Annotated in this window: 48 protein-coding genes; 26 read left to right on the plus strand and 22 right to left on the minus strand. The window is 39.2% G+C overall.

The annotated features are described in order from the left end of the window. Positions 1-50: 50 nt before the first annotated feature. The gene (gene glnE / locus H5089_RS18480; RefSeq protein ID WP_182712846.1) at positions 51-2,846 is read right to left on the minus strand and encodes a bifunctional [glutamate--ammonia ligase]-adenylyl-L-tyrosine phosphorylase/[glutamate--ammonia-ligase] adenylyltransferase; all 2,796 of its coding nucleotides are present in this window, start codon (positions 2,844-2,846) and stop codon (positions 51-53) included. Between the two features lie 77 nt (positions 2,847-2,923). Here glnE and H5089_RS18485 point away from each other — a divergent pair, with 77 nt between their 5' ends. From H5089_RS18485 to ruvX, 6 genes are all read left to right on the plus strand, one after another. Further along, complete coding sequence (locus tag H5089_RS18485) at positions 2,924-3,817, plus strand: hypothetical protein (RefSeq protein ID WP_002961952.1); 894 nt, start codon at positions 2,924-2,926, stop codon at positions 3,815-3,817. A 65-nt stretch (positions 3,818-3,882) separates the two neighbouring features. Continuing rightward, positions 3,883-4,383 carry a hypothetical protein gene (locus H5089_RS18490; RefSeq protein ID WP_082007357.1) on the plus strand — a complete coding sequence of 167 codons (501 nt, stop codon included), beginning with the start codon at positions 3,883-3,885 and terminating at the stop codon, positions 4,381-4,383. A 69-nt stretch (positions 4,384-4,452) separates the two neighbouring features. Next, positions 4,453-5,187 (plus strand): 16S rRNA (uracil(1498)-N(3))-methyltransferase, encoded by a 735-nt coding sequence (gene rsmE / locus H5089_RS18495; protein ID WP_002961950.1) that lies wholly within the window; start codon positions 4,453-4,455, stop codon positions 5,185-5,187. Between the two features lie 54 nt (positions 5,188-5,241). Continuing rightward, the gene (gshB, locus tag H5089_RS18500) at positions 5,242-6,192 is read left to right on the plus strand and encodes a glutathione synthase (RefSeq protein WP_154903711.1); all 951 of its coding nucleotides are present in this window, start codon (positions 5,242-5,244) and stop codon (positions 6,190-6,192) included. 115 nt (positions 6,193-6,307) lie between these two features. Next, positions 6,308-6,865: a YqgE/AlgH family protein gene (locus H5089_RS18505; protein ID WP_002961948.1), complete on the plus strand. Its 558-nt coding sequence runs from the start codon at positions 6,308-6,310 to the stop codon at positions 6,863-6,865. A 37-nt stretch (positions 6,866-6,902) separates the two neighbouring features. Beyond that, on the plus strand, positions 6,903-7,352 hold the full coding sequence (gene ruvX / locus H5089_RS18510; protein ID WP_002961947.1) for a Holliday junction resolvase RuvX: 450 nt from the start codon (positions 6,903-6,905) through the stop codon (positions 7,350-7,352). A gap of 74 nt (positions 7,353-7,426) precedes the next feature. Here the strand turns inward: ruvX and H5089_RS18515 are convergent, their stop codons facing one another. Next, positions 7,427-8,563, minus strand: coding sequence for a PilT/PilU family type 4a pilus ATPase (locus H5089_RS18515; protein ID WP_024596219.1), 1,137 nt, complete (start codon positions 8,561-8,563; stop codon positions 7,427-7,429). A 9-nt stretch (positions 8,564-8,572) separates the two neighbouring features. Continuing rightward, a complete protein-coding gene (locus tag H5089_RS18520) occupies positions 8,573-9,613 on the minus strand; it encodes a type IV pilus twitching motility protein PilT (protein ID WP_039488318.1) in 1,041 nt (346 codons plus the stop codon). A gap of 2 nt (positions 9,614-9,615) precedes the next feature. On the opposite strand from H5089_RS18520, the gene H5089_RS18525 reads away from it, so the two are divergent. The 8 genes from H5089_RS18525 (at position 9,616) to H5089_RS18560 (ending at position 16,652) form a co-directional block, all read left to right on the plus strand. Further along, positions 9,616-10,329 carry a YggS family pyridoxal phosphate-dependent enzyme gene (locus tag H5089_RS18525; protein ID WP_182196817.1) on the plus strand — a complete coding sequence of 238 codons (714 nt, stop codon included), beginning with the start codon at positions 9,616-9,618 and terminating at the stop codon, positions 10,327-10,329. Positions 10,330-10,346: 17 nt separating this feature from the next. Then, positions 10,347-11,168, plus strand: a complete 822-nt coding sequence (gene proC, locus H5089_RS18530) for a pyrroline-5-carboxylate reductase (RefSeq protein WP_002962567.1) — start codon at positions 10,347-10,349, stop codon at positions 11,166-11,168. Between the two features lie 26 nt (positions 11,169-11,194). Then, a complete protein-coding gene (locus H5089_RS18535) occupies positions 11,195-11,728 on the plus strand; it encodes a YggT family protein (RefSeq protein WP_002962568.1) in 534 nt (177 codons plus the stop codon). A 60-nt stretch (positions 11,729-11,788) separates the two neighbouring features. Continuing rightward, on the plus strand, positions 11,789-12,241 hold the full coding sequence (locus H5089_RS18540; RefSeq protein WP_182712847.1) for a DUF4426 domain-containing protein: 453 nt from the start codon (positions 11,789-11,791) through the stop codon (positions 12,239-12,241). A 4-nt stretch (positions 12,242-12,245) separates the two neighbouring features. After that, complete coding sequence (locus H5089_RS18545; RefSeq protein ID WP_039488314.1) at positions 12,246-12,845, plus strand: XTP/dITP diphosphatase; 600 nt, start codon at positions 12,246-12,248, stop codon at positions 12,843-12,845. Then, entirely contained in the window at positions 12,842-13,978 is a 1,137-nt protein-coding gene (gene hemW, locus H5089_RS18550) for a radical SAM family heme chaperone HemW (RefSeq protein WP_002962575.1), read from the plus strand. The genes H5089_RS18545 and hemW overlap by 4 nt, the downstream gene beginning before the upstream one ends. Positions 13,979-14,057: 79 nt before the next feature. Beyond that, a complete protein-coding gene (locus tag H5089_RS18555; protein ID WP_182712848.1) occupies positions 14,058-15,893 on the plus strand; it encodes a DUF885 family protein in 1,836 nt (611 codons plus the stop codon). 90 nt (positions 15,894-15,983) lie between these two features. Beyond that, complete coding sequence (locus tag H5089_RS18560) at positions 15,984-16,652, plus strand: hypothetical protein (RefSeq protein ID WP_002962577.1); 669 nt, start codon at positions 15,984-15,986, stop codon at positions 16,650-16,652. Here H5089_RS18560 and H5089_RS18565 read toward each other — a convergent pair. Both H5089_RS18565 and H5089_RS18570 read right to left on the minus strand, forming a co-directional pair. After that, positions 16,635-17,078, minus strand: coding sequence for a hypothetical protein (locus H5089_RS18565; RefSeq protein WP_182712849.1), 444 nt, complete (start codon positions 17,076-17,078; stop codon positions 16,635-16,637). The genes H5089_RS18560 and H5089_RS18565 overlap by 18 nt on opposite strands. Before the next feature lie 320 nt (positions 17,079-17,398). Next, positions 17,399-18,115, minus strand: a complete 717-nt coding sequence (locus H5089_RS18570; RefSeq protein WP_182671393.1) for an SIMPL domain-containing protein — start codon at positions 18,113-18,115, stop codon at positions 17,399-17,401. A 114-nt stretch (positions 18,116-18,229) separates the two neighbouring features. Between H5089_RS18570 and H5089_RS18575 the strand changes: the two genes are divergently transcribed. After that, positions 18,230-20,899 carry a bifunctional acetate--CoA ligase family protein/GNAT family N-acetyltransferase gene (locus tag H5089_RS18575; RefSeq protein ID WP_182712850.1) on the plus strand — a complete coding sequence of 890 codons (2,670 nt, stop codon included), beginning with the start codon at positions 18,230-18,232 and terminating at the stop codon, positions 20,897-20,899. Next, entirely contained in the window at positions 20,899-21,852 is a 954-nt protein-coding gene (locus H5089_RS18580; RefSeq protein WP_182712851.1) for an ion transporter, read from the plus strand. The genes H5089_RS18575 and H5089_RS18580 overlap by 1 nt, the downstream gene beginning before the upstream one ends. Before the next feature lie 16 nt (positions 21,853-21,868). On the opposite strand, the gene H5089_RS18585 is transcribed toward H5089_RS18580, so the two are convergent. The 3 genes from H5089_RS18585 to H5089_RS18595 are packed head-to-tail and all read right to left on the minus strand — an operon-like array spanning position 21,869 to position 27,016. Then, positions 21,869-26,371 carry an EAL domain-containing protein gene (locus tag H5089_RS18585; RefSeq protein WP_182712852.1) on the minus strand — a complete coding sequence of 1,501 codons (4,503 nt, stop codon included), beginning with the start codon at positions 26,369-26,371 and terminating at the stop codon, positions 21,869-21,871. A 25-nt stretch (positions 26,372-26,396) separates the two neighbouring features. Next, positions 26,397-26,798, minus strand: a complete 402-nt coding sequence (locus H5089_RS18590) for a GNAT family N-acetyltransferase (protein WP_182712853.1) — start codon at positions 26,796-26,798, stop codon at positions 26,397-26,399. Between the two features lie 14 nt (positions 26,799-26,812). Beyond that, positions 26,813-27,016 (minus strand): DUF3283 family protein, encoded by a 204-nt coding sequence (locus tag H5089_RS18595; protein ID WP_024596204.1) that lies wholly within the window; start codon positions 27,014-27,016, stop codon positions 26,813-26,815. A 119-nt stretch (positions 27,017-27,135) separates the two neighbouring features. Here H5089_RS18595 and H5089_RS18600 point away from each other — a divergent pair, with 119 nt between their 5' ends. Beyond that, entirely contained in the window at positions 27,136-27,834 is a 699-nt protein-coding gene (locus H5089_RS18600) for an ABC transporter substrate-binding protein (protein WP_182712854.1), read from the plus strand. Here the strand turns inward: H5089_RS18600 and H5089_RS18605 are convergent. Both H5089_RS18605 and H5089_RS18610 read right to left on the minus strand, forming a co-directional pair. Beyond that, a complete protein-coding gene (locus H5089_RS18605) occupies positions 27,831-28,076 on the minus strand; it encodes a DUF1289 domain-containing protein (protein ID WP_008170756.1) in 246 nt (81 codons plus the stop codon). The two genes, H5089_RS18600 and H5089_RS18605, sit on opposite strands and share 4 nt — an antisense overlap. 105 nt (positions 28,077-28,181) lie before the next feature. Next, positions 28,182-29,315: a 1-acyl-sn-glycerol-3-phosphate acyltransferase gene (locus H5089_RS18610; protein WP_154903727.1), complete on the minus strand. Its 1,134-nt coding sequence runs from the start codon at positions 29,313-29,315 to the stop codon at positions 28,182-28,184. A gap of 389 nt (positions 29,316-29,704) precedes the next feature. Between H5089_RS18610 and H5089_RS18615 the strand changes: the two genes are divergently transcribed. Then, a complete protein-coding gene (locus tag H5089_RS18615) occupies positions 29,705-30,649 on the plus strand; it encodes a D-2-hydroxyacid dehydrogenase (protein ID WP_182712855.1) in 945 nt (314 codons plus the stop codon). 185 nt (positions 30,650-30,834) lie between these two features. After that, positions 30,835-31,215: a DUF3192 domain-containing protein gene (locus H5089_RS18620; protein ID WP_024596200.1), complete on the plus strand. Its 381-nt coding sequence runs from the start codon at positions 30,835-30,837 to the stop codon at positions 31,213-31,215. A gap of 67 nt (positions 31,216-31,282) precedes the next feature. On the opposite strand, the gene H5089_RS18625 is transcribed toward H5089_RS18620, so the two are convergent. The 3 genes from H5089_RS18625 to H5089_RS18635 are packed head-to-tail and all read right to left on the minus strand — an operon-like array spanning position 31,283 to position 37,424. Next, positions 31,283-32,182, minus strand: coding sequence for a diguanylate cyclase (locus tag H5089_RS18625; RefSeq protein ID WP_182712856.1), 900 nt, complete (start codon positions 32,180-32,182; stop codon positions 31,283-31,285). Continuing rightward, a complete protein-coding gene (locus tag H5089_RS18630) occupies positions 32,166-35,975 on the minus strand; it encodes a PAS domain-containing hybrid sensor histidine kinase/response regulator (RefSeq protein ID WP_182712857.1) in 3,810 nt (1,269 codons plus the stop codon). The genes H5089_RS18625 and H5089_RS18630 overlap by 17 nt, the downstream gene beginning before the upstream one ends. A 51-nt stretch (positions 35,976-36,026) precedes the next feature. Beyond that, entirely contained in the window at positions 36,027-37,424 is a 1,398-nt protein-coding gene (locus H5089_RS18635; protein WP_024605078.1) for a PhoH family protein, read from the minus strand. Positions 37,425-37,729: 305 nt separating this feature from the next. Here H5089_RS18635 and rapA point away from each other — a divergent pair, with 305 nt between their 5' ends. Both rapA and H5089_RS18645 read left to right on the plus strand, forming a co-directional pair. Continuing rightward, positions 37,730-40,624 (plus strand): RNA polymerase-associated protein RapA, encoded by a 2,895-nt coding sequence (gene rapA, locus H5089_RS18640; protein ID WP_182712858.1) that lies wholly within the window; start codon positions 37,730-37,732, stop codon positions 40,622-40,624. 326 nt (positions 40,625-40,950) lie between these two features. Beyond that, on the plus strand, positions 40,951-41,724 hold the full coding sequence (locus H5089_RS18645) for a YggN family protein (protein ID WP_182712859.1): 774 nt from the start codon (positions 40,951-40,953) through the stop codon (positions 41,722-41,724). Positions 41,725-41,822: 98 nt separating this feature from the next. Here H5089_RS18645 and H5089_RS18650 read toward each other — a convergent pair whose 3' ends face one another. Continuing rightward, positions 41,823-44,252, minus strand: a complete 2,430-nt coding sequence (locus tag H5089_RS18650) for a zinc-dependent metalloprotease (RefSeq protein WP_182712860.1) — start codon at positions 44,250-44,252, stop codon at positions 41,823-41,825. 154 nt (positions 44,253-44,406) lie between these two features. On the opposite strand from H5089_RS18650, the gene H5089_RS18655 reads away from it, so the two are divergent. Further along, positions 44,407-45,375, plus strand: a complete 969-nt coding sequence (locus H5089_RS18655) for a class 1 fructose-bisphosphatase (RefSeq protein ID WP_182712861.1) — start codon at positions 44,407-44,409, stop codon at positions 45,373-45,375. A gap of 94 nt (positions 45,376-45,469) precedes the next feature. On the opposite strand, the gene H5089_RS18660 is transcribed toward H5089_RS18655, so the two are convergent. Continuing rightward, the gene (locus H5089_RS18660) at positions 45,470-45,796 is read right to left on the minus strand and encodes a hypothetical protein (protein ID WP_024596017.1); all 327 of its coding nucleotides are present in this window, start codon (positions 45,794-45,796) and stop codon (positions 45,470-45,472) included. 43 nt (positions 45,797-45,839) lie between these two features. On the opposite strand from H5089_RS18660, the gene H5089_RS18665 reads away from it, so the two are divergent. Beyond that, on the plus strand, positions 45,840-46,199 hold the full coding sequence (locus H5089_RS18665) for a DUF5522 domain-containing protein (RefSeq protein ID WP_024596018.1): 360 nt from the start codon (positions 45,840-45,842) through the stop codon (positions 46,197-46,199). 160 nt (positions 46,200-46,359) lie between these two features. Here the strand turns inward: H5089_RS18665 and H5089_RS18670 are convergent, their stop codons facing one another. From H5089_RS18670 to H5089_RS18700, 7 genes are all read right to left on the minus strand, one after another. Further along, complete coding sequence (locus tag H5089_RS18670) at positions 46,360-47,193, minus strand: sulfurtransferase (protein WP_182712862.1); 834 nt, start codon at positions 47,191-47,193, stop codon at positions 46,360-46,362. Beyond that, a complete protein-coding gene (locus tag H5089_RS18675; protein WP_182712863.1) occupies positions 47,193-48,359 on the minus strand; it encodes a capsular biosynthesis protein in 1,167 nt (388 codons plus the stop codon). The genes H5089_RS18670 and H5089_RS18675 overlap by 1 nt, the downstream gene beginning before the upstream one ends. Before the next feature lie 105 nt (positions 48,360-48,464). Continuing rightward, positions 48,465-48,884, minus strand: coding sequence for a group 1 truncated hemoglobin (locus H5089_RS18680; protein ID WP_024597015.1), 420 nt, complete (start codon positions 48,882-48,884; stop codon positions 48,465-48,467). After that, positions 48,884-49,717, minus strand: coding sequence for a DUF3034 family protein (locus H5089_RS18685; protein WP_024597016.1), 834 nt, complete (start codon positions 49,715-49,717; stop codon positions 48,884-48,886). The genes H5089_RS18680 and H5089_RS18685 overlap by 1 nt, the downstream gene beginning before the upstream one ends. Then, positions 49,704-52,019 (minus strand): EAL domain-containing protein, encoded by a 2,316-nt coding sequence (locus H5089_RS18690; protein WP_182712864.1) that lies wholly within the window; start codon positions 52,017-52,019, stop codon positions 49,704-49,706. Before H5089_RS18690 ends, H5089_RS18685 begins: the two co-directional genes overlap by 14 nt. Beyond that, entirely contained in the window at positions 52,012-52,674 is a 663-nt protein-coding gene (locus H5089_RS18695; protein ID WP_182194018.1) for a methylamine utilization protein, read from the minus strand. The genes H5089_RS18690 and H5089_RS18695 overlap by 8 nt, the downstream gene beginning before the upstream one ends. 122 nt (positions 52,675-52,796) lie before the next feature. Then, positions 52,797-53,900 (minus strand): phosphoribosylaminoimidazolesuccinocarboxamide synthase, encoded by a 1,104-nt coding sequence (locus H5089_RS18700; protein WP_182712865.1) that lies wholly within the window; start codon positions 53,898-53,900, stop codon positions 52,797-52,799. Positions 53,901-54,078: 178 nt separating this feature from the next. Between H5089_RS18700 and H5089_RS18705 the strand changes: the two genes are divergently transcribed. The 3 genes from H5089_RS18705 to H5089_RS18715 form a co-directional block, all read left to right on the plus strand. Further along, positions 54,079-55,149: a CDP-glycerol glycerophosphotransferase family protein gene (locus tag H5089_RS18705; RefSeq protein ID WP_182712866.1), complete on the plus strand. Its 1,071-nt coding sequence runs from the start codon at positions 54,079-54,081 to the stop codon at positions 55,147-55,149. A gap of 7 nt (positions 55,150-55,156) precedes the next feature. Then, the gene (locus tag H5089_RS18710) at positions 55,157-55,855 is read left to right on the plus strand and encodes an ABC transporter ATP-binding protein (protein ID WP_024597019.1); all 699 of its coding nucleotides are present in this window, start codon (positions 55,157-55,159) and stop codon (positions 55,853-55,855) included. Beyond that, positions 55,852-56,534 (plus strand): ABC transporter permease (locus H5089_RS18715; protein WP_182712867.1); only part of this gene is annotated, 683 nt, incomplete at its 3' end. The genes H5089_RS18710 and H5089_RS18715, both read left to right, overlap by 4 nt.

Genomic DNA, 56,534 nt, shown 5'->3' on the forward strand with positions numbered 1-56,534 from the left:
GGGCAATAATTATAATAAATAGCGTTAGTGAGAAAATCCCAAATATCAATTCAATTCAATTCAAAAATACTATTCCAAATATTAGTTACGTTAGTAATATCTTGTAAAAACGTTTCTCGCGGGATCAATTTGCCTTTTTGATCCAAGCTCAACACGTGATAACACGAGCGATAATCAATATACGCTTTTATCAACTGCTGCTTTTGCTCTTTAGTAATACAACCTATATTTGCCGCATCCGTTAATATCCTTACGTTATCTGAGTAAACTGTAAGCTGTTCAAACTCGTTTGCGTGTTTAAGTACTAAATATTGCGTAATAAACTCAATATCAGCCATGCCACCAACATCTTGTTTTAAATCAAATTTCTCAGCATTTCCCTTCGCTAGATGGTCGCGCATTTTTTCGCGCATTTTTATTACATCAGCTTTTAGCACGGTATCATCGCGTTGCTGGCAAAGTATATTTTTACGAATTTGTGAAAAACGATCTATCAGATCGTTTTGACCTAAAATTAATCGAGCCCGAACAAGTGCTTGATGCTCCCACGTCCATGCTTGAGTTTGCTGATAGTGATTAAAGCTCTCTAAATTGATAGCCAATAAACCAGAGGCTCCTTCAGGACGTAATCGTGTATCAAGCTCGTATAAAATGCCCGATGCAGTACGGGTATTAAATAAATGCATTAGGCGCTGAGCGAGCTTTAAATAAAACTGGCGAGAATCTATCGGTTTTTCACCATTAGTTAGGCTTGAGCCATCATGATTATGCACAAACACCAAATCTAGATCTGAGTCGTACCCGACTTCTAAGCCACCTGTTTTACCATATGCAATAACAGCAAAACCTTTATTTTCATCATCTGTGCCAGGGGGCATCCCAAAGCGCTTAACAGTGTTATGCCATGCAATATTAACAGCTTGGTCAACAATCGCCTCTGCCAGTACGGTTAAATGATCGCTTACTTTCATTACGTCAAGAACACCGGTTGCATCGGCGGCAGCAATTCGTAATTGATGCGTTTGCTTAAATTGCCTAAGCGACTCCATTTGCAGTTCTAAATCGTCATGCTCTATTCGTAAAAAATACTGTCTTATTTCATCTTTATACGCTGTGAGCGGGGTTGGCTTATAAAGAACTGCGGGGTCTATTAGTTCATCAAGTAATATGGGGTAGCGAGAAATATGCTCCCCTATCCATTTGCTATGACAACACAGTAAAACAAGTTGCTTTAATGCACCTTGGTTTTCGTAAAGCAATTCTAAATAGGCAGTACGCGAAATTATCTTATTAAAAATTTGGCAAACCATTGTGAAAGCTGCTGCACTGGCATTAAAGTCATTTAATTGATTCAGTAAAACAGGCATTAACTTATCAAGAGTGTCACGCCCTCGGTTACCTATATTTACCTTAGACAGCCTTAATTTAAAATCGTTAAGGGGTGCTTGCCATTCATCTCTGGCCTCTTTTAAAAAGCTCACATCACCATGATCCCAAGCACTAATAAATGCGCCTTCACAGGTATCAAGTGGCACGGTTTCCTCGCCAATCACAAGTGCAAACTCACCGTTAACTTGTTTCATCACCTTTTCTATAGTGTTTAAAGTGGCAGAAAAATCAGCTTGTTCTAATAATAAATTTAAGCGCTGCTGATTCAATTCATCATCGGGGAGTGTTTGCGTTTGCTGGTCGTCAAATATTTGAAGGTACTGCTCAACTTTACGTAAATAAAGGTAATTGCGCCTCAGCTCGCTTGCTTCTTGCTCATCTATAACTTGGTTAAGTGCCAACTCATTTAATGCTTTAAGTAAAGATTGGGTTTGTAAATTAGCCTCTCGCCCACCTCTTACCATTTGCAGGGCTTGCACTATAAATTCAACTTCACGAATACCACCAGCGCCTAGTTTTATATTATTAGTTAAGCGTTTACGGCGAACCTCTTGTGCAATCATTAACTTCATTTTACGCAAGGATTCAATCACCGAAAAATCAATATACCGGCGGTAAACAAACGGCTTTAAAAGCTTAATAAATTCATCCCAATATTTATTAGGGGTGCCAATTAAGCGCCCTTTTAACATGGCGTAGCGTTCCCAGTCGCGCCCTTGTTCTTGGTAGTAATCTTCAATGGCATTAAAGCTCATAACCAAAGGGCCGCTTTCGCCAAACGGGCGTAGGCGCATATCAACTCTAAATACTTGCCCATCACCGGTGGCTTGGTTAAGTGCTGCAATCAGTTTTTGTGCAACTTTGGTATAAAATACTTGGGCATCAAGGCTTCTGCGGCCACCTTGGGTTTTTGTGCTGCGTGGATACGCAAAAATAAGATCAATATCAGAGGAATAATTTAGCTCCTGTCCGCCAAGCTTCCCCATCCCCAATACCATTAGCGGCATTACTTGGTTTTGCTCATCAAGCGGCTCACCATTTACTTTTGCCACCTGTGCATGCGCCCATTGGTTGGCGCTATTAATTAACATGTCAGACAGTTGGCTTATGTAATTAATACTATCGGCAATGGGATTATTACAGCATAAATCTAAAAAGGCGACTTTAAGCCAGTACTTTTCACGATATTGACGAAGTACTTTATGGCACTGTGCTTCATCAAGGTCAGCTAAATTCAGGTTTTTAAAAGGAGAATCTATTACTCTATTTTGTATTTCGTCTTTGCATAATAGCCAGGTATTTAAATCAGGTTGTGACTCTAAACTGCGCCAAGCAAAGTCGCTTAATGCTAATAACCTTACAACTTCACTTTGTTTACTTTGCTGCGGGTATAACTGTTCAAAGCGCATCAAGCCAAGTTTTTGTAATTGAATAGGAAGTTGCTTTACGTTACTCATCAATCCTCTCTTTTATATCATCAATAACCGTACTAGAATGATTAAAACCTAGAAAGGTTAACTTAATTAGGATCACCATGTCATATTTGTCTTTATCTAACACTAGTTTTATTGCGATTGCCATTAGTTTTGCGGTTATATGCATAACTATTTTTTGTTTACGAGTTGTCACTCAAATCAAAGCAAAACAAGCGCTTAAAGATGAGTTAGCGCAACACGACAACTTTGCCATGGGTATTAGTTTTGCATCTGAAATATCGGTTGTTATAGCCACTATAGCCTTTTTATTTGACGAAATAAGCGTAAGCACTGCACAGTCAAACCCGTTAAAAGTATTAATTATTATTGTTCTCTTATTCACTTTTATAAAAGTGGGCCATTTAATTCACAGAAAATGGATACTCCACAGATTTAATGAAGAAGCTGCCATACTAAAACAAAATGTATGTGCTGCATTGGTAGACTCAGGAATGTTAATCGCTAACTGTATTATTGCACTGGGCTTGTACACGTGGACGCACACGCAAGGGTTTAGCAACTTACTTATTGCTTGCGTTAGCTTTTTTACACTTCAGGGGATGTTTGCACTTGATAGCAAAATACGAGAACACCGTTTTGCAAAAGCAAACCAAGGTGCGTCACTACAAAGTAACTTTAACCTAGAAAATACATCTATTGGTATAAGATATGCTGGAAAATCAATTGGCTTAGCGTTGGCTGTATATGCTGGTTTATCTAGCGCAGCATTTCAAAACGGTAAAATGGTTGAAAACATATTTACACTTGTAATGCATTGCGGTGTAATGTGGATACTACTTTACGGCTTAACGTATGTGATAAAAGTTATCTCTTTACCAAATATTGATACGGCTCTTGAAATAGACCATCAAGATAATATTGGGGTAGCATGCATAGAATTTGCTGTTTTTTGTGCTATAGGTTATTTACTTATTAGTATGTTTTCTCTTTAGACCTTTTTTACTGAAAATACAGCAATTAAAACGTCTGCATTTAAGTAATAATGGTAATTACTTAGATGCAACAAGGTCCTAGCTCTATGCCGCCTGAAATAACGAACTATTTGTTAATTGACATAGACAACGAATTTAGCCGCGCATTTGCCGAATACTATGTAAATAGTAATGGCATAACAAAAGCGAGTACACTTATTGCTGCAGGCAGTAATACCCGCCAATTAGTAAAAATGATGTTTGACGAGCTTATTAAAGACTACAGTTATTGCGATCTTGAAAACGAAATAAGCGTTTCTGAGTTAATTAATTATTTAAAAGATCATCACGATTTACACGGAGTCCTTTTCAATAGCACCGATTATTTACTCGCAAGTGATAAGCAGCGCTTTATTTATAACTCCTTACATGAAGAACGCTTTTTAATAAATCTTGATGATACAGGCTATACACTAAGCCGGGTTACCGATGAGACGTTAACGGAACCTTCGCAAAATCATCACGATATAGCGCACACCCCACAAGATTTAATAGATCTCGCCGAACAACTTAATAAAAATAAATAATTGCGCACAGCCCCCAGCTTACTTACCATAGCAATATATATTTTTACGCTATGTAGTAAGTGACGCCCTATGCGAGTTCCTCATATTTATCAAACATCGAGTATTGCCCTAAACACCCCTGTAACTTTAGATGACGATGCTGCAGGGCATATTGGCAGAGTGCTGCGCATGAAAGTAGGCGAGCATGTATCTATTTTTAATGGCGAAGGTGGCGAATACCTTAGTGAAATAATTGAGGTAACAAAAAAAACAGTCGTCGTAATGCCATTAGAACTTAACCCTCACGATGTAGAATCTCCACTTAAAATTCATTTAGGTCAATGTGTATCTCGTGGTGATAAGATGGATTTTACAATTCAAAAGTCAGTTGAACTAGGTATTACCGAAATCACCCCTATTTTTAGTCAGCGCTGTGGTGTGAAACTAATGGGCGATCGTCTTGAGAAAAAACACCAACAATGGCAAAAAATTGCAATTGCTGCGGCTGAGCAGTCAGGGCGTAATTTTGTGCCAATTATTCACCCACCTATAGATTTAAAACAATGGCTTGCACAACAAACCGATGCAATTAAGCTCACTCTTCACCCTCGTGCTGAGCACAGCATTAAAACCATTACGGTACCTAAAGATGGCGTACGCTTTTTAGTAGGCCCCGAAGGTGGCTTTACCGACGATGAAATGGCACTAACCAAACAACTAGAGTTTGTAGATATTCGCTTAGGCCCGCGCGTTTTACGAACGGAAACAGCCGCTTTAACGGTCTTAAGTGCATTACAACTTCAATTTGGCGATTTAGCTAATTGAAATAACTAAAAGCACCCTCATATAAACAGTAACATTTATAGTAAGGCACAGCGCATGGCAATTAAGTTAGGTATTATTTCAGATCCTATTAGTGGATTTAACATCAAAAAAGACACCGGTTTTGCAATGATGATGCAAGCGCAAGAACGTGGCTACGAAATTTATTATATGGAGATGGACGATTTATCTCTTCGTAAAGGCAAGTCGTACGCTACAGCGTCTAAAGCGCAAGTGTTTAATAATGCAGAAAAATGGTATGAGCTTGAAGAAAAAGCCACTATAGCCCTTGCCGATCTTGACGTAATTTTAATGCGTAAAGACCCTCCTTTTGATACTGAATACATTTACGCGACGTATATTTTAGAACGTGCTGAACAAGAAGGTACGTTAATAATTAACAAGCCACAAAGCCTTCGCGATGCTAACGAAAAGCTGTTTACAGCATGGTTTAGCGAGCATACGCCAGACACACTTGTTACACGTAGCCAAAAACAAATTCGTGAATTTTTAGCACAGCATAAAGACATTATTTTAAAGCCGCTTGATGGCATGGGTGGCGCATCGATTTTTCGCATCAGAGAAGACGATGCCAACATTGGTGTAATTTGTGAAACGTTAACCGAGCACGGCAGCCGCTTCGCAATGGTGCAAAATTACATTCCAGAGATCAAACAAGGCGATAAGCGCGTACTAGTAGTTGATGGCGAAGTTATTCCATATTGTTTAGCGCGTATACCACAAAATGGTGAAACACGCGGTAATTTGGCTGCAGGCGGTCGAGGTGAAGCCCGTCCACTTAGCGAATCAGATTTAAAAATAGCGCAAGCTGTTGCACCAACGCTCAAAGAAAAAGGCTTAATATTTGTAGGTTTAGATATTATTGGCGATAAATTAACTGAAATTAACGTAACTGCACCAACGTGCGTACGCGAAATTGAAGCTGCTTATGATATTTCTATCACAGGTATTTTATTTGATGCAATTGAGCGTAAATTAGGTAAGTAATTACCACAATAAAAAGCCCATTAGTTTAAGCCTTTCATGCAATTAATGGGCTTTTTATGTCAATTTAAATAACTATGCCATACTCAAAGTTCATTAACTAAAAAGGGTGAAATCTATGCAGTCATTAGAAAATCATTTTTTAATCGCGATGCCGTCAATGCAAGACCCTTTTTTTAAACGTGCTGTTACCTATATTTGTGAGCACAATGAAGATGGGGCTATGGGCTTGGTAATAAACCAACCTATTGATGTTACTGTTGGCGAACTTTTAGATAAAATAGAAATTGATAACGACAAAACGCAAAACGCAGCAAAAGTAAGTGTGTTTGCAGGTGGACCCGTTAAAACTGACCGTGGTTTTGTACTGCACTCTCCCCAATCGGGTTATTCAGCAAGTCAAAAACTCAGTAGCGATATTATGATCACTACCTCAAAAGACGTTCTAGCAAACTTAACCACTGCACAAGCACCAGAGCAGTTTATTATTACACTTGGTTATTCAGGCTGGGAGCAAGGACAACTCGAACAAGAGTTACTTGATAACAGCTGGTTGATCATAGAAGCCGATCCGAAGATCATTTTTGATACCCCCGTTGAAAAACGATGGGAAAAAGCAGTTTCAATGTTGGGCTTTGATATTAGCCAACTCAGCCCTGAAGCTGGTCACGCATAATAGTAACTAACCCTTAGCAAACTTAAACAAGATACACATGACAAAAAAATCGCTTAAGCCGCAAGGCGAACGCACTGTAATGGGCTTTGACTTTGGCACCAAAAGTATTGGTATTGCTATTGGGCAAGAGTTGACCGGCAGTGCGTCTAGCCTTAAGGCTGTAAAAGCACAAGATGGCATTCCTAACTGGGACCATATCGCCGTACAAGTAGCCGAGTGGCAGCCTGACTTAATGGTTGTTGGTTTACCACTAAATATGGATGGAACATCACAAGAGGTTACCTTTAAAGCAAAAAAGTTTGCCAACAGATTGCATAATCATTATGGCATTCCTGTGCAAACACAGGATGAGCGCTTAACGACAGCGGATGCTAAAGCGCGACTTTTTGAAAGTGGCGGCTATAAAAACTTAGGTAAAGGTAACGTAGATAATATGTCTGCGGTTATTATTTTAGAAAGCTTTTTTGAATCTAGTTACGGTGAATAAACTGGCTATATAAACAACCCTTAATACAAATAAAAAAAGCGCCAATTGGCGCTTTTTTATTAATTACTTTTAAATTATTGATCGCTATTTTTATCATCAAGGCCATCAATAGTAACGCCCTGTAAAAAGCCCGCACCTTGTTGTTCGTTATTGCGCAGTTTTATCATTAAGCGTAAATCATTTGGCGAGTCAGCATGGTGCAGTGCATCAGCGTAGTTAATTCGCTGCTGTCTGTACAACTCAAATAACGCTTGGTCAAAGGTTTGCATGCCCATTTCTTTCGACTTAGCCATTGCCTCTTTAATTCCGCCAATATCGCCATTTTTAATCAGTTCAGCGACCATTGGTGAGTTAAGCAATATTTCAATAGCTGCAACACGGCTTTCACCATCAGCAGTCGGCACTAATTGCTGAGCAACAATGGCACGTAAGTTAAGTGCTAAGTCGTACTTAAGCTTATCGTGTTTTTCTTTTGGTACTAAATGCATAATACGGTCAATCGCTTGGTTCGCATTATTAGCATGTAGTGTTGCAACACACAGGTGCCCGGTTTCAGCAAAGCTTAGGGCGTATTCCATCGTTTCTTGCGATCGAATTTCACCAATCAAAATAACATCTGGAGCTTGGCGTAATGAGCTTTTAAGTGCCGACTCAAAGCTTTCTGTATCAAGTCCTACTTCGCGCTGAGTAATAATACTTTTACGATGCTCATGAACAAACTCAATCGGATCTTCAATGGTCAGTATATGACCTCGTTGATTACGGTTTCGATAACCAATAAGTGCAGCTAGTGAGGTCGATTTACCCGTGCCTGTACCACCTACAAACAAGACAAGACCGCGTTTAGACATAATTACATCTGTCAGCGTAGACGGCAGACCTAAATCACTCACATCAGGAATTTGCGTCACAATACGGCGAATAACCATACCTGCTCTATCGCGCTGCCAAAAAGCAGAAATACGAAAACGCCCTTCGTCGGTAGCAATCGCAAAGTTACATTCTTTCGTTGTATGAAATTCTGCTTTTTGCTTTTCGCTCATTGCAGATTCTACTAACTCAAGCGATTGCTCATCAGTCAGTCTATCGTCACTGAGAGCTGTTAGTTCACCGTTTATTTTTGCACTTACAGGTAACTGACTCGATACAAATAGGTCAGAACCCTTTTTCTCAATCATTATGAGTAAAAAGTCGTTTAAAGATAAAGCCATAATAATTTCTTACCCACCAAATTGTGTTTTGTCTTGCGCTTTTTCTTTCGCTGCCGCATTTGTAACAATACCGTGATTAACTAAATTAGTTAAACACTGATCCATTGTTTGCATGCCCACAGACGCACCGGTTTGAATAGACGAATACATTTGTGCAATTTTATCTTCACGAATTAAGTTACGAATAGCAGGGACTGCAATCATAATTTCGTGTGCTGCAACTCGCCCACCACCAATTTTTTTAAGCAGTGTTTGTGAAATTACCGCACGTAAAGATTCAGATAACATTGAGCGCACCATAGCTTTTTCTTCACCTGGGAATACATCAATAATACGGTCAATAGTTTTTGGTGCAGATGTTGTATGTAGCGTGCCAAACACTAAGTGACCCGTTTCGGCAGCAGTCATTGCAAGACGAATTGTTTCTAAATCACGTAACTCACCCACAAGTATTACATCAGGGTCTTCACGCAATGCACTACGTAGCGCGTTTGAAAAGCTATGTGTATCGCGGTGAACTTCACGTTGGTTAATTAAACTTAATTTATTATCGTGAACAAACTCGATTGGATCTTCTATTGTTAGAATATGGTGATGTTTATTTTGATTTATATAATCGACCATAGCGGCAAGTGTTGTTGATTTACCTGAACCCGTTGGCCCTGTTACTAACACGAGTCCACGTGGGGTATCAGAGATTGTTTTAAAAATATCTGGCGCACCTAAATCATCAAGCGTTAACACTTCACTTGGTATGGTACGAAATACCGCAGCAGGCCCGCGATTAGAGTTAAACGCATTCACACGAAAACGTGCTAAATTAGGCACTTCAAACGAAAAATCCACTTCGAGGTTTTGTTCGTAGTCCTTGCGTTGATTATCGTTCATAATATCGTAAACCAGACTGTTTACGTCTTTGTCTGCAAGGGCTGGTATATTAATGCGGCGAACATCACCGTCTACGCGTATCATAGGTGAAACACCCGACGATAAATGTAAATCGGATGCTTTGTGTTGCACACTAAACGCTAATAATTCGGTAATATCCATTTATGACTCCACAACTAACTGATAAATATATGGTTACAATAGCAGAACGACTCACATCCGCCTACGCTAGAATTGCAGACGCGGCAAAAAACACACAGCGAAACACTAACGAAGTTACTCTACTAGCAGTGTCTAAAACTAAACCAAGCGAAGATATTATTGCAGCTTATGAGCATGGTCAGCGCGAATTTGGTGAATCTTATGTTCAAGAGGCTATAGATAAAATAGCTCAACTACAGTCATATAGCGACATCATTTGGCATTTCATTGGCCCTATTCAATCAAATAAAAGTGCATTAGTAGCTGCTAACTTTGATTGGGTGCAAAGTGTTGATCGCATAAAAATAGCAAAGCGATTAGATTCCCAGCGCCCAGACGATAAACCACCTCTTAATATACTTATTCAAGTAAATATAAGTAATGAGGAAGCAAAGTCAGGTTGCCGCCGTGATGAAATAGATGAACTTGCCAATTTTATTAACCAATGTGAGCACTTAACACTTCGAGGTTTAATGGCAATTCCCGCTAAAAGCGACAAACTGGATACGCAAATTCAATCTTTTGAGCAATTACAAACTTGCTTTGATAAACTAAAGACCCAATATCCTCAAGTAGATACTTTGTCGATGGGTATGAGTAACGATGTTGAAGCTGCCATTAGCGCAGGCTCAACCATGGTAAGGATCGGCACAGACATTTTTGGAACACGAACTTAAAAGGTGATAACAGATTTATGTCAGATAAAAAAATCGCATTTATAGGCACAGGTAATATGAGCTACGCCATTATTGGTGGCATGGTAAAAAACGGCTTTAACGCAAGTAACATAATTGCGACTAACCGCAACCAAGAAAAGCTTGAAAAGGTAGCATTTGATTTCAAGGTGCAAACCACCAGTGACAATAACGAAGCCCTGCGCGATGCTGATGTAATTGTTTTGTCTGTTAAACCACAAATGATGGGCGATTTATGTAAATCGTTTCAAGAGTCGGGCGTAGATTTTAGCGATAAACTGTTTATTTCTGTTGCGGCGGGCTTAACTGTAAAACGTTTACGTGAAATGCTAGGCCAAGACGTTAAAATGGTACGTTGCATGCCAAACACGCCATCTTTATTAGGTCGCGGAGTATCAGGTTTATATGGTGCGGGCGAAACACAAAGCGAACACGAATTTGTACAACAAGTTTTTGAATGCACGGGCATTGTTGTATGGGTGGAAAAAGAGTCACAAATTAACGATATTATTGCTGTAACCGGCTCATCACCTGCTTACTTTTTCTTATTTATGGAAGCCATAGAAGAAAAAGCAAAAGCGCTGGGCTTTAACGATGAAGACGCTCGTCGCCTGGTACAACAAACAGCCCTTGGCGCTGCCGAAATGGCACTTAGCCAGCCTGACATTAGTATTTCGCAACTACGTTCAAACGTAACATCTAAAGGCGGCACTACTCACGCAGCTGTTGAGCACTTAAAAGATGAAGGCTTAACTAAAACCGTTGGCGATGCAATGGATGCGTGTATTGCGCGTGCAGAGCAAATGGAAAAAGAACTTTAAAACCACTTTTTATTGAAGGTTACACTATGAATGCCATGCAATTTTTAATCAGTACCCTGTTTGATTTGTTTTTAATGGTGGTATTACTGCGCTTTTGGCTGCAGTGGGCAAAAGCCGACTTTTACAATCCAATGAGCCAGTTTGTGGTTAAAGCCACTTCGTTTGCGGTAAAACCACTGCGTAAAATCATTCCGGGGTTTGGCGGACTTGATCTAGCATCTCTGTTGCTGGCATTTATAGTGGCTGTAGCCAAAATTAGTACTTTAATGCTTGTTATATATAATGCGTGGGCAATACAGCCTGTGCTTATTCAAGCACTTATAACGGTACTAAAAGAAGGCCTTAATTTAGTATTTTGGGTACTTATTATTCGCGCTATTTTAAGTTGGGTTAGCCAAGGCTATAACCCTATAGAAGCGGTTTTCCACCAGCTTACTGAACCAATGCTAAAACCAATTCGTAAAATATTGCCATCAATGGGTGGCTTAGATTTATCAGTTTTAGTGCTTATTATTGGTATTCAGTTTTTGCAAATGCTGCTTATGGATTTTTTAGTCTAATATGGATTTTTTAATTAGAGGCCCAAAGGCCTCTTTTTTATATGTTTTGAGGAATACATAATGAACCGTTTAATTAAGTTTTGTTTTATTGCTTGTTTAGCATTTGCATTTAACGCGCAAAGCGAAGAAATGCAGGGCGCACAATACAAAGAGCTTGGCCCTTGGCAAGTGCATTACATCGCCTTTCCTTCTACTTTTATTCAGCCAAAAATAGCAAAAGCGTACAACCTTGAGCGCAGTGGCTACAAAGGGGTTGTAAACATTTCTATATTAAAAAATGATGCCGATAAAACAGCACAAACGGCACAAACGGCAAAGCTTACAGGCACAGCTAAAAACCTACTTGGCAACAAACAAACGCTTACTTTTAAAGAAGTAAAAGAAGGTGAGTCAATTTATTACCTTGCCCAAGTTGATTACACCAACGAAGAGATTTTACGCTTTGAGATTGAAATACAACAAAGTAATCAATTTCAAAAATTACAGTTTCAGCAAAAATTTTACGTAGATTAATAACATGACCAAAACTTTAGTACTTGCTACAGGTAACCCTGGCAAAGTAAAAGAGCTAGCTAACATGCTAAGCCCTTTGAATATTAATGTAGTTCCACAGAGCGATTTTAACGTAGGTGAAGTTGCCGAAACCGGCACTACCTTTGTTGAAAATGCCATTATTAAAGCGCGCCATGCTGCTAAAATTACTGGCATGCCTGCTATTGCCGATGACTCAGGTTTGGAAGTTGATGGCCTAAATGGCGCACCCGGTGTTTACTCAGCCCGTTTTGCAGGCCCAGGTGCCAGCGATCAAGATAACATTGATAAGTTACTCGTAGATTTAGGTGATAACCCTATTCGCAGTGCACGTTTTTGGTGTGTACTGGTGTTAATGCGCCACGCAGACGACCCTACTCCGCTTATTTGTAGTGCTAGTTGGGAGGGCGAAATTACGCTCACTCAAAATGGCAACGGTGGATTTGGTTACGATCCTGTGTTTTTTGTAGCAGAGAAAAATTGTACGAGTGCTGAGCTTACAAAAGAGCAAAAAAATGCAGTGAGTCATCGCGGACAAGCGCTGCAAAAATTATTACTAGAACTACAGCAAAAAGGCGGCCTGTGAACCTTCCACCACTGAGCTTATATGTGCATGTGCCTTGGTGCGTGCAAAAATGCCCGTACTGCGATTTTAATAGCCACGGACAAAAAGGTGAAATACCTGAAGCTGAATATGTTCAACACTTAATTGATGACTTAAAAGCAGATTTGCACTTAGTGCAAGGACGTAAAATTCACAGCATTTTTATTGGTGGCGGCACACCAAGCTTATTAACTGGTGCAGCTTATACCCGTTTATTAAATGAAGTCGACAACCTAATTGGGCTTGAAGAACACTGCGAAATCACCCTTGAAGCCAACCCTGGTACAGTAGAAACAGGTCGCTTTAAAGATTACGTAAAAGCAGGCATTAACCGTATTTCTATCGGTGTGCAAAGCATGCAAAACGACAAGTTAAAAGCACTTGGTCGGATTCATGGCAGCGACGAGGCAAACTATGCAGCGCAACAAGCTAAAGAAGCCGGTTTAAATAGCTTTAACCTTGATTTAATGCATGGCTTACCTGGGCAAACACTTGATGATGCTCTGAGTGATTTAAAACAAATAATAGCGCTCGATCCACCGCATATATCTTGGTATCAACTAACTATTGAACCCAATACTCAGTTTGCTTCAAAGCCCCCTACCTTGCCACAAGATGAAACACTGTGGGACATTCAAGAACAAGGGGTTGAGTTACTCGCGCAAGCAGGTTACGTGCAATACGAAATATCGGGCTATGCAAAACCGGGCTATCAATGCCAACATAACTTAAATTATTGGCGTTTTGGCGATTATCTCGGTATTGGCTGCGGCGCACATGGTAAGGTTACTGATGCAAATACAGGGCTTATAACGCGTACCGAAAAGGTTAAACATCCACGCGGCTATATGGATTTAATTAAACCATATATGTATAAAAGCTGGCATGTAGAGCAGGACGATTTAGCGTTTGAATTTTTTATGAATCGCTTTCGCCTTGTTGAGCCTTGCCCAATTAATGATTTTAATAAACTAACAACACTGCCGCTGCAAAGTCAGCAAAGTGCATTAAACCAAGCAATAAATAAAGGTTTATTGACTCAAACAGACAGCCATTGGCAGGTAACCTTAAAAGGTCATCGCTTTTTAAATGACCTGCTAGAATTGTTTGTGTAGCGCTAAGGCACTGCACAACAATATAAAACTAATAAATATAAATCACCCTAATGGGTTTCTAACAACAAAAGGGAAAACAATGCGTAAACTCACTTTTATTGCGGCCGCAGTAAGCGTTGCACTACTTGCTGGCTGCCAGCAAACAACACAACAATCTACTTCAGCCCCTATTGCACAAGCAGTTCAATCACAACAAAGTGAAATAGACAAAGCCAATGCATTTTTTGAAGATACATTTAACCGCGATGTAATGAGCAGCCCTGTATATCAAACATACATGGGGATTAAGCAAGATTACGATAAATGGGACGATGGCAGCGAAGAAAGAAAGCTTAAAGATTTAGCACAAACAAAAGCTGACCTAGTTACATTAAAAGCAATTAATCGTGATTTGTTAGATGATGCAACAAAAGTTAGCTACGACTTAAAAAAACAGGATCTTGAAAGCTCAATTGCTGACTTTAAATGGCGCTACCATAATTACCCTGTGAACCAAATGTTTGGTACGCATTCTATGATCCCTGCGTTTTTAATTAATCAGCACTCAATTAGTAATGTAAAAGAAGCTAAAGACTACATTTCACGCCTAAATGGTGTAACTGACGTTATTGATCAGCTAATTACTGACTTAGAAACTCGTGCTGATAAGGGGATTATTGCTCCTAAATTTGTGTTCCCGCATGTTATAGATTCAAGCAAAAACATTATTCACGGTGCACCGTTTGAAAAAGGCGATGATTCTACATTGCTTGCCGACTTTAAACGCAAAGTAACAGCGCTTGAAATTAACCAAAACGAAAAAGACTCGTTAATCAGCGATGCATCAGATGCATTAAAATCGGCTGTTAAACCATCTTACTCTAAGCTAATTAATTACCTAGCGCAGCTTGAGAAACGTGCTGATGATCGCGATGGCGCATGGAAATTACCAGATGGCGAAGCGTTTTATAACAACGCACTTAAGCGCACTACAACAACAGATTTAACGGCTAAAGAAATTCATGCAATTGGTTTATCTGAAGTGACACGTATTCATGATGAAATGCGTGAAATTAAAGATAAAGTAGGCTTTAAAGGCGACTTAAAAGCGTTTATGCAGTTTATGAAAACTGACAAACAATTTTACTACCGTAATGATGCACAAGGTAAGCAACGCTACCTTGATGAAGCCACTGGACTTATTGATACAATGAAAACACGCTTAGATGAGTTATTCATTGTTAAACCAAAAGCTGATTTAAAAGTAAAAGCAGTTGAAGCATTCCGTGAAAAAGCTGCGGGCAAGGCATTTTACCAACAGCCAGCTCCAGATGGTTCACGCCCAGGCATTTACTACGCTAACCTTTATGACATGGAAGCTATGCCAACATATCAAATGGAAGCACTTGCTTACCACGAAGGTATTCCGGGTCACCACATGCAAATCGCTATTTCGCAAGAACTAGAAGGCGTTCCTAAGTTCCGTAAATTTGGTGGTTACACAGCGTATATTGAAGGTTGGGGTTTATACTCAGAGTTCATTCCTAAAGAAATGGGCATGTACTCAGACCCTTACTCAGATTTTGGTCGTCTTTCAATGGAGCTATGGCGCGCATGTCGTCTAGTGGTTGATACGGGTATTCACGCGATGAAGTGGACTCGTCAAGAAGGTATTGATTACTACGTAAATAACACGCCTAATGCAACATCTGACGGTGTTAAAATGGTTGAGCGTCACATTGTAATGCCTTCACAAGCAACGGCTTATAAAGTGGGTATGCTTAAGATTTTAGAACTTCGTGAAGACGCTAAAAAGCAACTTGGTGATAAGTTTGATATTCGCCAGTTCCACGACGTAGTGCTTAAAAATGGTCCTGTACCACTAAATGTACTAGAGAACTTTGTTAATGAATGGGTAGCAAGCAAAAAAGCTTAAAACCAATTTAAACAATTGCTTTAAATATGAAAGGTCGCATTTGCGGCCTTTTTTGTTTTATAGTAGTAAAAAAGATTTTTGGAAATAATAATGGATTTAAGCATACAACTACTTAATGCGCGTATTTCAAAGCAACAGTTAAATGAGCTCGATAACGACTTTAAGCAGTTAAGCCCTGCTCAGCAAACTTTGCAGCTTAACCATTTATATGACAGCGCCCAACGGTTAAGTGTTAAGTATGACTTTATGCAAAACATAGCAACGCGGATATTAAGCTCTAACACAGCGCCTTCTCCATTTATTAATCAACTCACTAATATTGACGCATTGAGCTTTTTTACCCCTGCGCTGAAAGTAAATAAAGGCTTTTTAGTACAAGATACACAAGGAAATAACGTACTGCACAATGTGTTTAAGCACGCCGATGCTACAAAGCTGCCATTTAACTATGTGCGCTCTTTGATGTTGTTTGAATCAAATGATGAGTTAGCTAAAGCGCTGGCGCAGCCCAACTCTCATGGCTTAACACCGGTTGCCTGCTACATAGCCTATGCAAATAAACCTAGCACACCGGTAAAGCATGAATTTTCAGCTTTGTTAGCATTAATGGAAATAGAGCAAAAACAAAATCCTAACGCTAAACAACAGCTTGCCAACGTAATAAAAGGGCAAAAAGTTAACGAGACCACAATTTTACTGAGCGCCGCTTACTTGCAACGCTCAACGGCGCAAGTTGCTCACTTAATCAAGGCGCTTTAATTCACTCACAACTTCTGTACGCACTCTGTCTATGGCATGTGTAATAGATTGCGCAGCACTTTGGTGATCAACCATATTTGGCCAATTTGTTTGCCAGACCTTTTGTAAGTCTTTTGTTTTTAAATGTACTTCATCAACGGCTAAGTAGTTTAAGTCATGAATTAAGTTAACTTTAACCCAGCCTTTTCTGGGGCTGCCATCTATTTTGTTATTATCGTAATGTGCCGCAAATACAATAAGCTCAAGCTCGGCTAGTTCTTGTAAGATTTGAAAGCTAGCAATGCGTGTATTGTTGTTATCTTCACTTGCCTCCATCCGCCATGCATTATAACTAAAGCCTATAAACGCAAATACTACGCTCGCTATAGCAGTGAAAAAATACGAACGGGGCGCCAGTACAAACTGACCATATTTAGACTCTGACATATTATTTCCTAGAGCCTGTTTATCTTTCGAGGTTAAATTTGCAGCAGTATGTTTGGTATTTAGGCAAGGCAGAGCCTATGCAGTGTGGTTATTTCCCATAAATAGGCGGTAACGTGGAATAAATGCCAAACATGCGCTGCCGAAGGGTTCTGCCTAGGGACAATTTACTCTTTGTTGCCTACATGGATGTAGGTAAGGGGCGTGAGCAGGACGCGGAAGCTTAGCTCGGTTTTTACTTAGCCCGCTAGGTTACAAACCTCACGCCGCGATTAAATCGCACCTAGATTGAACAAATTTTAATTCTGAAAGGTCAACAGGCCCTAGTCATTTAAGTAATATTCAACACTGGTTACCACTCTTATATTTTTTATTTGCGGTGTGTTTGAATCTCGATTACTGATACTAAATTGCCCTTGGCGAGCTGTTTTTATTTTGCCTAATTTTGAATTAGAGTCTTTAGCAAATTTATTAGCGACTTCACGCGCTTTTTCAGTTGCTTCTTGCACCATCGCAGGCTTTACATCATTGAGGCCAGTAAAGATGTATTCAACTTTTGTTTCGTAGCTATCTTGCACTATTGCGATATCTTGTTTAGCAAGCTGGCTCACTTTGCTCAGCGCGTTTTGCACTTTATCTGGCGCAGCAGAATAAACAATAATATTTGAGCGCACTATGTATCTAAATTGCTGATTTTCATTGCTGTATTCACGTGCTTGCTTATCAATAACTGACTGGCTACCTATTGTTATTTCATCATCGTCAAAACCATGGAGTTTTAAAAAAGCAGTTACAGCATCATTTTTTTTCTCAACCCGGCTTACTAATTTTTCAAGGTTATTGTCGGCATCACTAAATTGCAGAGGCCAAATTACCGTATCGGCTATTACTTCTCGCTCGGCCAATCCCTTAACCTGCACAGTACGTTCCATCCCTTTCACACTCAAAGCGGTACTTTTTAAAATAAACCCTAAGCTAATTAAGCCTATACTTAAACAAATAGCCGCTATAACAATGTAAAAACCGGGGTTTTTATTCACAATAATCTCCTTGATTGATATCAATAATAAGCATCGAGACGCTCGAAATAACACAGTAAACAGGGTACATTGAGACTATAAATAACGCAAAATTTAATCAGCCTAGGAAAAACCATGAGCCTTAAGCGTATAACCCAATTTTTTAACCCAAGCTCAGTGGCCGTTATTGGCGCCTCTAACATATCAACTCGGGCTGGTTTTGTGGTTATGCGCAACTTACTTCAAGGTGGCTTTAAAGGGCCGATAATGCCTGTTACTCCAAGCCATAGCGCAGTACATGGCGTACTTGCTTACCCCTCTATTGCTGACTTACCAAAAGTACCTGACCTTGCTGTTATTTGTACTAACAAAAACACCTTAATTGATATTATTGAGCAGCTTGGAGAGCTTGGCTGTAAAACCGCTATTGTTATTGCCGATGGGCTGTCTGGGGAGCAAAAAAGCGCGCTTAAAGCATGCGCTCAAGCCAAGCAAGTTACTTTGCTTGGACCCAACTGTTTAGGCTTGCTGATCCCTCATATTGGGTTAAATGCGAGCTTTTCACATACCGTGGCAAGCCCAGGTAAAATAGCATTTGTATCGCAATCAGCAGCAGTATGCTCAACCATTTTAGATTGGGCTAAAAACAAAGAAATTGGCTTTTCATATTTTGTATCAGTAGGTGATTGCCTTGATATAAACTTTAATGAACTACTCGACTTTTTAGGTCGTGATGCTAAAACCAAAGCTATTTTACTCTACATAGATAACATTGAAGATATTCGTGGTTTTATATCAGCAGCAAGAGCCGCGGCCTTTAGTAAGCCTGTAATTGCGATTAAAACAGGTAAAACAACTGCAGGCGCACTTGCAGCCGAAATTCACACCGGCGGAAAGCAAAGCTCTGACGCTGTTTACGATGCGTTATTTCAACGAGCGGGTATGCTGCGTGTAAATGATTTACGAGAGCTATTTGCAGCGACACAAACACTCGCCATGCATCCAAAATTATTAAAAGTAGAACAACTGACAATTTTAACTAATGGTGGCGGCCCAGGTGTTATGGCCGTTGATGAGCTAATTCAAAGCTCCGGTAAATTAGCAGAACTAAGCATTGAAACCCGAAATGCGCTAAATAAAGTCATTCCGCAATCAGAAACCACCTCAAACCCTGTGGATATTTTTGGCGACTCAGCACCTGCGCGTTATAAGCAAGCATTAGAAATTTTACTGCACGCAAAAGAAGTTAAAAACTTACTGATTATCCACACTCCCTCAGCGCTTGCGCCCAGCGAAGACTACGCCAACATTATTGTAGAAACCTTACAAACATTACCTAAAATGGCGCGCCCTTACGTTATAACTAACTTTATGGGTGAAGACGCATCTTACGCTGCCAGAAAAGTGTGCTCAAACAACGCAATACCCACTTATCGTACGCCCGAAGGGGCTGTTGGCGCATTTATGCACTTGGTAACGTATCGTCGTAACCAAAAGCATTTAACGCAAACACCTGAGTCGAACACTGATGACGCTAAAATAAATAAGGTGGCAGCTAGAACCCTTATTAATGAGTTTTTAGATGATGGACAAAGCTACTTACCTACTCATCAGGCAAGCCAAGTATTAAACCACTATGGTATTAAATGCATTCAAACTGAAGTGGCTTACACCCCAACAGAAGCCAAAGAGCAAGCCATTGAGCTTGGTTTTCCAGTCGCATTAAAACTGATTAGTCCAAGTATTGCCTCAAAGTCTGAAGTAGGTGGGGTGGTGCTTAATTTAAACGACGCCAACGAGGTTGAACAAACTGCTTTTGCGATGCTTATCCGTATTAAAAACACTTATCCGGATGCTGTTATTGAAGGGTTTTCATTACAAAAAATGGCGCCGCGAGCAGGCGCAAATGAGCTGCGAATTGCAATTAAAACCGAGTCTAATTTTGGCCCAGTTATATTATTAGGTGAAGCAGGCACCGGCCTTGAATATGCACAAGCCGCCGTTGCTCTGCCTCCACTGAATATGAACTTGGCAAAGTATTTAATTGCCGCAGCGCACGACAAAGGCGTATTAAAGGAGCGCATACTCCCCGAGAAAGTTGATAAGTATCGTTTATGTGCACTGCTAACGCGTATTTCTCAGTTAGTTATTGATCAACCCGATATAAGCTCAATGGAACTAAATCCTATACTTGCCAGCAATGGGCAGTTTTTAGTGCTCGATGCCACTATGACACTTAACCGCTATCAAGCTCAGAGCAATCGTAAGCGCTTATCTATTCGTCCCTACCCTATTGAACTTGTTGAAGTGGTAACACTTAAAAACGGCACCCAAGCTACGCTTAGGCCTATAAAACCAGAAGATGAACAAGCTCATAAAGTATTTGACGAGTCACTTAACAAAGAAGACAGATATAAACGCTTTTTTGGCGAGCTTCCACAGTTTAACCACGATCAACTCGCTAAAATGACGCAAATTGATTACGACCGTGAAATGGCGTTTATTGTGTGCCAACGCTTTGAAGGTAAAACCCGTACACTGGGTGTGTCTCGCGTCATTATGGACCCCGATAACTTACATGCTGAGTTTGCTATTGTAGTACGCTCAGACTGCCAAGGCTTAGGGCTTGGTCGTATACTAATGAGCGCTGCAATTAATCACTGTAAACGTCAAGGTGTGGAGTCGATTGAAGGCATAACCTTACCAGAGAATACAGGGATGATCGAACTTGCCCGTAAGCTAGGTTTTAAAATTAGTCGCGACTTTGAAGAAGGCAGTATTAACATGGTACTTAAACTTAAATAATGAATGAACCGCAAACGTTACGCCAAAAAATGGCTTGCCTGTTTGAAGGTACAGGTCAATATCAACGCTCAGGGCATATTCTTGATATTGCGCTCATTAGCATAATAATGATTAACGTTGTAGCCATTGTTATTGAGTCAATCCCAAGTGTGGCAGAGCAGTATTACAACGAATTCTTAGTTTTAGAAATTGTATCGGTCGCTATTTTTGCTATTGAATACTTAGCCAGGCTTTGGGCCTGTGTAGATAAAACACAATATGTAGCAATGGAAGGCTCGAACAGTAAACGCAGATTAAAGTATTTTTTATCACCACTTGCGTTAATCGACTTAATAGCGATTTTGCCAAGCTTAATGATGTTTTTATTTCCTCTCGATTTACGTTTTTTACGCATACTCAGATTATTAAGAGTATTTAAACTCACTCGCTACTCACGCGCCATGCAGCTACTTTTAAAAGCCTTTAACGATGAAGGTAGTTCATTAATGGCTGCTTTTTTTATAATGGCCGTTGTGCTTATTTTAGCTTCATGCGGAATTTATTTAATTGAGCACGATATACAACCCGATAAATTTGGCTCTATTCCTGCGGCTATGTGGTGGGCAATGGCAACACTAACGACCGTTGGTTATGGCGATGTAGTACCTATAACGCCATTGGGTAAGTTTTTCGGTGGCGTTATCACACTACTGAGCATGGGTATGGTCGCTATTCCTACCGGATTACTGGCGTCTAGTTTTTCAGAACAGATACGTAAACGGCGTCAGTTTTTTGAAGACGCAGTGCACGAGTCAATTCAAGATGGCACACTTAATGATACCCAACAAGTACACCTAGAAGAGCTACGCCATAAGTTAGGCTTGAGTAAACTAGAAGCTAATAAGGCCATTAAAACGCAGTTAAATGAGCATAACAGCCATTTGTTTTGCAGACACTGCGGTAAAAGGCCTTAAACAAGTACTGCTATGATTAATTAAATATATCACTCCAATCGCGATTAATAAGCGCGAGTACTTCGGTATTAGGTACCGGTTTACTAAATAAATACCCTTGGAAATGCTTGCACCCTCTCGCCTTTAAAAAAGCAAGTTGGTGCGAGCTTTCTACGCCCTCAGCGACACACTCTTTGCCTAAACTATCTGCAAGCGCGAGTGTTGATTGGATAATGGCCTCATCATCAGAGTCTATGCCTATGTCTTGTACAAAGCTTCTATCTATTTTAAGTACATCAATAGGGAAACGCTTTAAATAAGTAAGTGATGCGTAACCTGTACCAAAATCATCCATGTACAATCTACAACCCAACTTTTTAAGTTGTTCCATGCTGTGCAGCGCTTCTTTTGAATCACGCATTAATATTGATTCGGTTATTTCAAAAACAATTGCCTCAGATGATACACCTGAATTATTTAACGCTTTTTTAATTTCAGGTACGAGTTCTTTAAACTCAAAATCTAGTGCTGATAAATTAATAGATAAATACAGGTTAGGTGAGGCTTTTCGCCACTCTTTTAACTCCAATAAAGCGCGCGCAAAGGTCTGCAGCATAATTTTTGTAATTAAGCCTATCCCCTCTGCAGCCAGCGAAAACTCTTGAGTTTGTACTAGTTTATTTTCGGGCCAACGAAGCAGCACTTCAAAGCCTTCTGTTTTTTGGCTCTTAGCATTAATAATAGGCTGATAGTAATTACAAAACTCTTCTTCTCGATACGCTCTAGTAAGCTGAGATTCAAGATGCAGCGCTCTTTGAACATGCTGGTTCATCTCTTGCTTATAAAACTGGTAGCGCCCTTCTAAAGAGTCTTTTGCATGATATAACGCTATGCTCGCAGCTTTTAAAAGTGCGGGGCCTTGCTCTGCGTCATCTGGCGATATCGACACACCAATACTTAAATTAACGTTTACAACTTGACCATTAATCGCAATATTTTGATTCACGCAATCCATCAACTTAGTACATATTATAAGTACTTGCTCTATCTGATGAATATCTTCTACTAACACGACAAACTCATCACCACCAAATCGCGCAACACTATCCGATGGTCGCAAAGAGCACTTTAAGCGCTCAGCAACTTCTTTAATTAGCTCATCAGCCGCTTCGTGCCCTAATGAGTCATTAAAGTATTTAAAACGTTTAATATTGATATGTAACAAAGCCACTTTGCATCCATGCAGTTTTGCTTGTTCAAGGGCGTGTTCAACGCGGTCATTAAATAATGTACGATTTGGCAGCCCAGTTAAGGCATCGTAGTTGGCCAATAGGTGCAGCTCGTTTTCAGCTGATTTTTGTGCGTTTATATCGGTTAAAATAATGACATAACTATTAAGGCGCTGCTCGTTATCGGCCACTGCACTTATTTTCACAAGTACATGACGCGATTCACCATTAGCTAAAACCACACTGTCTTCGCACGAAAAATGCTCCCCAACAGATAGCTTTTGCATAATGCGTAAATAATCAAAACGATTGCTGCGCGATATACCTAAATTTAAAGTCCGGCTAGATAACGACTCAGCGGTGAAGTTAAAGGCGGTTTGCAGTGATTTATTAGAAGCCCGAATATTTAAGTTTTTATCGAGTATAAACACCCAATCACGTGTTTGCTCAAATGCTGCCGTAAATAGTAAAGCGTGTTCTTCAAACACCATCTCACGGGTCATATTTGTATAAGTACCCGCTACTTTTTGTGGAGTTTTATCATCCCACTCAACTACTTTTCCAAAGTCCTTATACCAGCGCCAATAGCCTTTTGCATGGCGCAGGCGGTAGGTACAATTAAAGTAACCTTTATCGGTAGATAAAAATTCAAGCCACTCTAAGCGAAATAGCTGTTTATCTTGCGGATGAATTTTAGATAAATATTCATCAAGGCTTACGGTTTCATTTTCGTAGCCTAACTCACTCGCTAAGCGAGGTTGGTAAATGCTTGGGTTGCTCGACTCCCAATCCCAAACACCCGATTCGCTGCCTTCAAGCGCTAATTTTAAACGCGCTTCGCTTTCTTTACTTTCTTTATTTGCTGCCAATAAAATACGCTGAATTTTATTACGGCGCATAACCCACATAACAACAAAACCAATAAACAGCATGGCGTAAAGCACCATAAAATAAGGTGCACGCCAAAGCGGATACTTTACTTTTATTTTTAAAATAGCAGGCGAGGTATATTCGCCAGTCAGGGGGTCTTTAGCCCAAACTTTTAATTGGTAATTACCTGGATTCAATTTTGGAAACAATACGCGGTTGTTATTTCGAGTATAACTTTTTTGTCCGTTATCGAGTTGATACTCATAAATAATGCGTTCTTGATTACTAAATGCCATAGCCGAAAATGCCACTTCAAGCCCAATATCATCATGGTTTAACACAACCTCGTTAAGAGGCTGTTTTAAATCAAGCGATAGATCTCGTGACATTAAATCAACTCGCGTAATATTTACGTGATCAATAAGTGACTGGTAATTTTGGTTTTCCATTGGGTGAAAATAAGTAAAACCTTTTAAGCTACCATACGCAATATGGCCATCTTTAAGCTGTGCCATGGCGTTACTATTAAACTCAGCAGAGAGTAACCCTTCTGACGTAGAAAATTGTTGAAAATGAAGTGTTTCTGGGTTTAATCGCCAAATGCCTTTATGGCTACTCATCCAGATCATGCCATCATCATCTAGCACCATATCGTAAAGCAATGTGCCTAATTTATTCTTCTCTAAATCGATTGTATGTACTAATTGATAAGTAGATGCGTCAAGGCCTATCAAGCCAAAATTAGAAAGTGATATCCACAATATATTGTTGTTATCAATTAAATAAGAAAGCACGCTAATGGCTACGTTTTCGTGCTGCTTTGGCACTTTGTAAATCATTTTAAGTGCTAAATCACTTGGGTTTACTTGATATAAAATTCCAGCATTAAAAAATAGTGGCGAGTCTGGCTTATTGCTCAACGCGGGTAAAAAGCCATGAGCTAAAAAGGGTTCAAACTGGTCAAACTGGCCACCCAGACGCGTTATTACTTGAGAATCTATATTGTATATAAATACCCCATGATCTGAGTGCACAAAGTATAGATCGCCATTTGGCATGAGTGTAACGCCATGCACTCTACCAGTAATCAGCTCTTGATCAGCAGGGTTATGCACTTTTGGTTCGCTAACTTGATGCGTTACAGGGTCAAAAATAAATAAACCACGGTTTGTATAAAGCCATAAATTATCTTTATAGGGCGTTATTTCATATACGGTAAACTCAGTGGTGAGTAAGTCGACTTTGTAGTCTTTTAAATAAGCTTTACCAATATTTGTTTTTAAATCAACCTCGGTAATACCGTTATGCGTTGCAAGCCAAAGCTTGTCTTTATATTCGGTAATCCCCCAGATAGAGTGATGTGATAAACCATCCCCCCCGAGCAAAGTGCCATCGACATTATTAAAATGATAGCTGTCGTGAGATAAGTAAAACGCTCCATCAGTCTTAGTCGCAACCCATGTACCACCCGATTTATCTTTAGCCATATCAATAATACTGGTATCGGCAAGTGTGTACTTACTTTTGGCTATTCGAGTATTTTTAATCAGCTCTTTTGTGTTTAAATCAAATTTAAACAAGCCTTTGTCGGTAGCTAAATCTATTGTTCCGTGTTCGTTTACTATGCTCCAAACATTTAAGTCACTTAGTAATACCTTACTTTTAAAAGGTAAATCTGGGCGTTCAAACATTTTTGATAAGTTACTAATATCAACTTCGTATAAGCCTTGTACCGCCCCTACTAACAACTGTTTATTTTCACCTAATGCGAAAGACTTCACATTATTTTGGTAAATATGCTCAGCTTCACCTTTTAAATGCTGTAGAGGTCTAACTTGCTCGGTGGCAATATCAAATACGTATGCACCATGGCTTGTACCTATAAATATATAACCATTGTAGGCAAACAGCTTTCTCACAAGGGTATTTTTATATTTAGCCGGAAGCTCAAAAATAGTTGTTATTTTTCCGGTTGCGATATCAAGCTTTGCAAAATCGCGGCCTCGCCCAATCCAAAGTGTTTTTTTATCAACGGCCACCATACTAAAAACAGACTGATTGATAATTTCTTCTTCACTGGTCGGTTTTTCTAGAAATTGCTGATATGAATCTGTTACGGGGTCGTATCTAAACAGGCCTGCAAGTAAAGAGGCTATCCAAATGTGCCCTTGAGGGTCTTGGTAAATACGATCGATGATCGCCTCTTCTAACTCACCATTAGGGCCGTTTATTGGAATAACTTGATAGCCATCATAACGATTAAGCCCGGCCTCTGTCGAAAGCCAAAGGTAACCGTTAGTGTCTATAAGCACTGTATTAACGTAGCTTTGTGATAAGCCTTCGCTAGGAGATAAACGTTTTACTTGTGCCTCTACTTGGCAACTTAGAATAGTTATTAAAACTACAAAGCAACTAATGATCCCATTAACGTATTTACTCATGCTTATTCCATATTATTATTTATTATTATGGGTACTCTAGAGCGACTATATTTCGATGTTTGTAAGTATCAAAAAGTACTTGTAAAGCAAGAGTATATGTTAACACCTGGTTAAAACCAATAGCACAATATAAATCAGCTACGTTTTCATATGCGAAGGTCTTTATCTCTCTATTTTGCGACTTTAAGAGTGTTGAAAGCAATTGTTTTGCAATCCCTTTACCGCGATGTCCCAGCGCAACAAACATGGTAGATAAAAATAAAAACTCTGTTTTATCTTGTAACCTACATGCTGCCACTATTTCATTATTATAGTAAGTAACCCATACCTTATCTTGTTTATTAGCACGCCCTCTTACGCTGTGCTTTTTGTAGAATTTATTCACAAGTGGGGTTTTTAGTTCATTTAACACTTCAACTTTATACATTTTTATATCGATATTTAGCTAAGCATTAGCGCTAAATACTGTTCAAATTTTTGTTTCAAAACCATTTGCTCTGCCACTGGGCGGCTGTGGATTGTGTTGTAAACTTGCTCTCTCGTTTTTTTATTACGCTTAATTTGATACGCCCAAAAAGACGCTTCATAATCTAACTGAATTTGATATTTTTCTTCACGTGGTAATAGGCATAAATTAAAACTCACAATACTTCCTCATTCGCTTTTAAGATTATTTGATTCCCCCTCTAAACTGGGCAAGAGGTAATCTCCTTGTTATTATACGCGTCTTATTTTATTTATTTCTGTAGTAATTGGAACTGATAATGAATAGACATTTTAGTATCTTGTTATTATTGGTAAATTTATTTTTTAGTGCCTCTTGTTTTAGTCATCAATACAACCTCACTTTTAATCGTCCGCAAAGTACACCTCAAGCTGATTATGCCCTCGAGCTATTAAAGTTAGCATACGCAGATATCGGTTTTAAAATACATATAATCGATTTTAGTCACAAAAATGCTTTGCTCGCTGCAAATAATGGCGTACTTGATGGGCAGTTAGGAAGAGATGCAAGCGTTGAAGAAAATTACGAAAACTTAATTAGAGTCGATTATGAGCTATTTAAGTTTGACTTAGTATTATATAAAAACTGTTTACCTAACAGTTTAGAACAGCTCGATAGCGTCGCAATTGTTGATGGCTACCCTGTGCAAGAACATTATTTAGCAAGCACACAGTTTGCAGGGAATATTATTAAAGTTAAAAGCATGAATACCCAACTTAATTTGCTTGCTCAGAAAAAAGTACAGGGAGCTTTGATGATTAACTTTATAATGCAAAATAATGAGCTCCCGTCACCTCAAGGCTGTTTTGTAAAAGAAGTATTGAGTACTTATCCGCTTTATCATTATTTAAATAAACGTAATGAAAACTTAGTAGAAAAGCTTAAAATGTCATTAATTAACCTAACTAACAATGGCACTGCGTACGCACTAAGAGCCAAATATGGATTAAGCTTTTAAAAGTCGAACCCTTGCTGCTGCGCCTGCGTGCTTGGCACTGCATTTTGCTGCTTTTTTTGAAGGTAGCGCTTGTAGCGCTGCTGGCACAAACTAAGCACCTTCTTTTTTTGGTCGTTCGATAAGGTATTCCACGAAAAGCGCTCATCCCGACTACGATAACACCCTTTGCAATACCCTCTGTTGTTAACTAAGCAAATACTTTTGCAAGGACTTGGAATATCAAATATTTCAATTTGTTGCATGCATAAGTACCGCCCAGTTGAAGAGGAGGTATTAGTATAGCGTTATTTTTGAGCAAAAAAAAAGCAGCAATTTAATTGCTGCTTAGTTTTGTTGAGCTGGGATTATTAATACTCACAGCTATTGGTATTTATCTCTGTTTTACGGTGAAATGGCTTAGCGTACATGGCCAGCACTAACGGTTTTAACTCTTCTGGTACACAGGCTAAACGCTGTTCAAACGTCGCTGTATCTGGAGAGTCTATTACCGCCTCTTTACAGCCACCAGCAATGTAATTACCTGGGTGCAAATAAAACGAATCTACAATTTGCCTATCAATTGTTTTAGCAAGCTCTTCAGCACTATCACATTTAGATTCGATTGGCTGTCCAAATGCTAAATGCACATGCCCTTTAGCTGAACTAAAACCTTCAACAATACTGGCAATATCTTCACCCGCTGACTTAATATATTCACCATGATGCTGTTTATGATAAAGCTCTTTAGCCTTAGCAATTGCACACGGTTCATATTGATAAGAAATAGAAACAGGCACTATTTTTAACTCTTTAATATAATCGCCAAATTCTTTCTTTTGTTTACGTCCATTTAATTGCAACATTTTTAAAAGGGCAGGATCTGTTTGATCAAAACCGTCTTTTGCACGTCCTTCTTTTTGTGCAATCCAAATAGAATTTCCACCGATTAAAGAGTCATAGATATATGACGATAACTGGGTTAATGCTTTTAACATTTCTTTTGGTGCTTTAGCAGAGCGCTTAACAATGAAACTTTTATTTAAACGCATAAGCTCAGTAATGTAAGGTATTTGCAATAAATTATCGCCAATAGCAATACGCACTGTTTTCATTTTATGCTGATATAAACCCCAATTAACTAATGCAGGATCAAGCACTATGTCTCTGTGGTTTGAAATAAATAAATAGGCCTGATTAGCGTCTAACTGATCTAGCCCAGAAAAGGTAACTTTTGATGTGGTGCGCTTCACTAGTTTATCTAAGTATTGCGCCACTTCATTTTGCACATCTTCAACGGTGCTTACTTTGCCCCATTTTTTGCGTAACTGACTTCTTACCATTGGACGTGCAATAAAAGGCACTGCCGATAAAAAGCGCGGTAAATTATACTTTGCTATTACATCAATAAACGCATCATCGTTAATCAAACGTGTAAGCGACGCCGCAACTTCGTCGTCGTTGTATGGGCGTATATCTGCGTATTTATCTTCTAATTCACTCATTACTACATCTACAATGTTAAAAAACGGCACGCTAAAGCGCACCGTTTATGTCTATATCCGATTATAACTCAGCCAATCTAAAATGCGAAATAACCAAAAAAACGATTTTTTATTTTAGCAACTTGCTTTAAAGCCGAGTTTAATTACCTTCTATGATCACAGGCTTGCTTATAAGTGCAAAAAAACTGATCAGTCTAGCAAAATACCATGTTCTCAATCTGCTAGTGGGCAGACCACTACTACATAGCCCTCTAATCATTTGGTAGTAATAGCATTAACAAAGCCTTTCTTTCGTAGTACCTTAAGCCCATATTTTAGATTTTTGATGGATCGTAAGCCTCTTTTTTACGATTTTAACTCTTTCAGATCCACTTATTTTAGGGCTCATAATGAACATTACTATTCTTGATAACGCAACGTTAGCTAAAACATCTCTTTCGTGTATAGAACAACTTGGTAAATTAACGACTTATGAACTTACCAGCCCAGAGCAAGTTATTGAGCATTGCCAAGGCGCTGATGTATTAATCACTAATAAAGCAGTTTTGAATCGCGATACAATTAGTCAGCTAACACAACTGAAATTAATTTGCGTAAGTGCAACCGGTACTAATAATGTTGATTTAGAAGCCGCTAAAGAATTTGGTATTGCCGTAACTAATGTAGCTGGCTACTCAACCCCTTCAGTTGTTCAACATACATTTTCTTTAATTACTAACTTACTGGGTAACACCCACCGCTATCAGGCGGATTGCCAGCAAGGCGCATGGCAAAAAAGTGAAATGTTTTGCATACTCGATTACAGCTTTAACGACTTGCAAGGTAAAACATTTGCCATTATAGGCGGCGGTACGCTAGGCAAAGGCGTTGCTAAAGTGGCTGAGGCATTTGGCGCTAATGTTATTGTTGCAGAGCGTAAAGGGGTTAAATGTCGCGATGGTCGTACGCCTTTTGAAGACGTCATTAAAACAGCCGATATAATCAGCGTACACTGCCCGCTTACAGATGAAACACGTGATTTAATCGCACTTAATGAGCTTAAAATGATGAAGCCAAGCGCTATAATTATTAATACAGCACGTGGTGGTATTATTAACGAAGCCGACTTAGCAACAGCGCTTAAGCAAAACCTAATTGCTGGAGCGGGTGTTGATGTACTAACTAAAGAACCTGCTGAAACTTCAAATCCACTTGCTAATTACACAGGCAATAACTTATTACTTACTCCACATATTGCATGGGCAAGTACTGAATCTATTGTGCGTTTAATTAATGAAGTAAGTTTGAATATTGCGGCATTTACTAAAGGTGAATCACGCAACCGCTTGGTTTAATCATTTTATTGTAGTAATCAAATAAGCTAAAAAGTGGCTGTTTTTACTAATATATTTAATATTTTATTAGATAAAAACAGCTTGACTCACTTAACAAACTGATTCATAACAACTTATCAATATGGTCTACTCTTTGCTTTAATACAGTTAATAACCAATTAAAAATCTTATTAAGGTAAATAAAAATGAAAAAATCACTTTTAGCAGCCGCTTTAATCGCTCCATTTTTAACAGGCTGTGTTATTGCCGTGTCAGATGGCGAAGCTGAGACTCATTGGGCAGGGAAAAACTCATCAAGCTGGCAAGCACAGCATAAAAATAATCGTGAAGTTATATCGGAGCTAAAAATGGATAGCAGCTATCAGTCTGTTTTAACGCAATTAAAAACGCCTAATTTCACTGAGCTATTAAAAAAAGATGATGATGTATACCAAGTACTTTTTTATGTAACGCATAGCAAGCATTCAGATTCAAAAACAACAAAAGATGAATGTACGCCACTTGTATTTAAAAATGATAAGTTAGTGGGCATTGGTGACACCGCTTTAGGTATGATCACGCAGTAACCAATAAAAAATGTTCGATACAAAAATGCCAATATATGAATATTGGCGTTTTTTGTATATTAAGTTTTTAGCGTGCGACTATTCTATCTCTCCCTGCATCTTTAGCGGCATATAAGCCTAAATCGGCCTCTTCTAATAATGCTTGCTCAGCATACACCTTACCACTTTGTGTAGTGGCAATACCTATACTTATAGTGATGTGGTCTGCATTTAATGAAGCTTTATGTTCTATATTCAAAGCATTTACAGCATTGCGTAATTTATTAGCAAACTCCATTGCCTCGTGCTTATCAATTCCTGGTAGCACAGCAGCAAATTCTTCTCCGCCATAACGAGCAATAAAGTCACTGCCACGTTCACATTGAGCTGCAAGTGCTTGCGCAACATTCTTTAAACACTCGTCGCCAGCACGGTGTCCATAGCAATCGTTATAGCGTTTAAAGTGGTCTATATCCATAAGTAACACCGATAGCGGTGTGCCACTTCGTTTGCTGCGGCGCCATTCTCGAGATAAGTTTTCATCAAGGTAGCGTCTATTTGGTATCTCAGTTAAGCCATCTATCGAAGCTAGCATTTCTAGCAAATCATTTTTTTGCTTTATGAGGAGTTGGTTGCGCACTCTAACGCGAACAATAGAAGGACTAAATGGCTTGGTTATGTAGTCCATTGCACCGAGCTCTAAACCCTTTGCTTCATCATCATGGCTACGATTGGCTGATATAAATATAATAGGAATAGACTGAGTTATTGGGTTTTCTTTAAGCTCCACAAGTACTTGATAGCCGTCAATTCCAGGCATAATTACATCAAGGATTATTAAATCAACTTGCGCTGTTTTTACAAAGGTCAGTGCTTTTTCACCACTGTCAACTAAGAACACGTCGTGCTCTGCTTTAAGTGTTTTTTCAAGTACTAATCTGTTGATTGGATCATCATCCACAATAAGTACTTTAGCTCTTTTCGACATCCCTAACCCCTAGCCCTTTTATAAAAACAATTACCTGTTCTAGCTGTATGATAAGCTCTTGTAGTGTAATCTCAATAGGCTTATTAGTTGTTTTAAGCGTTCTTTCACACAATAAAGCACAATGTGATAATCGTCTAAAACCTAAATTACCTGCTACACCCTTGATACTATGCACTAAACGTACCAAATCATCCTTATTGGTTGTTTCTTCTAGTTGCGATAGCTGGGTTTCACACAAGCTAGCAAACTTATCAATCATCGTATTAAGTAGTTTTTCATCCATACTAAACTGCGTTAAAGCAAATGATTTTTCAAAAAAGCTTGGTTTAACTAAGTTTAAGTCAGCAATTGCATCAATAAGTACTTTAGCAACAACCGGTTTAGTTAAATGTTTATTCATGCCGCACTTTAAAGAACGTTCTACATCAGCAGGCTCGCAATGAGCCGTTAAAGCAAAAATAGGCAGTTGCTTTGCGTCAAACTGTTGACGAATCAAAGCGGTTGCTTGACAGCCATCTATTTTCGGCATTTGCACATCCATCAATATTAAGTCAGGCTTCAAAACTTGCAATAATTCCATACCAATTGATGCGCTTAAAGCCGTAACAACATTTACGTTTGCTTGGCGCAGAACACTGCTAATTATTTCTAAGTTAAGCTGATTATCATCAATGGCTAATACAAGTAGACCCGATATATCAGCTTTACTTTCAGTTGCACTGTGTACTGCGGCACTTGTATTAACTATAGGCTTTTGCTGAGAGTTCAAACTAAATAGCCTTTGCCCTAATGCCGATGCTTTAACGTGATGCGCAGCTAAGTGCTCGCTTGTCGGTAAATTAAGTGTGTGCTGATGATTAATAATAATTACCGATGTTTCTTTAGCTGATAACGAATCATTAATCGCTTCAACATTTAAAAGTGCAGGTAAGTCAGCTGCATCAATTATTATTTTTTGAGTATTAGAGAGCTTAATTGGGTATTTCAGTACCTCATCTAAATTAATATTAGCAAGTTCGTTATATGCATTTGTCACCTGCTTAAGCTCTTTACTTTGATCAGATAAAATAGCCAATGTATTAGTCGGTAACACTGTGTTTTTAGTGGTATCAACTAAAAAGCTAATACTGAAATAAAATTCGCTGCCGTGGCCTTTTTTACTCTTTAAAGCAATCTCCCCACCCATTAACGATACTGCATGTTTAACAATAGCTAAACCTAGCCCAACCCCTTGGTGTATGCGGGTTGAAGATTCATCACCTTGAGTAAAAGCATCGAATAAGCGACTTTGATCAGCTTCATCTATACCCATGCCAGTATCGATTACTTTAAAGCAAATATGCTGTTGCTCTAGGCTATCGCTTTCAATAAGTTCCATTTTTAAAGTAATGGAACCTGTTTTTGTAAACTTAACGGCATTAGTTAATAAGTTACCTAATATTTGCTGCAAACGTATACTGTCGCATATCAAATCAGGTGCTATTAGCGGGTCAATATCAATAACAAATTCAATACCTTTTCCTTCGCACAATGGAGCCGTTAAGCTTTCACAAATATCCACCAGCTCAACCATGCTAAAAGACGCTTGTTTTAAATCGGTTTGCGAACCTTCAATACGTGCAAAATCAAGCATTCTATTAAGCATTAATAACAAGCTTTGTGCTGCATGCTTAGCTTGATCCGTTTGTTGTAATTGCTTTTGCGTTAAGCCTTGCTCAATTAACATATCAAGCAACCCTAAAACAGCGTTCAAAGGGGTACGTATTTCATGACTTAAATTGGCTATAAAGCGGCTTTTAGCTAGGGTTGCTCGTTCGGCATCAAGTTTTGATTTAGTTAAGGCACTTACATCCTGAATGTGTATAACATAATAAGCTGGATCGCGGTTTTCATCCCAGACAAGCGATACACTTAGTTGCAACCAGCTTGTTAAACCCCCTTGAGCAAGCGTTAAATGGTATACGCGTTTTTTGTCATCTAGCAATTGCGCTAAAGTGCTTTTTATTTGCTTCCACTGGGAGTCATCAAATAATGCTTTCAACTGCTCCCCAACTAGTACTGGCTGATCAGAAAACTGCTTTCTTGCTGCTTTATTTACTTGCAATATTGTGTGTTCAAGCGAGAGTAAAACCACGCAGTTAGCCGCAAATTCAATTGCACTTCTAAATTTAGATTCAGATGATTTTAAGGCCAATAATGTTTGTTGCTGCTCGGTAATATCGCGACCAATGCCCATGGTTCCTAACAGGTGTTGGTGCTCGTTATAAAAAGGTGCAATAGTAAGTTGATACGATTTTGTATCGGTTTCTATTCGCTGTTCAACACTATTTCTGTTTTGTAATACTTGTTTTTCAAGCGCATTTATTTGCTGATCATTGTCACCTAAATCATCTACATATTTACCAACTAATGCAGTTTGATCTTTACCGATATATGCCTCAAATGCTTTATTGCATCCTAAGAATGAACCATCAATATTTTTAAAGTAAATAAGGTCTGGCACACTGTTTAGCATAGTGTTGAGTAAAGCTAAGTGGCGCTCTTTCGCTTCGTAACTGCGGCTTAGTTTTTCTGATTGCAGCTGAACTTGGTCGTCCAGAGCTTTATTTGCACTTTGTAATGAATCAACTAACTGTTTGTTTTTAGTAAATACACGCTTCACTTTAGAAAACCAAGGTTGCCAGCTCAGTGGTACTTTGTAATTTAGCTGCTCTTCTTGTTGTGTACCGTTACTCTCAAGGTATGACATTAAGTGAGTCATCGGCTTTATAAAAATGCGCTGACTTAACCAAAAAAACACGCCAAACATAATACTTAAAAATAGCGTTAAAAAAGTAAACTCTAGTAATATCTCATACTTAATTGAGCTTATTAATTGGGGTTTGTGCTCGAAAAATCCTGCGTGAATAGGTAACTCATCCATAGGCTGCATAAAGTAATTACTATCACTAGTTAATACTGTTTTTTGACTCTGATGATCGGCCAAGTCTGGCCAATAATTTTTTAACGCAGTCGCTTGCTCTATTACCTGTTTAGAGCTGGCGATAATTTGATGCGATTGGTTCATAAAAACGTATTCACCACTGTTCGGTGACACCTTTTTTAACCACCCAGAAATTGCTTGAACATCATAAATTAAAATAATGTAATCGGCTGAGCCAGTGCTTCGTTGTCGACCAATAGCAAAATACGAATTGTCATTCACTTTAACAATAGGGCTTGAAGTAAGTTTGTTTTGCGCAAATTTTGGCTTAAATTTTCCATTTAAAATTTCAGTAAGCATTAAACTTTGGCTTTTGTTGTGCCTGCTTACATAAGCAAAACCATTATCATCAACATACGCTACAGCAGATAATGACTGCATTAGCGCAAGCGTTGTATTAAACGAAGGCCCTAATGTAATAGCCTGCTGCCACTGCATTAATGCCTTAGCAGATAACGCAAACTCACCTTTACCTACAATTTCCGTACTTTGATCAATAAAATGACGATAATAGTAACCATCATATTGATTTATACCTTCGAGCAAATCTTGATTTATTTTGGGATAAGTCACTTGCTCGTATAAGTTAAACATGGTGGTAAGTAGATTACTCACCGAGTCCATCCCGTGGGTAACTTGCGCTGAAACATTTGTAAAGTCAGCTTGGCGTTTTTCAACCGTCCGCTCAAGCTTTATATTATATAAGTGCAAGCACAGTAAAAAAGCGACAATCAATGGCACTAACAGCGCAATAAATAATGAACGATAATAATGCTTCAGAGGTAAAAAATTCAATGTACTGCCTGCCATTTGGCTCGAAAATCAATCGATAGACTATCGAGCCAATTTGTTAAGCGCAAGTTATAAATTTTCTTCTGCAAATGACGCTAAGCGACTACGCACAACACCGTTGAGGTTTATTGTTGCGCTGCCTTCAAAGTTTTTAAAGCGCTCTACTATGTACGTCAAGCCCGATGTTACTGGCGTTAAATAGTTACTATCAATTTGCGCCAAGTTACCTGTACAAATTAATTTAGTACCTTCGCCGCAGCGAGTAATAATCGTTTTAAGCTGAGATGCCGTTAAATTTTGGCTCTCATCTAAAATTACCACTGCATTTTGAATGCTACGCCCGCGCATAAAGTTAACCGATTTAAACTGTACATTAGCCTTCTCCATTATGTAATTTCGACTCGATATTGGATTTTCGTCGCCTTTGTGCAATACCTCCAGCGTATCAGTGATAGCTGCAAGCCATGGCGCCATCTTTTCCTCCTCAGTGCCTGGTAAAAAGCCTATAGACTCTGCTATTTCTGGCGTATTACGGGTGACTATTACTTTATCGTAAATACCTTTTTCGATGACCATTTCAAGGGCGCTGGCAAGTGCTAACAAGGTTTTACCACACCCTGCTGGTCCTGTTAAAATAACAAGCTCAATACTTGTATCCAGTAGTGCATCTAATGCCATCCCTTGATAAATATTTTTGGGCTTAACGCCCCATGCTTGTTGATGCATTAAACGCTCAACACCAATATCTTTGAGCGTTATGTGCTCGTCATCGTACGATTTAACACGAGCCGCAAACTGCTCCCCTCCATCAAGTAAATATTCATTACAAAATACATCAGGGATTAAGTTTTTAGGCACATGATGAAACGTATCGCGTCCGTGTTGCTGCGTATTACACTCCCCTACATGGTCCCAAAAATCACCTTCAATTTTTTTATAACCACTAGTGAGTAAGCTGATATCGTCAATAAGTTGGTCGGTACGATAATCCTCAACATATTTAAGTCCGGCGCCTTTGGCCTTTAAACGCATGTTTATGTCTTTTGTAACAAGTATTACTTTTGAATCACTGTGCTGCTTTTGTAAGTACACGGCGCAATTAATAATACGATGGTCGTTTTCGTTACCTGGCAAACCAGAAATGGAGTCGGCAAATAAATGGTCGTTTACAATAATGAGGGTACCTGCAGAGCTCGCTTTTGCCTTTTTGTTACTCGGCAGCGCCACGCCTTGTAGCATTTGTTCAGGCGTTGCATTTTTAAGAACTTCATCTAATCCACGAATAGCGACGCGCGCATCACGGCTTACGTCGTGTTTTCTGTCTTTTATATGGTCAAGCTCTTCAAGCACCGTCATCGGAATTACAACGTCATGCTCTTGAAAAGACAAATAAGCGAGTGGTTCGTGAAGTAGTACGTTGGTATCTAGCACATACATTTTACTTTCAAGGTTCGAAGCTTTTTCCATAGCACTTTCCTTACGTTTTATGATTTTTATGCTATACCAAAATAACTAAGTAAAACGGGCAAAACTTAAACCTGCAATACTTAATTGCTAAGGCATAATGTAAGTTTAGTCTATTTGTCATAAAAGTCCGTTTTATTACAAACTGTAATTAGTTTTGATTTACCTAAAAAAGAGTCATAAACAAGCTGTTTTAATAGTAATAATTAACACTTACAAAATTAATTAAAAGTGAGCCAAATAGCGCCTTGCAGTGGTGTTAGCTTACAGGTAACATAGCCGCCTTTTTCATCATAGACGAGACATACATGAATTTTTCCTTAGGTCAGCGTTGGATCAGTGATACAGAGTCAGATTTAGGATTAGGCACCGTTGTTGCCATTGAAGGCCGTCAGGTCAGCATATTATTTCCTGCCAGTGGTGAAAACCGTGTTTATTCTAGTGCAGAAGCACCTGTTACCCGTGTGGCATTTAATCCTGGCGATGTGATCAAAAGCGTTGAAGAATGGGAATTAGAAGTAGAGTCTATTGAAATACAAGGCGAGTTACTTTGTTATCACGGCACCCGTGTTGATAATGGCGAAACGGCTAAACTTAAAGAAACCTTTTTAGATCATTTTATTAAGTTTAATAAACCACAAGATCGTTTATTTGCAGGCCAAGTAGATCGTTTTGATCGCTACACACTTCGCTACCAAACGTGGTTACATAAATTTGAACGTGAACAATCGCCTATTAAAGGTTTAATTGGTCAGCGTGCTAATCTTATTCCGCACCAGCTTTATATTGCACAAGAAGTGGGTAAACGTTTTGCCCCACGCGTACTTTTATCAGATGAAGTAGGCCTTGGTAAAACAATTGAAGCGGGCATGATACTACATCAACAAATTATTAGTGGCCGTGCGAGTCGCGTACTTATTGTGGTGCCTGAAAACTTACAGCACCAATGGTTAGTAGAAATGCTACGCCGCTTTAACTTACGTTTTTCTATTTTTGATGAAGAGCGCTGCGACGAAGCGTTTGCAGATTCTCCAAACGTATTTGATACAGAGCAACTAGTACTTACCAGCCTTGAGTTTTTAACCAAGAAAAAACGTTGGTTTGAACAAGCAACGCTTGCTGATTGGGACCTTTTAGTAATAGATGAAGCCCATCACCTAAGTATCAATAACGGCAAGCCAAGCTCTGAGTACCAACGTATGGCAGAGCTTAGCCAAGATATTCCGGGCCTTATTTTGCTTACAGCAACGCCTGATCAACTTGGTCACAGCAGTCACTTTGCGCGTTTACAATTACTCGATCCGGATCGTTTTTACGACTACGACGTGTTTAAAGAAGAAGAAGCAAATTATAAAGACGTAGCGCAAGCTGCAAATCAATTACTGCAAGAGCAAGCTCTGGACGACGCAGCCAAAGCCACGCTAATTGAGCTATTAAAAAAAACCGACATTACTGATATTCTTGAAAAAGCACAGCAAGGTGATTTACCAGCGCGTAAAGAAATACTTAACATGCTACTCGATCGCCACGGCACAGGTCGTATATTATTTAGAAATAGTCGCAGCGGCATTGATGGCTACCCTAGTCGTAAATTACACGCCTACCCAATGGCATTGCCAAAGCAGTATAAAACGGCTATGTCGGTTCTTGGTAACATGGGCGGCATTCAAAACCCTGAACTAAGTGCACACCGTGCTCTGTTTCCTGAAAAAATATTTCAAGAATTTGAAGGCGAAAGCGCAAGCTGGGGTTTATTCGATCCACGTGTAGATTGGTTAATCGACACTCTTAAAACGCTTAAGCGCGAAAAAGTACTGCTTATATGTGCTAAAGCTGAAACAGCTATCAGCCTTGAGCAAATACTGCGTGAACGTGAAGCAATTAAAGCGTCGGTATTTCACGAAGGCATGTCGATTATTGAGCGTGACCGCGCTGCTGCATTTTTTGCAGACGAGTACGATAATGCACAAATATTACTGTGTTCAGAAATTGGCTCAGAAGGTCGTAACTTCCAGTTCTCGCATCACTTAGTGTTGTTTGATTTACCACTAAACCCAGATTTGCTCGAGCAACGTATTGGTCGATTAGACCGTATAGGTCAAACACAAGATGTGAACATTCATGTGCCATATTTTGAAAACACCGCTCAAGAAGTACTGCTACGTTGGTATAACGAAGGTCTAGATGCATTCGAATCTACATCAACAACTGGGCAAATGCTTTATAAAGAGTTCCGTGATGACCTACTTGAATATATTTCTGCGCATAACTGCGATGAAGACGAACTCGATCCATTACTTGAGCAAGTAGCACAACAAAATGCGGTACTGCGTAAAAAAATGGAAAGCGGACGAGATCGTTTACTAGAGCTACATTCATCGGGTCAAGGTGCTGCCGACTCGCTTGTGACTGATATCGAAAAACTCGATAACCAGTTTGAATTGCCAAGCTACATGATCAACGTGTTTGACACATTTGGCGTAAGCCAAGAAGATAAAGGCGAAAACACCATTATCTTAAAGCCAACGGAACATATGTTAAATGCATCGTTCCCATCGCTTAAAGAAGACGGTATGACGGTTACCTTTGATCGCGACACGGCACTTTCGCAAGAAGACGTACACTTTATCAGCTGGGATCACCCTATGGTGCAAGGCACCATGGATATGATTTGTGACGACGACTTTGGTAGCGCATCGGTAGCATTACTTAAAAACAAAAAGTTACCGCCTGGTACCTTTTTTGTTGAGCTTATTTTTGTTGCAGAAGCAATGGCACCAAAAGTATTACAAGTTGGTCGCTTTTTACCGCCTACACCAATTCGTATATTGCTCGATAAAGCAGGTAATAACCTAGATGAAAACGTGGCATTTGAAGGCTTTAATCAGCAGTTATCAGCCGTTGGCCGCCAAACAGCAAGTAAGCTTGCCGGTGCATTGCAAAGCGTTGTTCACCCGATGATCACTACCGCTAAAGATATGGCACAAGAAAAACTTGAAGTTATTCGCGCAGCGTCACTTGCTAAAATGCAAACATCACTCAGTGAAGAGCAAGAGCGACTTGTTGCCCTGAAGCAAATTAATCCGAATATTCGCCAAGAAGAAATTACCTTCTACGATAAGCAACGTAACGACCTAACTACGTATATTGAAAAAACGCAGTTACAACTTGATGCAATTCGCTTAATAGTGGTTTCACACTAAATATTTAGTTTTTAGTCTTTTGAGCCGACTCCAGAGTAAATTTAGAGTCGGCCATTAAGCTTAATTGATATAAATAGCTGTATCTTTTTAAACTTCATTTAAAAACCACGTGTTCTTATTTTATTATGAGCCAATTCTACCCTCTCTAGCTATATATTAAGCCCTTTGTTGGACTGTTGATTTTGCCCAACATAACCGTATCTAAAAACTCAAGCTGCACTCTATACAACTATTCTGTGAGATAGTTGATAGGTTTATTTTCCCTTGCATAAAGTTGTTTTTTTGTTAACCTACTCGCCTTCCATTTTAGTCTTTTTGAGGTGTTTATGGCGTTTCTATCTCGTTCGATATTGGCGTTATCCATGGCGCTCTTAAGCACTAGTGTCTTTGCTCAAGCCCAATGCGATGTTGAATTACGTCATGGTTTAATTATTACTGACGATGCAATTCGCATATTAGATAAAGGCCAAACTCGTGTCCAAATTAATAACAATAACCAACTGTTTATTCGCGGTTATTGGGTTGATTTAAGCGATGACGAAAGCAAAGTACTCGAACAGTTTAGTAATGGTATTCGCCATACAGTCCCCGAATTAGTAAACCTTGCTACCGATGGTGTTAACTTAGGCTTAAGCGCTATTGAACACGTAGTTGAAGGTATGTCAGACAAAGAACCTGAAGTACTTAAAACACAATTGCAGTATGTAGAGCGCGCGCTAATGGATAAGTTTAAGCGCGGAGATGACTTCTTTTTTATAGCCCCTCAATCACTTTCGCAAATAGATGATTTTTTTACTAAAGAGATCAGCCAGCAAATTCACTCTGCTGTTCATGGATCGTTAGGTGCTATTTTGGTATCACTTGGCGATGCGTTTAAATCGCGTGAAGGTAATATAGAAGATCGCATTAACGACATGGGGCAACGCATGGATATTATCTCAAGAGAAATTGATAAATCGCTACAAAAAAAGGCACATCAATTAGAGCTTAAGGCTTCTGAGTATTGCGAATGTTTAAATGCACTCGATGTAACCGAGTCTCGCTTACAGGCAATAGTACCTGGTATGGCCGATTACGATTTAGTGCAAATAAAGTCTTAGAGTACGTATTCGTTTTTAGAATAAAATAACACCGAGTATAAATATACTCGGTGTTTTGCTTTGTAATTGATTAAAACTAAGCGCTTCTACTTTTTATTCTAAATTGGTGAGCCCGGCGGGATTGGCAGCACTTTAAAGTTGTTTGGCCATTGCCCTTTAATTAAAAACTGATTTACTTGCTCAGCTAAATATTGCTTAAACGCACTCTCGCCAGTACTTGTATGGCTCAGCATTGAGTTTTGGTTAAAGTCTTCACTTAACTTAACTAAGTAGTAACGTAACTGCGCTTGCACTTCAGGGCTTACACTATCGCTTGCTACTAAATCAGCCATGGCTTTTGCAGTTAAAAATTGCACGCGCTGAGTGATTTTACCTGTCATTGTATTAGGTGATGACGCGTTAAACACTTGGCTATATAGCTCCTCAAGCAACTCATCTAAACTATAAAAGTCATTACTACGCGCTTGCTGCTGCGCTAGGCGGTTTAAACGTTGTGCGTTTAATAAAAGCGACAAGCTGTGCTGCACTGCAACCTCGGGTAATGCCATTGCATCGAGCGTTAACCCTGTGCGCCCCACTATGCTCTCGCGCGACTTAGACTCGCCATACGCTTTTGGCGGAATTAGCGATAGTACCGATTCAGGAAGTAATAAGTTACTTGGCTTAAGCGTTGCAAAAATAGCGTTTACCGCTTCTTGCTGTGTTTTTTTATTAACGACTTGTGCGCCTTTTACGGGTGAATCACCACGTGTTTCGTATTCGTAATCAACACCGGCTATAAGCTTAACCGCAGCCTCAACCTGAAAACGGTGAAACAGATAAAGCGGAACTAGTTTTTCCTCTAATTGCGATAATGAGTCGCCCGTTTTAATATTATTAATACCAAACTTCGAAAGCGCTTTTTTACGTACGTCGAGAACTCTTAAAAGCTCCTGAGAAGGATTAGTGCCGTTATCCCATAGATGAGCTGTTGGATGTGCGCCACCTTTAGCACGAGCGTCGCTATCTGATATAAACTCAAGGCCTTTGGCTTTGTTCTCTTTTAAAATAGCAGCAAGTTCTGCGCTTTCATCTTGGTTAGTAAAATCGCTATAGCCATATTTAATTACTTGGGTATCCCACACGCCCATGCCTGTTGCATAGCCGCGCGTTACATCAAGCTTACCTTGTTCATTAAAACTAAGTAGCGGATGTGGGTAATCCATTACTGAGGCTCTATCCCCTACCGATGCTGCAAAGTTATGAGCAATACCTAACGTGTGGCCAATTTCATGTGCGCTTAATTGGTGAATCCGATCAAGCGCCATTGCTTGCAAGTTTTTAGCAACTTCATTGCCTTTTAAATAAGGAGCAGCGAGTGCTTCAGCTATTAAAATATCTTGGCGAACACGCAATGAGCCAAGTGTTACATGCCCTTTAAGTATTTCACCTGTACGAGGGTCGATTACAGAACTTCCGTATGACCAACCACGCGTTGCACGGTGTACCCATTGAATGACGTTGTAACGAATATCCATAGGGTCGGCGCTACTTGGCAGCACTTTTACTATAAATGCATTTTTATATCCTGCAGCAGTGAATGCGTCGTTCCACCATTTCCCACCTTCAAGCAAAGCGCTTTTAACGGGCTCTGGAACGCCAGGATCAAGGTAATAAACAATTGGTTTAACAGGTTCACTAATAGGTAAACTTGAGTCCTTTTTAGTTAGACGATGACGCGGTATATAACGCACATACATAGACTCACCAAGCGGCGCTGCGTAATCTTTATGTTCTATACTCCAAAAACCTGATTGCGGATTAAACTTACGAGGCGTGTAGTTATCATCTGGTAATTGAATAAGTGAATGATGCATATGAACAGTAAGCGCATAAGGGTCGGCACTTACTTGGCGAACAAATTCACCTGGTTTTGTGCCCTTAAATGTAAGTACGGCTTCAAGCTCAGTGTTTTTTACAAATGCTTTTGAGCGATTCATATAAACGGCGCTACGTGATTCATCAAGGCTAAAGTTGCCTTGCTTACGTGCAGCAAGTGTGCGGCTTACGCCATGTACATCACTTAATAAATAAGGCGTATAATCAATAAGTGCTGTGGCTTTATCCTCTGCAACCACTTTAAAACCAGCAAGTATACTTGATGCAAACGCTTCTTTAATACTTTGCTGTTCAGCCTTGTTACTTGTATTAGCACGATAGTAAGTATTTACAGCCCGCAGCATTACTTTGTCGCCAAAACGCTCAAACTGCACAAGGTGAGTATTACCAAGCTGACCTCTATCAAGGCCTATATCGTTAGAGCCAATACCGTAAGGCAAGCTTTGTTGCAGTAAAAATTGTTGTTCAAACTTATCAACTTTTAAATATACTTTTCCCTTTTGGGTATCGTAAAAAAACGAATAATAGCCCGGAAAATGATTCATTTGCGTAGTAAATTCATCAATTGACTTAATTGCTGCGTGCGCTTGAGTTATGATAGAGCACAGCACAGTAAAGAATATGTAACTTAGTAGTGGTATTTTTTTCATAATCTTATCTTTGTTATTTGTGTTTTAAGTACGATTAGGTGGTCCCATTATAGGGTGCTATTTAAACAATACAGTTATTTAAGACGAATTTCAGCGCTCTAAGCTAATCTCTCTCACATTATGATTGGTTTTAACACGTTATCAGGAAAATAGAATGCGTAGACTCCCTCCAGTATTACTTGAAGATGGTTGTTCAAGAGAACTTTTATCATTAATTCGAACAGTTTTAGCGGCATGTAAAGAAATTTCGTTTCGCGTTGGTCAAGGCGCGCTTTCTGGCGTATTAGGCTCAACCCTTGATGAAAACATTCAAGGTGAAACTCAAAAAAAGCTCGATGTATTATCTAATCAGCTGTTAAAAGATATTTTACTGGAATCAGGTACGGTTAAAGCAATCGCCTCTGAAGAAGAAGACTACACAGTAGCAGGTAACCCAGACGCTAAGTTTATAGTGGCATTTGATCCACTCGATGGCTCGTCAAATACGGATATTAACTCACTTGTGGGTACTATATTTTCTATTATGGAAGCGCCTGAAGGCTCTGCCGCTGCTGATCAAAGCATATTTATGCAGCCCGGCCATAAGCAAGTTGCTGCAGGTTACGTACTTTACGGGCCATCAACAATGCTTGCGCTGACTACAGGTAAAGGCACGCGCCTGTTTACTCTTGATAAAACACAAGGCAGCTTTTTACTTACACAAGATTTTGCCGAAATCCCTGCTGATACAAACGAATTTGCCATTAATACGTCTAACCAACGCCATTGGCAGCCAGCTATGCAAAACTATATCAATGATTTGCTAGCAGGCGATACAGGCCCGCGCGCTAAAAACTTTAATATGCGCTGGATTGCAGCAATGGTGGGCGATGTACATCGCGTGCTTAGCCGTGGCGGTTTATTTACTTACCCTACCGACACCAAAGATCCTAAAAAGCCAAATAAATTACGCCTACTTTATGAAGCAAACCCAATGGCTATGTTAGTAGAGCAAGCTGGCGGTATCGCATCAACCGGTACCGAGCGTATTATGGATATTCAGCCTGATGCAATCCACCAGCGAGTAGCCGTTATTTTAGGTTCTAAAAACGAAGTAGAAACGTGCTTGGGATATCATAAATAATCGCTTAAAACGGTTGTCCTCAATTTAAAAAACCGCATTCAATTGAAGTGCGGTTTTTTTTAGGTGAGGTTTTACACCTCGCTTTTTAAACAAATCAAACTTTTACTAACGCAACTATTTGAGCAAGCTTTTGATGATTAAGCTCTCCCATTTGCTCGCTATTACTGAGCGCATAAATAAAACCTTCATGCTCAGTACAATCAATGTCATCTCGCGATTCAATTACGTTTGCCCAAAGCTCCAAATCATCTAAGTCTATTTCGTTACTTAAACAGCGTTTAAGCACATCAATTAAAACCTCGGTTGAGAGAGTATAGTGAGCTTTATTGCTATCAGCAGGGCTTGAAACGATAACCGATATAGCTTCGTCCCTTTGCTCTCCAAATGTAATAAATTCAGCTAATGCTTTTTGTGTATTCATAATATTTGTTATTATTGGCTCACTGTTACTAAAAAGAATTATAATGACTCAACTTAACTGCACTCAGTGTCACAGCACTCTAACGTGTAATGTAGACGATATATCAGCGTGTTGGTGCAATGAGCTGCCGGCTATTTTACCGCTTGATATCACAGCAACAAGTTGTTTATGCCGCAAGTGCACGCTTAATAAAATAAATACTTTTTTAGAGGGTGTTTATACACAACCTATTAAAACCCAAATAGACTTTGCAAAGCAATATAGAGGTAACGACAATTTAATTGAAGGGCTCGACTACACCATGCAAAGTGGTTACATGGTATTTAGTAAGTGGTTCTTTTTAAAGCGTGGTTCGTGCTGCAAAAATGGTTGTAAAAACTGCCCTTATGGTTTTAAAAAGTAAAAGCTATTTAATACAACTACGAGCAAACATTGATTTTTATCTTCTCATTTTCTTCTCTTTCACTTCTCCTTGTGAGTAATATTTTTAAGTACTGTTATTTACAAAGAGGTTTAGAGACGCTGCGGCTTTAACGTGAGCAAGCTCTAAACCCACAACACATCTACTTTTCTCCTGTGGCGATGGGTAATGAATCACTTGCACCCCACTCACTCCACGAACCATCATAAACGCTTAAATTACTGTAACCACATTCAGTAGCAAATAACGCTAAAGCACACGCTGTAATACCTGAGCCACAGCTAAACTGTAACTGCCGCGCATCATCAACCACGTCACTAAATATCGCTTTAATTTCGGCAAGTGGTTTAGCTTCACCTTTATTAAGTAAATCCATAAAAGGCAACGAGCGACTATTTGGGATATGCCCGCTACGCATGCCTTTTCGGGGTTCACTTTCTTCGCCTGTAAAACGCTTATAAGCACGTGCATCTAGCAATACAGTGCTGGGCTCATCAATTGCGTCAACCACTTGTTGGCTATTGATAAAATACTCAGAATTATAGCTTGCCGTAAAATCACTTTTACCTAACGATTTACTATAACCTTGCTGTGTGGCGTAACCGCTCTCTAACCACTTTTTAAGGCCACCACTGAGTACTTTTACGTTGTGATGCCCCATAGCTTTAAACATCCACCACGCCCTTGCTGCGCTAAATAAACCGCCATCTTCGTATACAACTATAAACGAATCGTTATTTACTCCTGCATTTTGCATCACGTGGGTAAACTGCTGCTCGCTGCATACCGTACTTGGTAAGGGATTTGATCTATCGGCCAACTCGTTTTTTATGTCAAAACGTTTAGCGTTGGGCAGCATTGCTTGTGGCGAATAAGTACCCAAAACACCTGGGCGCAGCATACCTGCATCAAATATCACTAATGCAGGATTATTAATTTGCTCGTGTAATTGCTGACAGCTAATTAGGTTTTTCACTACGATTCCTTATCACCATGATATTTAGCAAACTCATCATTACCCGTAAAACGCGCTTCAATCGCTTTAATGTGTTTATCTTCAGTGTGTTTCCAAACGCCAGGAATACAATATACATGTTCAATAAAGCTAAAAAACTTATCCTTTAATAATGTATTTGGTTGCCAGCCCTGCATTACTTCGTTCAGATTTGCTGCAAGCTGCTCGGCAGTGCTCGCATGCTTTACCAAACCCTCAATGTTGTAACAGGCTTGCCCAAGAGTTAAAACTCGTTTATTTAGCAGTAATGCTTCTAAGCCGACCGTTGAATTAATCGTTAATACGGCTTCTGCGCACTTAATCAAATCACTCGTTTGATTTCCATTAGCAAAAATTGCAATCGGATCTTTTTCATAAAGATGAGCGTAATGTTTATGCCACGACGGATGCTCTTTAAAAACCACTTTTAAACTTGGATCATTTAAGCTTTTGACGGCTTTAATCACCTCGTCGTAAAACATGTCCATAGAGTTTATCCACGGAGAAAAGCTAGCTAATTGAGTATCGTGAGGTACTTGAAAAGGCGCAAATATATAGCGTTCTGGCACATCGGCGCACTCAAATTCACAGCGCTTTTTATGATCAGCTCTTGGAATTAAATCCGGCGCAGAAAAGTTTAACTTATTTTGTGGGTCAAAATTTAGGTAAAAAGAAGGGTCACGGCTTAACGACGCATTATAGTTAATACCATTAGGGTCTAAACTGCTTGTACCGGGTAGTAAACCATTTTCATAATAAAACTGCTTTACACCTAATGCTTTTGCAGCCATAGCAACGGTTGTATTTGGAAGTTTATTGCCATTCCAAATAACAATGCAGTCAGGATTAGTCTCGGTTAATAAGGCTAAATACTTAGCGTATCGTAATCGTTCAAATAAAACTAACCCAGCACTGTAAACAGCAGTAACGATAGAATTATTCCAAGTTGTATTACGTGCTCTTTTACGTTTTAGTTGAGAGTTGACTACACCAGTAAAATTAACTTGGAACGCATCTTTTAAATATTTCACAGCAGAAAGTTTAGGCGCTCCCATGATGTGTAATTGGCAATTCATCGACAATTTTTTGATTATTTTTTTATAGTATTTTGCGTGTACATTTTTGCGAGAAATAAATAGATAAGCCATACAAGCTATATTTGCCAATTGTTGTTTTTATGAAATAATTCTATGTGGACAATGCAATCAAAGCAAGGTTCCCTTTACTTAATAATTACTTTGAAAGCTTTATAGTTACATTTTTATGATTTCATCACGAAGTGGCGCCATTCTAGAAAGAATATCGTTTTGTAAGCTATGGCTAACATCTTGCTCATTCATTGCATTTATAAGCAAATCAACAACATGATTAAAATCTTTCTCTGTAATATGCATACCAGTATGAATTGCCACCATAGAGTCGCCATCGTATGTACACGGGCCCTCTACTAACATGCACATATGATTAATAAATCCTTGGCGGAAATGCGCTATATTACTGTGTTCAAAGTAATGAATTATCTGCTCGTCATTGCCTATTTGATAGATAAAGCTATCAACAATTCTGCCTATCCCCGCTTTACCATCCAGCTTTTGATAAAGTGAGAGCTTAGTAGAATTTGCACACCCACTAAGCAACCCTAAACAAATCAAAAAAATACCAACGCTTTTCATTACCAATACCCTGTAACCGATAAATACCAACCTGTTTGATCGTCAGCCCCTGCAATGCTTCCTAAATCAAGGTAAGCCGCAGTCACACTCACATGCTTGTTAGGCATCCACGCTACAAATAAGTCTTTCCAATCTTGTTCGCCTAAGTTTAAGTTATTTGATTTTTGACGATACTCAACACCTACGGCTATTTCGCGACTCAAAAATAGTGCTGTGCTGCCTTCAAATAATACTTTTCCGCTAGTATTTTCTCCACCGTAACCAAGTAAACCAAGTTGATTAGCTTCACTGTATCTTGTAGTTACGTTCCAAAACCAGTTATAGCCAGCAATAGCCCCTAAATGTAATTTACTAGCAGCGAGGTAGTAGTCAGTACCGCTAGTCTCTTCTGCGCCTACAAGTGTTGCAATACTGCCATCATCCAGTGATTTATGCTGAATCCCTAAGCTAAGCTGTGGCCAATCACTGTAAACAATATCGCCGTACAAACGTATTTTAGCACCTGTAATTGATTGCTCTATTTCAGCATCAAGTGCTGGTACATCAAAGCGCTGTTGGGCATAACTAAGCTCAACACGATTAAATAAATTAAGTTGTGCACCACATACGTCAAGTGTGTAGTCGGTTACATCTGCGCGACTACAAAAGCCATTTACCGAAAATTCATCATCACTTGCGTACCCAGCAAGTTGTGCCCACGGTACAATCCCCCCGCCGCCACTGCCTTCAATTTGAGAAACTCCCGGCGTAGCTAGCAGTTTTCCATTGCTTGCAATGCTCGGCACACTAACTATTAAAAACAAACTTGCTAATAAGTATTTAATTTTTTGCATAGTATTCCTCCAGCCATTCTTCTAATAGTTCTGCTTTTAAAGGCCTACTTAAGTAATAGCCTTGTGCATGGTCGCACTGCATGCCTCTAAGTAAATTTAATGAGCCAAGCGTTTCAACCCCTTCAGCTACAACCGAGAAACCTAGCTGATGTCCCAACGTAATTGATGATTGCACTATAAATTGATCTTTTTGCGATTCATCAAGTTTTAGGATAAAGCACTTATCTAGCTTAAGCTCATCAATAGGCAGCATTTTTAATCTACCAAGTGATGTTTGCCCTACACCATAATCATCTAATGATATTTTAACGCCAATTGCCTTTAGGTTTTCGAGCGCTTTAATACCTTTTTCTTCGTTTTCGATCATATCGCGCTCAGTAAGCTCAATAGTGATCAGCTTAGAATCTAATTTGTACTTTTTAAGCGTACGAACTAATGCAGCGTGAAAGCCCGGAAATGCTATATCTTGCGCAGATACATTTATTGCAGCCTGTAAGTTTATATTTTTAGACTGCCAATCAGCTACTTGTGCTACAACCGTATTAACAACCCACCCAGTAAGCTCAACAATAAGCCCCGACTGCTCGGCTAAGTCAATAAACAGTTCAGGATTAACCCAGCTACCATCTTTTCGCTGCCAGCGAATAAGCGACTCAACTTTATCTATTTTTTGCGATTTCAAATGTAATTTTGGCTGATAAGTCATAAACAATTGACCATCGTCATCACTAATAGCCTGCTTTAGTTCATCAAGCATTATTAAGCGCTCTAAGTGCGCTTCGTCTTCGCCATTTTGATAGTAATGTATGCTCTCTTGTGTGTTTGCAGCACTTTCAACTGCAATTAGCACACGGCGCATTAAGTCATCACTTGCAATACCTTGTGTAGGATACTGCACAATGCCTGCACTAAAGCGTAAGTTAATTTTTAGTTTTTGAATGGTGTAGCACGCTTGTAATTGTGCCATTAAGCCAACAATACCGCTTTTGTGTTCACGCGCTGCCGCAGTCGGAAACACAGTTAAAAACTCATCGCCGCCAATACGGGCATGAAAGCCCCCTAACTCATCCGAAAACTCACTTATTCTGCAAGCAACGGCCTTTAGGCAGTCATCACCAATGCGCGGACCGAGCTTATCGTTTATATGGCGAAGACCTTTTATGTCTATTGCAACGAGCGTGTACTCGGCTGATGAATCTAACTCATCATCAAGCACCTCAAGCATTGCTGAGCGGTTATAAAAGCCTGTTAGGGAGTCGTGACGGGCTTGAAAGCTAATTTGTTGCTCGCGCTGATTAATATCATTACCCATGCTATCAAACGCTGCGACTAGCGTGTCTATTTCGGTACTTTGCCTTTGGCCTTTAAATTCAAAAGCATAATTCCCTTGTGCAAATTGCCTTGCTATTACAGCTAGTTGAGTAAGTGGCGTAGTTAAATTATTTGCAAATATGCTGCTCGTAATAACACCTACAAACATAGTTAAAATAGCTAAAATAATAAGTGTAAAAAGCAGTTTTTCGAAATCACTATAACTTTGTGTTAAATCGGCACTCAGCAAAATAATTATGGGATGGGTCAACAACGATGGTAAATCTATTTCTCGGTTACGAAACACTAAATACTCACCAAAAAACCGCGATGTGGTTACGGTACTAAAATAGCTAACAGGTTCAAATTGCTCAGGACGATTAGCTAATGAGCTAATAACAATATCGTCAGCACTGCCTATAAAACTTACATCCATGCCTGTTAAGCTTTTTAGTTCATGGGCTACATTGTCGTCAATTTTAAAGCCCACCAAACTATAGGCTACTGTACGTGGCGCTTTTACAGGTAATAAAATAATTTGATACAGCTCGTTATTAAGCACCACAAAACTAGACTCTTCTGGCGCACTTAAAAGCTCTTCCATCAAGGGCTTTAAGTTGTGTGCAAAAACGTCTTCGTCAGTATTGGCGGAAATTAGCTTACCCGATAAATCAAGTAACAACATTAATTCGGCATCAATACGCTGACTGTGATTAAACAACACGCTGCTGATTGTACCTGCATCTCGCGTTGCTACAGCTTGCTTAAAACCAAAATCGGAGGTGAGTACTTTTGCAGCGGTTAACAGTAGGCTTTCTTTTGACTTTAAATATTGCTTATAAACATTTTGCGCTACGGTAATATCTTGATTTACTTTTTCTTCTTGAAATTTACTCGTAGACCACCAAAAACTAAACAAGCTGACCATAGTGGTTAATAACACTAAGCCAACACATAAAATGGTTATGCGATTTCGTAAACTATTAGTCATTACCAGCCTTAAACTTACTACCAAAGGTATTTCTGGGTGCTGGAGTTGATGTGTTTACTGTTATCTGTAACTGTTTTTGAGAATTAATTGTTATCATTTTTTTATTCTCCAATGGTGCTGTTTGTAATGGATGCCAAACACTCACTTGTGCAGGCAGTGTATTAATAGGCAAATTTACATAGCCTTTTTTATCTGTTTTATATACGAATTCGCTGTTAGCTACATAAATATAGCCAACCATAGAGTCATGTATATTACACCCCAAAACAACAACCCCTTGTTGCTCAAACGTAATGGGCTCTTTTGGTTGGCCTGAATATAATCTTAGTTGAAAAGGCTTAGCTTGTGAAAAAGAATAAACATGATGGCGAATATTATCGCTGTTAGGAAAGTTAACTTTTTGACCCTGTTGTACAACTAATAATTCGGGTAAAAACTGCTTATGGACTTGATCCATTATAGCAATGGGCAAATTTGATGGTGTGGCTTGTTTACCTGCAATATTAAGCTCAACCACAGCACCTGATAACTTTTGGCCGTGTTGATCTTCTATTACTAATTCAACATTTGCACTTAAAGCAAACTGACTAAAAAACAAACCTATAGCTAAAAAGTAATGACTTTTAGCAAACTTTTGCAATGCCCGTTCAAACATAACAATACCTAAACATTAATATTAGGTTAAGTTAATTAGAGACGAGCACTAATTGCAAGAATTATAGCCCAGTAACTAAAAATAAAGATTTAGTTACTGGCTTTATTAGCACTTAAGTGCTGTTATTTAACAATTAATCCGTAATCGTTATCTAAAATAGTAATAACTTCTTGGCGAGGATCTTCAGGGATCACGATATCTCTGCCAACAATTTTACTCGCTATGCCAACATAGGTATTTGACACTTCAAGCATTACTGATTCTGGTAAAATATAACCTTTAGCTAACTGCTCACGCTCACTCATGCGATCTTTATTTAATAATACGTCGCTCTCTGGCACGTTATTAATCAGTAATTGACGAAAGCCTTCTTTAGAATTTTCAACAATTTTACCGTCTTTGTAAGCGGCTTCATCCCAAATACGTGACGAATCAGGCGTGCCTACTTCATCAATATATATAAGCTGTTGCGCGCCATTTAAACCCTCTACATAACCAAACTCAAATTTTGTATCTACAAAAATTTGGTTAAGCTTCGCTAGTTCATCACTAATTAATTTAAAACCTTCAACTAACAGTTTTTCGTATTTGGTTACATCATCTGCCGATTTAAAGTTAAATACATCTAAGTTATTAGTAATATTAGCGCGAGTAATATTTACATCATCAACAGGCGGAATATCAGCAACGCCTTCAATAATACCTTTTGTTGACGGCGTAATTAAAACGTTATCAAGCTTTTGGTTCGCTTTTAAACCCTCTGGTAATTCAATACCACAAAAGTTACGTATGCCTTTAGCGTAATCGCGCCACATGCTACCCGTAATATATTGGCGAGCAATTGCCTCTACCTTCACTGTACTGGCTTTACGTACAATCCACACATACGGATGCGGAATATCTACAATATGATTACCCGCAAGACCCGCTTTATCAAATAACTTAAACCAATGGGCTGCCACTGAGTTTAGCGCTATACCTTTACCTGGTACGCCATTTAAACCGTTTTCGCCCTGCCAAATGCAATCAAATGCAGAAATTCGGTCTGAAATAACCATAATAGCAAGCTCAGTACCTGTCGGTACTTGGTAGCCTTTATCTTTAATTAATCGTGCGCTGTCTTCATCAGTTAACCAATAAACTGAACGAACTTTACCGCTGTGTACTTCACCTTTGGTACGAATGGGTAAATCATCGTTTACGTCTAAAACTTTATAGCTAGTCATGCTATCTCCGGGGTTAGGGATGCTCTTTGAGCAAAGTATGGTATGGGGTTATATGGGCTGTATAATAATCTAGCCAACCTCAAAGCTCAATCGGATGCTTAAAACAAATAAAGGCATATATTTATAAGCGAGTCGCAATGGGGTAAACTTAATGTGCTAACCAGCCTGAGGAGATAGCTTGAACTACTTAACTGCCACTAAAAATAAAAAATACTTAATGTATATTTCTCAGAATTATTCATACGCTATCTTGAGACCTTTGCAGGCGCAAATATTGACACATGGTGGTGAAGTACGCTGGTTTTTAGCGGGTAGCGAAGTAAACCCCGATTTTTTAACCACAGACGAGCCACGTTTACATACCATAAAAGATGTAAAAAGCTGGGCTCCAAACATTACGTTTATACCGGGTAATATAGTACCTAGCTTTATTCCAGGTAAAAAAGTAGCTGTATTTCATGGTTTTAATTCTGAAAAGCGCAGCTCTGAAGGTAATCGTGGTCATTTTACTATTCGTGGTTGTTACGATTTATATTGTACGCAAGGCCCAAATACAACAACCCGATTTAAAGAGCTAGCTAAGCAGCATGGTTTCTTTAAAGTAACTGAAACTGGCTGGCCAACACTCGATCCACTTTTTAGTAACACTTCAAATAATCCTTATGTAAGCGACGACCCTCGCCCTACTTTACTTATATGCTCTACTTTCTCACGAAAGCTATCACTTGCTCCTAAATTATATGAGCAAATAAAACATTTTAGTGAGCAAGGTAAGTGGCGTATTTTGATGCAGTTTCATCCTAAAATGCATGCCGAATGGGTTAATAAATATAAAGCGCTGAGTAACGAAAATCTAACATTTGTTGAAACCGATAACGTTTTGCCGTTACTGCAAGCTGCTGATGTTATGCTGTGCGATACATCGTCAGTTCTTTTAATGTTTTTACTACTACGTAAACCGGTAGTCACGTTTTGTAATCAAAAACCACTTCCTCATTTACTTGATATTACCGACGCAGATGAAGTAGAAGCAGCTATTGAACACGTGCTTACTAAACCTAGTGATTTAATGCAAAATATTGAAAGCTATTGCCAGGAACTTCATCCGTATACCGATGGCCAATCTAGCCAACGCGTATTAAATGCAGCTAATGAATTTTTACAAAGTAACGAAAAACTAAAACCCAAGCCATTAAATATAATAAGACAGCTAAAAATGCGTAAAGATCTAAACTACTGGGGTTGGTAATCGGATAATGATAAACCTGAAAAACGTAACTTTTAAGTGGCATAAAAGCGATAGCTCACCCACGCTCAACATAAAAGAGTTAGTTATAGAAAAAGGTGAGCATATTTTTTTACACGGTCCTAGTGGCTCAGGTAAATCGACCTTATTAGCGATTCTTGCTGGCATTAATACAGCCACCAGCGGTGAGGTATCAATTTTAGACCAAAACCTAACTACATTAAGCAATACAACCCGTGATGTTTTTAGAGCGGATCACATTGGCTACATTTTTCAAAACTTTAACCTGCTTCCCTATTTAACTCCTATTGAAAATATAACGCTTGGGTGTGAGTTTTCAAAAAGCCGAAAACAAAAAATATTAAAGAAATCATCAAATAAAAACTCTGCCTTACAAAAAGAAGCGATACGGTTATTAAATGCTTTAGGCCTTACTGCCCAGTATCACCATAAAGATGTAGCGACACTGAGTATTGGACAGCAACAGCGCGTTGCTGCCGCTCGCGCATTTATAGGCAGCCCTGAACTAATAATTGCTGATGAGCCCACATCTGCACTCGATACAAATAACCGTGAGAGCTTTATAAAGCTACTGTTTGAACAAGCAAAGTTATCTAATAGTACGCTGGTATTTGTGAGCCACGATGAAACACTAAAGCCTTTATTTAACCGCTCCATTGATCTTATAAATTTGCAGGAGCAGGTATGATTCTCGCTAAACTTGCTTACAAAAGCTTATTAAATCGCCGCGCAAGTGTACTGCTTACATTATTTACTATCGCAATTAGTGTAATGCTACTTTTGAGTATTGAACGTGTACGAATTGATGCTAAAAGTAGTTTTAGTAATACTATTTCGGGCACTGATTTAATTGTTGGTGCGCGTACCGGCGATATACAGTTGCTGCTTTCGTCAGTATTTAGAATTGGCCATACTAATAACGGCGTAAGTTGGAAAAGTTATCAATACATAACAAGTCAGCGAGGCGTAAAATGGAGCATACCTATAAGCCTAGGCGACAGCCATAAAGGCCAAGCGGTACTAGGCACAACACTTGATTACTTTAGCCATTATCGCTTTGCAAAAAAACAAAATTTAACCTTTAACAAAGGCCACCCTTTTGCCGCAATTAACGAAGTGGTGCTAGGTAGCGAAGTTGCAAATAAACTAGGCTACAAACTTAACGACTCTATTGTTATATCGCACGGCATGGGGAACACCAGTTTTCATCATCATGACGATAACCCATTTAAAGTCGTCGGCATTTTAAACCCAACAGGCACGCCAGTTGATAAAACGCTGCACATTCCTTTGGCTGCAATCGATTTAATTCACGGCGGTAAAGCGAGCCATGAGCATGAGCATGAGCATGAGCATGAGCATGAGCA

Origin of the sequence: Pseudoalteromonas sp. SR45-1 (genome assembly GCF_014163655.1) — a bacterium.
Classification (GTDB): domain Bacteria; phylum Pseudomonadota; class Gammaproteobacteria; order Enterobacterales; family Alteromonadaceae; genus Pseudoalteromonas; species Pseudoalteromonas distincta.

Excerpts from the sequence above, each read along its gene's own strand:
- H5089_RS18665 (WP_024596018.1), top strand. The coding sequence starts at position 45,840 with ATGACTCAACTTAACTGCACTCAGTGTCACAGCACTCTAACGTGTAAT.
- H5089_RS18610 (WP_154903727.1), bottom strand. The coding sequence starts at position 29,315 with ATGAGTGAATTAGAAGATAAATACGCAGATATACGCCCATACAACGAC.
- H5089_RS18700 (WP_182712865.1), bottom strand. The coding sequence starts at position 53,900 with ATGACTAGCTATAAAGTTTTAGACGTAAACGATGATTTACCCATTCGT.
- H5089_RS18485 (WP_002961952.1), top strand. The coding sequence starts at position 2,924 with ATGTCATATTTGTCTTTATCTAACACTAGTTTTATTGCGATTGCCATT.
- H5089_RS18625 (WP_182712856.1), bottom strand. The coding sequence starts at position 32,182 with ATGTCGAAAAGAGCTAAAGTACTTATTGTGGATGATGATCCAATCAAC.
- H5089_RS18650 (WP_182712860.1), bottom strand. The coding sequence starts at position 44,252 with ATGAAAAAAATACCACTACTAAGTTACATATTCTTTACTGTGCTGTGC.
- H5089_RS18490 (WP_082007357.1), top strand. The coding sequence starts at position 3,883 with ATGCAACAAGGTCCTAGCTCTATGCCGCCTGAAATAACGAACTATTTG.
- rapA (WP_182712858.1), top strand. The coding sequence starts at position 37,730 with ATGAATTTTTCCTTAGGTCAGCGTTGGATCAGTGATACAGAGTCAGAT.
- H5089_RS18635 (WP_024605078.1), bottom strand. The coding sequence starts at position 37,424 with ATGGAAAAAGCTTCGAACCTTGAAAGTAAAATGTATGTGCTAGATACC.
- H5089_RS18590 (WP_182712853.1), bottom strand. The coding sequence starts at position 26,798 with ATGTATAAAGTTGAAGTGTTAAATGAACTAAAAACCCCACTTGTGAAT.
- H5089_RS18545 (WP_039488314.1), top strand. The coding sequence starts at position 12,246 with ATGACCAAAACTTTAGTACTTGCTACAGGTAACCCTGGCAAAGTAAAA.
- H5089_RS18575 (WP_182712850.1), top strand. The coding sequence starts at position 18,230 with ATGAGCCTTAAGCGTATAACCCAATTTTTTAACCCAAGCTCAGTGGCC.
- gshB (WP_154903711.1), top strand. The coding sequence starts at position 5,242 with ATGGCAATTAAGTTAGGTATTATTTCAGATCCTATTAGTGGATTTAAC.
- H5089_RS18660 (WP_024596017.1), bottom strand. The coding sequence starts at position 45,796 with ATGAATACACAAAAAGCATTAGCTGAATTTATTACATTTGGAGAGCAA.
- H5089_RS18560 (WP_002962577.1), top strand. The coding sequence starts at position 15,984 with ATGGATTTAAGCATACAACTACTTAATGCGCGTATTTCAAAGCAACAG.
- H5089_RS18620 (WP_024596200.1), top strand. The coding sequence starts at position 30,835 with ATGAAAAAATCACTTTTAGCAGCCGCTTTAATCGCTCCATTTTTAACA.
- H5089_RS18555 (WP_182712848.1), top strand. The coding sequence starts at position 14,058 with ATGCGTAAACTCACTTTTATTGCGGCCGCAGTAAGCGTTGCACTACTT.
- H5089_RS18675 (WP_182712863.1), bottom strand. The coding sequence starts at position 48,359 with ATGGCTTATCTATTTATTTCTCGCAAAAATGTACACGCAAAATACTAT.
- H5089_RS18565 (WP_182712849.1), bottom strand. The coding sequence starts at position 17,078 with ATGTCAGAGTCTAAATATGGTCAGTTTGTACTGGCGCCCCGTTCGTAT.
- H5089_RS18710 (WP_024597019.1), top strand. The coding sequence starts at position 55,157 with ATGATAAACCTGAAAAACGTAACTTTTAAGTGGCATAAAAGCGATAGC.
- H5089_RS18615 (WP_182712855.1), top strand. The coding sequence starts at position 29,705 with ATGAACATTACTATTCTTGATAACGCAACGTTAGCTAAAACATCTCTT.
- H5089_RS18535 (WP_002962568.1), top strand. The coding sequence starts at position 11,195 with ATGAATGCCATGCAATTTTTAATCAGTACCCTGTTTGATTTGTTTTTA.
- H5089_RS18605 (WP_008170756.1), bottom strand. The coding sequence starts at position 28,076 with ATGCAACAAATTGAAATATTTGATATTCCAAGTCCTTGCAAAAGTATT.
- H5089_RS18655 (WP_182712861.1), top strand. The coding sequence starts at position 44,407 with ATGCGTAGACTCCCTCCAGTATTACTTGAAGATGGTTGTTCAAGAGAA.
- H5089_RS18600 (WP_182712854.1), top strand. The coding sequence starts at position 27,136 with ATGAATAGACATTTTAGTATCTTGTTATTATTGGTAAATTTATTTTTT.
- H5089_RS18690 (WP_182712864.1), bottom strand. The coding sequence starts at position 52,019 with ATGACTAATAGTTTACGAAATCGCATAACCATTTTATGTGTTGGCTTA.
- rsmE (WP_002961950.1), top strand. The coding sequence starts at position 4,453 with ATGCGAGTTCCTCATATTTATCAAACATCGAGTATTGCCCTAAACACC.
- H5089_RS18520 (WP_039488318.1), bottom strand. The coding sequence starts at position 9,613 with ATGGATATTACCGAATTATTAGCGTTTAGTGTGCAACACAAAGCATCC.
- H5089_RS18585 (WP_182712852.1), bottom strand. The coding sequence starts at position 26,371 with ATGAGTAAATACGTTAATGGGATCATTAGTTGCTTTGTAGTTTTAATA.
- ruvX (WP_002961947.1), top strand. The coding sequence starts at position 6,903 with ATGACAAAAAAATCGCTTAAGCCGCAAGGCGAACGCACTGTAATGGGC.
- H5089_RS18540 (WP_182712847.1), top strand. The coding sequence starts at position 11,789 with ATGAACCGTTTAATTAAGTTTTGTTTTATTGCTTGTTTAGCATTTGCA.
- H5089_RS18580 (WP_182712851.1), top strand. The coding sequence starts at position 20,899 with ATGAATGAACCGCAAACGTTACGCCAAAAAATGGCTTGCCTGTTTGAA.
- H5089_RS18680 (WP_024597015.1), bottom strand. The coding sequence starts at position 48,884 with ATGAAAAGCGTTGGTATTTTTTTGATTTGTTTAGGGTTGCTTAGTGGG.
- H5089_RS18645 (WP_182712859.1), top strand. The coding sequence starts at position 40,951 with ATGGCGTTTCTATCTCGTTCGATATTGGCGTTATCCATGGCGCTCTTA.
- glnE (WP_182712846.1), bottom strand. The coding sequence starts at position 2,846 with ATGAGTAACGTAAAGCAACTTCCTATTCAATTACAAAAACTTGGCTTG.
- proC (WP_002962567.1), top strand. The coding sequence starts at position 10,347 with ATGTCAGATAAAAAAATCGCATTTATAGGCACAGGTAATATGAGCTAC.
- H5089_RS18630 (WP_182712857.1), bottom strand. The coding sequence starts at position 35,975 with ATGGCAGGCAGTACATTGAATTTTTTACCTCTGAAGCATTATTATCGT.
- H5089_RS18695 (WP_182194018.1), bottom strand. The coding sequence starts at position 52,674 with ATGTTTGAACGGGCATTGCAAAAGTTTGCTAAAAGTCATTACTTTTTA.
- H5089_RS18505 (WP_002961948.1), top strand. The coding sequence starts at position 6,308 with ATGCAGTCATTAGAAAATCATTTTTTAATCGCGATGCCGTCAATGCAA.
- H5089_RS18685 (WP_024597016.1), bottom strand. The coding sequence starts at position 49,717 with ATGCAAAAAATTAAATACTTATTAGCAAGTTTGTTTTTAATAGTTAGT.
- H5089_RS18515 (WP_024596219.1), bottom strand. The coding sequence starts at position 8,563 with ATGGCTTTATCTTTAAACGACTTTTTACTCATAATGATTGAGAAAAAG.
- H5089_RS18525 (WP_182196817.1), top strand. The coding sequence starts at position 9,616 with ATGACTCCACAACTAACTGATAAATATATGGTTACAATAGCAGAACGA.